The organism is Acetobacter sp. AC2005 (genome assembly GCF_037901235.1).
GTDB lineage: Bacteria > Pseudomonadota > Alphaproteobacteria > Acetobacterales > Acetobacteraceae > Acetobacter > Acetobacter oryzoeni.
Genome location: NZ_CP149625.1, coordinates 968,467 through 1,024,614 on the forward strand (window position 1 = coordinate 968,467; position 56,148 = coordinate 1,024,614).

The following is a 56,148-nucleotide window of genomic DNA, read 5'->3' on the forward strand; positions in this document are numbered from 1 at the left end:
GCCCCCCTTCACGCAGCAGTGCGACAGCAACAGGTGGCAGCCGCAATGCCTTGCGTAATTTGTTGGAAAGGCTCTCACGCGGGCGGGTGGCGGCCAGACGGCGGGCTATTTCCTGCTCTGGCATATCCGGGCGCAAATCCACCATCACAATGGCCACACCCTCTTCGGCAATAGCGGCCCGAATTGGCGCAGACAGCGCATAAATCGCGCCGCCTTCCAGCCCGTTGGCCGTTACCATCACTTCACCCTGCACGCGTTGCCCTGCAAAGCTGAGCGCTACAGGTTTAAGGGGCTCACCTGCAAAGCGCCCCCGAAACAGATCAGACCAAGCTGTTTCAAAACCACAATTTGCGGGCTGCAATGGCGCTATATTAACGCCCTGCTGCACCAGAATCGGAACCCAACCTCCTGCACTGCCCAAGCGTGGCCAGCTTGCCCCACCTAACGCCAGCAATGTGGCATCTGCCTGCATGGGTTGTGGTTCAGGCTGCCCTTCATGCTGTACAAGCAGGTGACCTTGTGCATCCCACCCTTTCCATGCGGTACGGGTGTGAAACACAACTCCAAGCTCCCGCAGCCGTGCCAGCCATGCACGCAGCAACGGAGATGCCTTCATGGCCGAAGGAAATACGCGGCCAGAAGACCCCGTAAAATGGGCTTGTCCCAGCCCTTCCATCCAGTGCTGGATGTCCTGCGTGGTCCACGCATCCAATGCTGGGCGCAACCAAGATTGCGCCACACCATAACGCCGCATCAAGGCCTCATGCGGTTCGGAATGTGTGATGTTTAACCCACCCCGCCCCGCCATAAGCAGCTTGCGGCCAACACTGGGCATACGCTCCAGCACCTGCACGCCGTAACCAGCTTGCGCCAGATATTCCGCCGCAGCCAGCCCCGCAGGGCCAGCCCCGACAATAACGATGTTAGCGGCTGAGGCGTGTGTCATGGGCAAGATATTACTGGAATCGGAAAAGCGGAATCATACCGCCCTTTCCGCCAGCACTGCGCACAGCTTTTGCCAGATCTTCAATCTGCGCCAACACGCGCGGAAGAGTTTCTGCCGTAGCGCGGCCTTTGTCATCCAGCGTTTCTGCCAAGGTGGACAGCAGAGCCGAGGCCACAACTGCACCATCTGCAATGCAGGAAGCATTGGCGGCCTGCTGCGGCGTACGCACACCAAACCCAATGGCAATCGGCAATTTGGTAACCTTGCGCAGGCGTGGAATAGCGGCTTCCAGATCATGCGTCGTGGCAGAACGTGTGCCCGTAATGCCCGTGATGCTGACGTAATAAACAAAGCCAGACGCATGAGAGAGCACATAAGACAGGCGCTCATCCGACGTGGTCGGTGCCACAAGCCGGATGATATCCAGCTTGTTGGCCTTGGCAAATGGTGCCAGCACATCGGCTTCTTCTGGCGGCAGATCCACCAAAATCAGGCCATCCACACCAGCACTGGAGGCATCGCGGCAGAAGCGTTCATAACCGTAGGATTCTACCGGGTTCAGATACCCCATAAGGATAATCGGGGTTTCGTTATCCTGCTGGCGGAAGTCCGTTACCATATCCAGCACGCCTGCCAACGTGGCCCCGGCTTTAAGGCCACGGCGGGCAGCGGCCTGAATAACCGGGCCATCGGCAGAAGGATCTGAAAAAGGCATGCCAATTTCAATCAGGTCTGCGCCAGCAGCGGGCATTTTCCGCAGCAGTTCGAGCGATGTATCCCAATCTGGATCATACGCTTCCAGATACGGGATAAGCGCGCCGCGGCCTTGGGCGGCTAATGCTTTAAAACGGGCTGCTATACGGCTCACAGCTTGACCCCCAGATGTTCGGCAACAGTGAAGATGTCTTTATCACCCCGGCCAGAAAGGTTGACCACCAGCAGGGTATCCTTGGAAAGCGTAGGCGCAATTTTGGCGGCATACGCCACGGCATGGGCGGATTCCAGCGCAGGAATAACACCTTCCATACGTGTGCAGAACTGGAAGGCATCCAGTGCCTCGTTATCCGTAATGCCTACATATTCTGCACGGCCGATATCATGCAGCCATGAATGCTCGGGCCCAACACCGGGGTAATCCAGCCCGGCACTAATGGAATGTGCTTCTTCAATCTGCCCATCTGCGTTCTGAAGCAGATAGGTGCGGTTGCCATGCAGCACACCGGGACGCCCACGCTCAATAGAAGCTGCGGTTTTGCCGCTATCCAGCCCGTGGCCAGCGGCTTCCACGCCAATCAGACGCACAGATTTATCATCCAGGAACGGATAGAAAATCCCCATAGCATTGGAACCACCGCCAATAGCCGCCACCACTACATCTGGCAGACGGCCTTCGGCAGCCTTCATCTGAGCCTTGGTTTCCGTGCCGATCACGCTCTGGAAATCACGCACCATAGCCGGATACGGATGCGGGCCTGCCACTGTGCCAATAAGCATGTAGGTATCGGCAATATTGGCCACCCAATCACGCATGGCCTCGTTCATGGCATCCTTCAGCGTGCCTGCGCCGGAGGTAACGGGCACCACCTCCGCACCCAGCAGACGCATGCGGAACACGTTGGGCTTTTGCCGTTCCACATCGGTAGCACCCATGTAGATTACGCATTTCAGGCCAAACAGAGCGCATACGGTTGCCGTGGCCACACCGTGCTGGCCGGCCCCGGTTTCTGCCACAATACGGGTGCGGCCCATACGCCGGGCCAGCAGAATCTGCCCCATGACGTTATTGAGCTTGTGTGAGCCCGTATGATTGAGTTCTTCACGCTTAAGAAAAATTTTAGCGCCACCGAGTTCTTCCGTCATGCGCTGGGCAAACCAGAGCGGGCTGGGGCGGCCGACATAATCTTTCAGATAGTAATCCAGCTCCTTCCGGAAAGCCGGATCAGCCTTGGCGGCCTTATAGGCCTCATCCAGTTCCAGAATGAGGGGCATAAGGGTTTCCGCTACAAAACGGCCCCCATGACGCCCACCAAAATGCCCCCGCTCATCCGGCTGGTGCCGGAGGGAATTGCTATGCACCGCTGACGTGCCGTGTTCCTTCGGATCTGCCATTTCTGGTCTGCCGCTCCCATACCGCGTGAAAAACCGCGCCTGCCAGATATATAAAAGCCTGACATCGCCTGTCATAACGAAGCCGCAGGCTTACCAGATACCGCAAGGCGTTGCACAGCCCTGCAACCACGTAACCTTGCCAGAAACATGTAGAAGGCCGCATAATTTGTAACAGTTGAATATTTGCAGCCCATACCGCCACCTGACATTCTGTGTTCAGAAAACAGTGGCCCTGCCTGCCTTCGGTAGCGCGCGCACACAAAATGGAGAATCGCATGTTCCTGGCCCACCGGCCTGGTATGCCCGCACGGGCTATTGAGACCGCAGCCGACGCCGCCGATGCCGTATGGCTGGACCTTTTAGACCCCACACCACAGGAACAGGCCCTAGCAACCCAGTTATGTGGCCAGCCCATTCCCACACTGGATGATCTGAACGAAATTGAAAGTTCATCCCGCATTAGCGTGCGCAATGGCGCGGCCTTTCTTTCCTCCCCTTTATTACAAAAAACTGGCCCGGAATTTCAGACAACACCGGTAGGCTTTATTCTCACGCAAAACCGGCTGTTTACTATTCGCTTTCAGGCCTACCAGTCTTTTGAAACGGTGGCTTTGCTTGTGGCGGACCATGCGCAGGTTATGCCCGCCCCCCATGCCATTCCCACGCCAGAAACAACGGCCCCTACGCCTGCATCCACAGCAGCACCCTCTGCCCCATTGCACACCCAGCATGATGCAACCCTGCATGCCGGGGAAATTCTGGTGGCGTTGATTGAAACCATTGTGGACCGGTTGGCCGATATTTTAGAAAGCGTGGGGGACCTGCTGGATACCCTCTCTCACGATATTTTCCGCACCCGCCCATCCGGGTCCGCAGTGCGTAATATTGCCTCTTGGCAGCGTGATCTGCTCCAGCGTGTTGGCAGTTCGGGCAATCTGTGTTCACGTATGCGCGATACGCTTTTGGGTATGGAGCGCATTGCCCTGTTTTTGAGCGAAAGCCGCAAAACGGCCAGCGCCATCCCTACCCCCGGATACATGCTGAGCACACGCCACATCACCACGGATTCCGTACCCCAAGAAGGGGGGAGCAATACTGCCGCCGCCTATGCACTTTCCAACCCGCTGCGGATGCGCATTACCACCGTAAGCCGAGACCTTTCCTCGTTGGATGCCTATGTTTCCCAAGCGCAGGACAAGGTGGAGTTTCTGCTGGATGCCACGCTAGGCTTTATCAACATTGAACAGAACGGGGTGATGAAGGTGCTGACAGTTGTCAGCTTTATTGGTGTTGCCCCAACTTTGATTGCCGGTATCTATGGTATGAACTTCAAGAACATGCCTGAACTGAACTGGTCTTTCGGATACTGGTATTCACTCGGGCTTATGGCCTCCACCATTGTGTTGCCGCTACTGTGGTTCTGGAAAAAAGGCTGGCTGGGAGGGATCAAGTAAGATGCATCAGTTCTGGAAAACGGCTTTTTTCTGCGCCTCTCTTATGGGGGCCGTTGCTACGGCACATGCCGCGCCTTCCACACCCGTTCAGGCTCCGCCGCCTAACGGATATCAGGCATTTTTTGATCATCTCAGTACCGAGCCTCTGCGCTATGCCGCCATTTCTTCACACAGTGGCAAACGGCTTCTTGTCGGGCTTCATCCCTCTACAGAAGGCCATGTGACAGGGGAATTGATGCTGCTGGATGGCACCATGCGCCCGCTGCTAACTGCAGATGTGGAAGGCACTGCGCCTGACCTGCAAAATGGGCAAACAGGTGCATGCCAACTCACTGCCACCCTGAAGGAAGACAGCCTGCACCTGAATGGCCCGTGCTCGCGGGATCAGATTTCCGGCGGGCTTACGCGCACCATACACCCTTCCCAACTGTGGTCGCAGGTCAACAGCTTTATCTCGCCCGATATGTCCATTTCTGCCGTGTGGCTGACGCGCGCCGGGTGGAATGCGGCCATTACACCCGCGCCAACGCCATGAAGCCCACACCACAAGGTTATTGACGACACATCGGGCCATCGTTATTATGCGGATCCATAGTGCTGGCTGACTTCACCTGCCCAGCGCATCCTCCCTTTAGTCTGGATTATTCTGCTCCGGCATCACCTTCCAGCAAGGTGTTTATTTGCCATAGCCGCGCGCTTTCGGCAGCCGATGGCATGAGAAATCCTGACATATCCCTTATGAACTTTTGCCAGTCAGGGCATTTCCTAGATGCATCTTGCGGAACTCAAGGCCAAATCCCCAGCGGATCTTCTGGCCTGCGCTGAAGACCTGAATATTGAAAACGCGTCATCCCTGCGCAAGCAGGACATGATGTTTGCCATCCTGAAGGCACTGGCCGACAACGACCAGGCGATCTACGGCGAAGGCACGCTTGAGATCATGCATGACGGGTTTGGTTACCTGCGTTCCCCCGAATCAAACTACCTTCCCGGCCCGGATGATATTTACATCTCCCCCACTCAGGTGCGCCGCTTTGGCCTGCGCACGGGTGATACGGTAGAAGGCCAGATTCGCGCCCCACGTGATGGTGAACGCTACTTCTCCATGCTCAAGATCAACACGATCAACTTTGAGCCACCGGATGCCGTACGCCACCGCATCAACTTTGATAACCTGACCCCACTTTACCCTGAACGTCGCCTTCAGATGGAAGTGGAAAGCCAGGCTTCCGCCCCAGAACCAAAGGCCGAAAAAGGCAAGAAAGGCGCGCAAAAAGACTTTACGCCGCGCGTTATCGATCTTGTTTCCCCCATTGGTATGGGCCAGCGCGCCCTTATTGTGGCGCCGCCCCGTTCGGGTAAAACGGTTATGCTGCAAAGCATTGCCTCTTCCATCAGCGCGAACCACCCGGAAGTTTTCCTAATTGTTCTGCTGATTGATGAACGCCCCGAAGAAGTAACCGACATGGCGCGCTCTGTGCGCGGTGAGGTGATTGCCTCCACCTTTGATGAACCCGCACACCGCCACGTGCAGGTTACGGAAATGGTGCTGGAAAAAGCCAAGCGGCTTGTTGAACACAAGCGCGATGTGGTGATCCTTCTGGATTCCATCACCCGTCTGGCCCGCGCCTACAACACCGTTGTGCCTTCATCCGGCAAGGTGCTGACCGGTGGTGTGGATGCCAACGCCCTGCAGCGGCCCAAGCGCTTTTTTGGTGCTGCCCGTAATATTGAAGAAGGTGGCTCCCTCACCATTATCGCCACCGCGCTGATTGATACCGGCAGCCGTATGGACGAAGTGATCTTTGAAGAATTCAAAGGCACGGGTAACTCCGAACTGGTGCTGGATCGCAAGCTGGCAGACAAGCGCACCTTCCCCGCGATCGACATCACCAAGAGCGGCACCCGTAAGGAAGAACTGCTGGTGGATCGGGCTACGCTGTCCAAAATGTGGGTTCTGCGCCGTATTCTGGCCCCTATGGGCACGATGGACGCCATGGACTTCCTGTTGGACAAGCTGAAATACAGCAAAACCAACAACGACTTCTTCGAAGCCATGAACAACTGATTGGGCAGGCGCTTTTCTCGCCTTCCCCTCTATCAGTTCTTTTCTACAGAGCGCCTGCTTCGGTTTACGAGGCAGGCGTTTCCTGTTTTTTGCGCAGCGTAAGCACCACACTGCCATCGGGCTGCGGCACATCAGACAAAATGGTATGCCCCAGCGCACGGGCAGACCGGCTGATATTCTTCAGCGGTTCCTCCCCTTTCAGGCGCACAGCCAGCAAACCACCGGGCGGCAGACCATCCAGCGCCAAGCGCGTGCGCACAAATGTCATGGGGCATTTTTCCGTTGTAATATCTAAAACGGCAATGCGTGGCTCTTCCTGCACGTTAAAATCGGGCACGTATGCAGCAGAACGGGTCATTCAAAAACTCCACAAAATGGCGAAAAATGTAAGCTCATCTGCAAAAGATAGGGGCCTGCATCGCATAAAAAAACTGCCAGCGAGTGTAAAATTGGACAAACCCTATCACTTTCGGCTACCTGAAACCTGAAACACAAATTGTAACTCAAAGCAGGATTTGTGATCTTGAAGGCACAGTCGGCAGAATCGCGGATCGAGCAGCTGTGTGTTGAACACGGCCTGAAAATGACCGGACAGCGGCGCGTTATTGCGCGTGTTCTGTCTGAAGCAGACGACCACCCAGATGTGGAAGAACTGTACCGCCGTGCCTTAACGCTGGATTCCCGCATTTCAGTGGCCACGGTCTATCGCACCGTACGCCTTCTGGAAGAAAAAGGCATTTTGGAACGCCGAGATTTTGGCGGTGGGCGCGCACGGTATGAAGCAACGGAAAATGGGCGTCACCATTATCATCTGATAGACGTGGATAATGGGAAGGTTATAGAGTTTGAAGACCCGGAACATGAAGCCTTGATGAAAAAAGTGGCGGATCGGCTGGGCTTTGAATTTGTTTCCATGCGGCTGGAGCTATTTGGCCGCAAAAAATCCGCTGCAAAGCCGGGCACCAAAACATCCTCTCGCGCCCGCCAGAAAGGAAATGCTGCATGAGTGCAACGCGCAACAACGGAGGGGGGCTTTCTGCGCTGGATCTGGAACGCAAAGGCTTTCCTGAACTGCGTGGTGGCACCCTGAGCGTACGCATTGCAGAAACAGAGGCCGAGCTGGAAGCAGCCCAGGCCCTGCGTTATCGCGTTTTTTATGAAGAAATGGGGGCACGCCCAGAGGGCGAAACCCTGCGCCTGAAACGCGATATTGATGAATTTGACAATGTAGCAGACCACCTGCTGGTTATTGACCACGCTATTGCCTCAGACGCACGGGGCGTGGTGGGCACATACCGGCTGGTGCAAAGTGACGCCGCAAAAAAAATCGGGCGTTTTTATTCTTCCAGCGAGTATGACATTACGCCGCTAAAAGAATTCCCCGGTAAATTGCTGGAAGTGGGTCGGTCCTGCGTAGATAAAAACTACCGTGGGCGCACAGCCATGCAGTTGCTATGGCGCGGCATTGCCTCCTACATTTTCCTGCATCAGATTGATCTGCTGTTTGGCTGCGCCAGCCTGCCGGGAACAGACCCGGATAAAATGGCAGATGAGCTGACTTATCTGTATCACAACCACTTGGCCCCTCCGGCCCTGCGCGTGCGTGCATTGCCAGACCGGAAAGTGGAAATGCTGCGCACAGACCCGCACAGCCTGAACCTGCGCCGGTGCTTGGCTGGCTTGCCCCCACTTATCAAAGGTTATCTGCGGCTAGGTGGCTATGTAGGTGATGGCGCCGTGGTGGACCCGCAGTTCAACACCACAGATGTGGCTATTCTGGTTAAAAGTGAACTGCTGGCAGATAAATATTACAGGCACTACGAACGCCGCCTGCGCGATGCGCTGGACTGAGAACGGGCAGCTTTTTCAACGTCCGTTTTCTTTTTCTGTCCGCCAGTAAACTAAGGTTTGCGCCGTGGTAAAACTGCCCGCGTTTTTTCAAACGGCGCATACCCGCCTACGCCGGTGCTGGCGGGAAAATTGGCGTTTTATAGGGTTTATGCTGGGGGTTGGCGCTCTTTCTGCGCTGGCTCTACCCCCATTACATTTTTTACCTATCCTGTTGCTAACCTTTGGCATACTGGGCCGGATACTCAACACCACAACAAGCTGGAAACACGCAGCGTGGGCTGGCTGCCTGTTTGGCTTTGGCTTTTACACCGCCGGGCTTTACTGGCTGGTTAATGCGGTGCTCATCCGCGCAGATGAGTTCTGGTGGTTTGTACCCTTCCCTTCTATGGGGTGTGCTCTCATTCTTGCGCCAATGGTAGGCGCGCCAGCCACGTTAAGCCTTCTTGTGCCTGCGGGACTGCGCCGTTTGGCATTTTTTGCCGGTGCGTGGACAGTGTTTGATATGGGCCGCACATTTTTATTCAGCGGCTTTACGTGGAATGCACTGGGCAGTTGCCTTGCCATACCCGGCCCTGTTGGGGACCTGCTCATCCAACCTGCTGCATGGATGGGGGAAGACGGGCTGACTTTGGCGCTTGTACTGGTAAGCCTGTTATGCGGGAGCGCCTTATTAGACAGCCTACACCTGCACACGCCATTTACACCGCAATCAGCAACACCGTGCTGCTCATCTGCAGCGCGGCGTAGAATTTACGTGGGCAGTCTCGCGGCCTGTGTGCTTTGGCTTGGTGTTGGGGCAGCACGCTTTTACAGCATTCACCCCCAAGGAGACTCCGGCCCAATAGCTGTTATGGTGCAAGGCAATGTGCCGGAAACTGAAAAAGTAGGCAGGTTACGGCCAAGAGATATCTTTTTGCGTTACCTGCGCCTGACAGCCCAAGGTGTGCAGCAGGCGCGGCAAATTCAGATTCAGCAGGCAGCTTCTGGCACACCTTACCGCCCTATTGTGTTTTTATGGCCAGAAACCTCTTTTCCCGGCTATGATCTGTTGCAGGATACGCCCAAAGCCCGCGAAGTTATTATGGACTGGGCACTGGGGGCAGATGCAGGAATTATTGGAGCACTTCGCCAGGATGATAATGGGCGTTACCGCAATTCCGTTTTAGCTTTGGCGCCCGATGGCGCCGTAAGTGCCGTGTATGACAAAGCACGCCTTGTACCTTTTGGAGAGTATCAACCCTCCTTCATTCCGTTGCAGATTGTACCACAAGGCGGATTGGCTGCTGGTCCGGGCCCACAAACATGGCATTTAGCCAACATTCCACCTGTTGGTCCGTTAATCTGTTACGAGGTAATTTTTTCAGGCGATGTCACCAACCCTCATGATCGTCCGCGCTGGTTGGCTAATGTGACGAATGATGGCTGGTTTGGTAATAGTGCAGGCCCACGCCAACATCTGGAATCCGTGCGCTTGCGGGCTGTAGAAGAAGGGTTACCCATAGTCAGAGCTGCCAATACAGGTATTTCTGCCGCGTTTGATGGTAGAGGCCATCTTCTTTCCAAATTGGGGTGGGACAAAACAGGAGTACTTGTTTCTGCTGTACCTGCTGCGCTGCCCCGCACATTTTTCGGGCATTACGGGCAAACTGTTCCTTTACTCTGCTGTGCGTTGCTGATGCTTGGAGCATCTCTCCGGCGCAATAAAATCTAACTTTTTATTCATTACTAGTTCACCATTTTTTAATTTTATGGCGCAGTTCCTTTTTAAACAGGTGTCTGCGCTGTTTTTCTTTTGGAGGAAATGACAAACATCTTTATAAAATATTAATCTTCTTGAGCATCTCATCTCATGAAAGCATGAAAAGTTTCGAGGCGTGAAACACACGGAGCACGAACCGATCGACACCACCATGATCCAGTCTCATGCTGCTGCCACTGCCATTGATGCCCATGTTGGCAAACGCATAAGACTACGCCGCACACTGCTAGGCCTCTCTCAGGAAAAACTGGGAGAAGCTTTGGGAATTACCTTCCAGCAGATTCAGAAATATGAACGTGGCGCAAACCGTGTGGGTGCATCACGGCTGTACCATATTGCCTGCGCGCTGGATGTGCCGATCAACTTCTTTTTTGATGATATGTATCCCGCTGAAGCTGTTTCCAACAAACATGCGCATTTTTCAGAAACACGTAAAAGCTTTGGCACAATATCGGACAAAAATGTTCCTGTAACTTCTACAACAGATACAAAAAATATTTTCAAAAATCAGGAAACACTGGAACTGGTGCGCGCATATTACAGTATTCCAGATGCCCAAATGCGCCAAAAAATTCTCGAACTCATGCAAACAATGAGTGGGACCAAATAAAAAAGGGCGGCCTTAAAGCCGCCCTTTGTAAGTGAGGTCGATCAGAAACTCTGATCATCTCCGCCACCCCAGTCTCCACCGGCATCTCCAGCGTCTCCGCCATCGCCGCCCCAGTCAGAACTGTTCGCGTCAAAGTTGGGGTCTGCGCTGGTGCCAGCACCGCCAAACGGATCTGCGCCCGCTGCTCCAGCTCCTGCTCCTGCATCACCATAGTAATTGTTAATGGTTTCCGTGGGGGCTGCACCACCGCCCCAGCCTGCATCACCACCTGCTGCACCGGTATCATGATGCCCGCTGAAAAGGCTGGTCAACGCATTGGCAGCCATCATGCCGCCAGCAACACCTGTAGCTGTGGAAAGCGCACTGCCCAAAAAGCCGGAACCGCCCTGAAACATGGAGGGGCGCATACCATACGGCATGGGCTGCGGCTGATACTGCGGCGGCATGGGCGCTGCTGCAGGACGACCGCCCCAGCCCGGAGGAGCCGCTGTTGGCTGCGGTTGCGGCTGTGCATTCTGCCCGCCGCCAAACAGGCCGCTAAAGAAACCACCAGATTTCTGCTGCCCGGCACCCTGCTGCTGCTGTGCCTGTTGCAAAGCCTGCTGGGCCTGCTGCAACTGGAACTGAAGCTGCTGAATACGGTTTTGCGCTTCCACCAGCGCTGCTTCCTGCACAACCGCCATCTGGGTAATGCGATAGCGCGCTTCCGGATATTTCTGGAATTCCTGCGCAATAAACTGGTCTGCCTCCGGGTCTATCGGGGGCAGGTTGGGCCGCGTAGAGGGCACACTGGCAAAACCGCCCTGTGGTGCGCCGCTTACACGCGCAAAGAATTTTTCGATCAGATCGCGTTCGTCGTTATTCATCCCATACCTTCCCTGCCCTTTGGGGGCTAACACTGGCGGCTATAGCCTTTATTTTACGCCAACACTCTGTCCAAGATGTGGCGCGGATACAAGCGCGATGCAAGAAGCCCTGCGCAGGAAGAATTGCACCATGGCCTGCCTTCTCTTCCGGTTCGGCGCATGGGGCTGTATGGTGTGCCCGCACGCAGCATGTATGAGCTGCATTATAACGTAACCTACCGGAGTAGCACCCTGATCATGGACCCGGCGTCTCCCCGCCCCACTGAGCGGCCTCTTTCCTTTCAGGATCTTATCCTGACCCTTCACCAGTTCTGGTCCAAACAGGGATGCGCCATTCTCCAGCCCTATGATCAGGAAATTGGCGCGGGCACTCTTTCCCCCCACACCACCTTGCGCGCCCTTGGCAGCAAACCGTGGAAAGCGGCTTATGTGCAGCCTTGCCGCCGCCCGTCTGATGGCCGGTATGGGGAAAACCCAAACCGCTTACAGCACTATTATCAGTATCAGGTTCTGCTCAAACCCACGCCGGAAGAAAGCCAGAAACTGCTGCTGGACAGCTACCGCGCCATCGGGATTGACCCGGAACTGCACGATATCCGCTTTGTGGAAGATGACTGGGAAAACCCCACCATCGGTGCATGGGGCCTTGGCTGGGAAGTCTGGTGTGATGGTATGGAAGTCACGCAGTTTACGTATTTCCAGCAGGTTGGCGGTATTCCCGTAACCCTGCCCTCTACCGAGCTGACATACGGTCTGGAACGTCTGGCCATGTATGTGCAGGGCGTAGAGAACGTGTACGATCTGGATTACAACGGCGCGGGCCTGACCTACGGTGATGTGTTCCTGCGGGCCGAAAAAGATTATTCCCGCCATAATTTTGAACTGGCAAATACAGACCTACTGTTCCAGCACTTTACAGATGCAGAAAAAGAAAGCGTGGCACTGGCAGAAGCCGGCGTGGCCCAGCCTGCATATGACCAGTGCCTGAAGGCCAGTCACCTGTTCAATCTGCTGGATGCGCGCGGCGTTATCAGCGTGAGCGAACGTGCCGCCTATATTGCCCGAGTGCGTAATCTGGCCAAGCTATGCTGTGAAACCTGGCTGGCTGGCGAGGACAAGTAAGATAATGCCCGAACTGCTGATAGAACTGTTCTCTGAAGAAATTCCGGCCCGCATGCAAAGTCAGGCGGGGGAAAACCTCCTGCGCCTGCTGACAGAAGCTCTGGCCCCTCTGCACCCGCAAAATGCCGTGGCGGCCACTGGCCCACGCCGTATTGCTGCCAGCCTGAACATTGATGCCACCGTGCCCGGCCGCACGGTTTCTGAACGCGGCCCGCGTGAAGGCGCGCCAGACAAGGCGCTGGATGGGTTTACCCGCAAGCACGGCGTAACGCGCGATGCGCTCACATTGCAGAACGGGTTCTGGATTCTGGAGCGTGAAGAACCAGCCGTAAGCGCACAGGCCCATATTGCGGCTGTGCTGCCTGATCTGCTGCGGCGCTTCCCTTGGCCCAAATCCATGCGTTGGGGGGCTGGCAGCAGCTTTACATGGGTGCGCCCGCTGCGCCGCATTCTGTGCATTCTGGATGGTGAAACCGTGCCTTTCTCCCTCGCTCAGGGTGAAGATAACGGGCACAATCTGGTGGCTGCCAACCTTACAGAGGGCCATCGCTTCCTCAACCCCGGTGCTGTGGCTGTTTCCAGCGCTGCGGAATGGCGGAAAACCCTGCATGACCGCCACGTGATGGTGGATGCTGCAGAACGCCGTAAAACTATTACAGAAGGCCTGAACGCTCTGGCGGCCTCCGAAGGGCTGCAGATTGTGCCAGATGCCGGGTTGGTAGACGAAGTAGCCGGGCTGGTGGAATGGCCTGTGCCGTTCCTTGGCCAGATTGATGCGCAGTTTATGGAACTGCCTGCTGAAGTGATGCAGGTTTCCATGCGTGTAAACCAGCGTTACTTTGCCCTGCGCAACAGCGATGGTACGGCTGCGCCGCGCTTTGCTTTTGTGGCCAACATTATTCCGGCAGATGATGGCACGCTTATTGTCACGGGTAATGAACGCGTGCTGCGTGCCCGCTTTGCAGACGCCCGCCACTTTTGGGATCTGGACCGCAAGCAAACGTTGGCTTCCCGCCTGAAGGCGCTGGATTCCATCACCTTCCATGCCAGCTTGGGCTCTCAGGGTGATCGTACACGCCGTATGGTGCGTCTGGCCGGTATTCTGGCCGACATGGTGGGCGCACCCAAGGCCGACTGCGAACGCGCGGCTGAACTGAGCAAAACCGACCTGACAACCGGCATGGTTGGGGAGTTCCCCGAACTTCAGGGCGTGATGGGCGGTTACTACGCCAAACATGACGGCGAAAGTGCTGCCGTGGCGCAGGCCATTAGCGAACAATACACCCCGCGCGGCCCCGGTGATTCGGTGCCAACTGCTCCGGTTTCCGTTGTGCTGGGGCTGGCTGACCGCATTGATATGCTGGTGGCCTTCTTTGCTGCGGGTGAAAAACCTTCGGGTTCGGGAGATCCGTTCGGCCTGCGCCGTGCGGCCTTGGGTGTTATCCGCCTGATCCGTGAAAACAATCTGCGGCTTGATCTGGTGCGCCTGTTTGTTTTGGCAGCCGAAGCTCTGCCTGCCGATTTGCAGGATGCACCTGATCTGGATCTGCTACCGCAGTTCATTGCCGAACGTCTGCGCGTGCAGGTACGCTCTGAAGGGGCGCGGCATGATTGTCTGGCCGCAATTTCCGTTGATAATTCCGATACGGATATCGTGCGCCTACTAGCCCGTGCCCATGCCTTGCAGGATATGCTGGAAACAGAAGACGGCAAAAACCTGCTGGCCGCCACGCGCCGCGCCGCCAACATTCTGCGGATTGAAGACAAGAAAGACGGCCCGCACGAAGATACGCCAGACCCCGCCCTGTTCACGCAGGATGAGGAGCGCGCCCTGTTTGACGCGCTGGAACGTGTGGAACCTGCCGTAGAAAAGGACTTTGCCGCCGAACACTTTACCGATGCCATGCGCGAAGCCGCCAGCCTGCGCGAGCCGCTGGATAAGTTCTTTGAAGTGGTAACGGTAAATGCTCCAGAACCAGAGCTGCGGCTAAACCGCCTGAAGCTACTTTCCCGCGTTGTACGTATGATGCGACTGATTGCAGATTTCAGCCAGATTGAGGGATAATTACCCACATTATCTTAACGTGGCTTGCTGCCCGTAAACGCAGCAAGCCACGTTAAATCTGCCCGCAAAAACCCCACACAATGCGTTGCACGCAGGCGTGTAGCTGATACCTGCAAAAAGCATAGTGTCTGCCCCAATACTCTTTTAGACAGGCATGAACCTTTCTCCGGCAAGACAAAGCTGGAATTGGCCTTTTCCGGTTTTTTGCATGGTAGAATAAAATGACGTCTTCCCGCTCTCTCACCCTTGGTGTGCTTAATGGTATGGGAAGCGGTGCGTTATGGGGCACTGTATTTATTGTTCCCCTGCTGCTGCATGATTTTACATCTCTGCAAATGACAGCCGGGCGTTACATTGTTTATGGTCTGATCTCTCTGGCCTTGTTATTGCCCCGTTGGAATATTCTTAAAAACATTCTGGGAAAAGCCGAGTGGATTGCGCTTATCCGCTTATCTATTCTGGGCAATGTTCTGTATTACATTCTGCTTTCCACTGCCATTACAACCGTAGGCGGCCCTGTAACCACGCTTATTATTGGGTTTTTACCCATTGCTGTGCTGATTATGGGCATACGGGCGGGCAGTAGCATCCGTATCAAACAGATTGCTGCCCCCATGAGCCTTAGTATTATTGGTATTCTGCTTATTGTTTCGCGCAGTTTTACGGCTCATGCAGCAGCCACTCCGGCGCACCCGGTGGCTTTTTCTACCCAAGTTATTGGATTGCTTTGTGCTATGGGGGCTTTGGCATCATGGACGTTATATGCCGTTGAAAACACGCGCTGGCTGTTAAAAACCTCTACCGTGAGTGACCATGACTGGTCTCTGCTAACAGGCGTTGTTACCGGCGCACTTGCCCTTGTGCTGGTTATTCCTGCCTTTGTTTTGCATGCTGCGCCCCATGCCTGGCTAGATTGGGCACGTTTTTGGGGCGTGTGTAGTGCTACGGCGCTTTTAGCTTCTGTAGTGGCCAACGGGTTATGGAACCGAGCCTCCCGCCTGCTGCCGCTCACGCTTTCCGGGCAAATGATTATTTTTGAAACGCTGTTTGCCCTGCTTTACAGCTTTGTATGGGCGCATCGCTGGCCCAGTATTGTAGAATTTTGCGCCATTATCTGCCTGATAACAGGTGTACTGTGGTGCACGGCAGCCCACCGCACACCACACAACACATCTGAATAAAGGCTGAAATCAGGTTCGGGGTGTGCGGCCAAAAAAGAGGCTGATTACCAGCAGCACCACAAACACAAACAGCAGAATTTTAGCTATTTCTGTAAAGTTGCCTGCCGCGCCAGAAAACCCGAATATGGATGCCAGAAGGGCAAAAATTAGAAAAATCAGAACCCAGCGTAAAATAGCCATCTACTTTCTCCCTTCCGCCACACGTCAACACGTATGACTGTTAGTCACCTGTAGTAGAAAGGCTAACGCACAAAAGCGGCAACAGTTTGCTTGCCACTTTGCGCTTACGCTGCACGCCTATAAGGCGGCTTTAGTGTTCTTCTGCACCGGGAATAATATCATAAGCCGGGCTGCCAGCAGGTGGGCCGGGTGGCGGAGCATCACCCACGGCAATACCCACCATTTTTTCGGCTGATGTACCAATTTCTCGTGCATCAATGGCTGTGCCAAGCTCACCACTACTGCCTGTGCCAACAGCATAGAGCGTTTGGCCCGGTGTAAGCAGATTAGCCACACGCGCAGCTTCACGCGGGGTAATGCAGATAACGGAGTGATCTTTCAAAATCACACCGGAAAGTTCCCCATTGGCATTGTAAAGCTGCTGCCAGATTTCGCCATGCAGCACCAAATCCGGGCCGGCAATCATTTCAGTAGAATGCACGGGCATGGCAATAAAATTGTCCTGCATGCCACGGCCACGCGGGCTGGTAATTCCAAACGCCCGAATAATAGGCAATGTGCGGCCTTTTAACCCGCGGATGGAAATAACATCCCCCGGTTTAACCAGCCCAGCCAATGCATGCGTTTGTTCTGGGGAAACAAAAACCTGCGTGCCATCTTCCAGCACCAGCCCAAACACACCCCCATGAGGGGATGGCAGAAACTGCGCGACCTTACCGCTAAAGGAAGGCAAGCCAGAAAGATCATACACACCATCTGCCTGCTTTTCTGTGTGTGTCTGCCGAGCAGAAAAGGACTCTGCCTTGGAGGCAGGCGTTTTATGTGCTGGCGCGGCTACAGCCACGGAAGACACCATTAATGCAGCAGACAAAGAAAGCAGATAGCGCATAGCCCAACCGATTATGAAACGCCGCCCCCGCCCATATGTGCACGGGGGACAGCATTGCGTGAGATTCGTGGCCCTATTCTTTGCCACGAACTGTCATTCCCGCAAGAGCGGGAAAAGCGTGTCAGTGGCGGAAATGGCGCATACCAGTAAACACCATGGCAATACCGGCAGCATCTGCTGCGGCAATCACCTCGTTATCACGGATGGAACCACCCGGCTGAATAACCGCAGTGGCCCCAGCGGCAACAATGGTTTCCAGACCATCTGCAAACGGGAAGAACGCATCAGACGCAGCAACAGAACCCTGTGTAAGCGGCGTATCCTGCCCGGCAGCCTTTGCGGCCTCACCACTTTTGGAAGCCGCAATACGCGCAGAATCCACACGGCTCATCTGGCCAGCGCCAATACCCACTGTGGCACCATCCTTGGCGTACACAATAGCGTTAGACTTAACGTGCTTGGCTACGCGGAATGCAAAGATCAGATCCTGCATTTCCTGTTCCGTAGGGGCGCGCTTTGTCACCACCTTCAGGCCTTCACGGCTGATCTGGCCATTATCACGCGTTTGCGCCAGAAAACCACCAGCTACAGAACGCACCACAATGCCTTCTGCCGCAGGGTTAGGCAGGCCACCGGTTAGCAGCAGACGCAGGTTCTTTTTGCGAGACAGAAGCGCCTTGGCATCTTCTTCTGCATCTGGAGCCACAATCACTTCCGTAAAGATGGTGGAAATCTTTTCTGCCGTAGCGGCATCCAGCGTACGGTTTAGGGCCACAATGCCCCCAAAGGCAGAAACCGGATCGCACCGCAGGGCCTGATCCCACGCTGCTGTCAGTGAAGGTGCAACAGCCACGCCACAAGGGTTGGCATGTTTTACAATCACAACGGCCGGGCTATCAAATTCGGCAACAGCCTCAAACGCAGCATCGGTATCATTGATGTTGTTGTAGGAGAGAGACTTACCCTGCACCTGCTGTGCCGTAGCCACGCCGGGTCGCACTGTGCCATCACGATAGAAAGCGGCCTTCTGGTGCGGGTTTTCACCGTAACGCAGAATTTCCGCACGCTGGCCAGCCATAATGAAGCGTTCGGGGAAAGGCTGCTGAGCCTGCTTGGCAAACCATGCAGCAATGGCGGCATCATACGCAGCTGTACGGGCATACGCAGCACCAGCATAGGCACGGCGCATTTCCAGCGTGGTGCCGCCATCGCCCAACGCATCAATCAGCCCTTCATACTGGGCCGGGTCTGTCAGCACCACCACATGGGCATGGTTTTTGGCGGCAGCGCGAATAAGTGCAGGGCCACCGATATCAATGTTTTCAATGCAGGTGTCTGCATCTGCGCCAGAAGCAACCGTTTTTTCAAATGGATACAGATTGACAGCCACCAGATCGATCGGGCCAATGCCGTGTTCTTCCATCTGGGCCACGTGCGCAGGAAGATCACGCCGGCCCAGAATGCCACCATGGATTTTGGGCACCAGTGTTTTTACCCGGCCATCCAGAATTTCGGGAAAGCCTGTGTAATCCGAAACTTCCGTAACAGGGATGCCTGCATCGCGCAGCGCCTTGGCAGACCCCCCGGTAGAAAGAATTTCTGCCCCCTGCGCTGCAAGAGCGCGGGCAAGATCAAGCAGACCCGTTTTATCGGAAACAGAAACAAGGGCACGACGGATAGGCAGCGTCGTCTGGCTCATGGCGGACCTTTCGCATGGCAAAAACGTAATGCGGGCTGATGACCCAAGATGTCACATGCAGACCATCAGCCGAGGGGTGAAAAACGACAAAACCCGCCTTAGCGGCGGGTAAATGTCCAGTACATAGGCTGGCGGCCAGCAGCAATGGCCTTGGCCTCATACCGCGTGGGGAACCAGCCTTCTGGCCGGGTTAAAACGGGTTTTGGCGCTTCAAAGTAATCCTGAGCTGCCATAACTTCCTCCACCCATGCCTGATAGGTAGGATCATCACTGGCAACGCGCCACACGGCACCGGGCTTAAGCACACGGGCAGCCAACGCCACATTTTGCGGATGCACAAAGCGCCGCTTGGCATGGCGTGCCTTGGGCCACGGATCTGGAAACATCAGGAACAACCTGTCCAGACACGCATCGGGCAGCACATTCAGCACTTGCCGGGCATCATCATCCCACAGCCGCAGCATTTCTGGCACGGGAGCCGTTGCTTCCTCCCCCACCGGCACAAGGCGGCTTAGCAGGGAGCACAAACCGTTATGGAAAACTTCGGAGGCAATATACCCCACTTCGGGGTATGCATTGGTTTGGGCAAGCACGTGCTCACCACCGCCAAAGCCAACCTCAAACCAGATCTGTTCTGGCGTATGGCCAAAAACAGAAGCCGGATCTGCCGCGCGCTCTAGCGGAAAGCGCATACGCGGCAGGGTTTCATCCAGCAGCCGTTCCTGACGGGGGCGCAACGGATGCCCACGCTGGCGGCCGTACAGCCGCTCCGGCGGGGGTTTGACATCTGTTACCACAGGCTGACCATTTTCAGCCGAACCTTTAGCCTCCGCCATGAACAAAACGCCCTAAACTTAGCGGTTCAGCGCGCTACGCAGGGCATCAACCAGATCGGTCTGTTCCCACGTAAAGGTGTCCAGCTTGGCATCTGGCTGGCGGCCAAAGTGACCATAAGCAGATGTGACAGCATAAATCGGACGGTTCAGGCGCAGGTGCTTACGGATACCACGTGGGGTAAGATCCATCACTTCACGCAGCACGTCACCCAGACGGTTTTCATCTACATCTTTACCGGTTTCATCCAGATCCACATAGACGGACAGCGGATGAGACACGCCAATGGCGTAGGAAAGCTGAATGGTGCAACGATCTGCCAGACCAGCAGCCACAACGTTTTTAGCCAGATAGCGGCAGGCATAAGCTGCGGAACGGTCCACCTTCGTGGGGTCCTTACCGGAGAATGCACCACCACCATGCGGGGCTGCACCACCATAGGTATCCACAATAATCTTACGGCCTGTCAGCCCGCAGTCACCATCCGGGCCGCCAATTACGAACACACCCGTGGGGTTGACGTAGAATTCTTTTTCCGGCGGCACCCAACCTTCTGGCAGCACATTCTTAACCACCTGGCCCAGACGGCCACGCAGTTCTTCCTGATTGATGCCTTCATCATGCTGGGTAGAAATCACCACAGAGGTTGCACCAACCGGGCGGCCATTGACGTAGCGCAGGGTCACCTGGCTTTTGGCATCCGGCTGCAGGCCTGCCACAATCGGGTCACCCGCACGGCGCAGATCACGCATTTCATGCAGAATGCGGTGCGCATAGTAGATGGGGGCTGGCATAAGGGTATCGGTTTCGTTCGAGGCATACCCGAACATGATCCCCTGATCGCCTGCGCCTTCGTCTTTTTCACCTGCGCTATCAACGCCTACTGCAATATCAGCAGACTGCGCATGCAGGTAATTGGCAGCTTCCGCACGGCGCCAGGAGAAACCTTCCTGATCGTAACCGATATCTTTGACAGCTTCGCGCGCCAGTTCAATCAGCTTGTCCGATGTAACGGAAGATGGGCCACGTACTTCACCCGCAAGAATGATGCGGTTGGTGGTTACCAGCGTTTCACAGGCAACGCGGGCTTCCGGATCTGCCGCAAGATAAGCGTCCAGAACGGTATCGCTGATCCGGTCAGCAACTTTATCGGGATGGCCTTCGGAAACAGACTCCGAAGTAAACAGAAAATCGCCGTCTTTACGCATGATGGTGCCGTTTGCCCCACGCACTGTGAAAAAGGAAACAGAAGCCCGCCCTAAAAAAGGGGGACGAGGTCGTATGAAGGGATAGAAAGCAGCGGTCAAGAGTATTGGCCAAACAGGCCAGCAAGAAACGCCGTTTTCAGCCTTGCGCCCAACGCGGGGCGGACACTACCCGCCCCTTTAAGTTGGCCTTATAGTGGGGGCAGGCCCAGCACGTCTTCCATGCTGTAAAGGCCGGGTTTGTGCCCTTTTACCCACTTGGCGGCACGCACCGCACCAGTGGCAAAAATGCGCCGATCAAAGGCGCGGTGCCCCAGAACAATCTGCTCATCGGCTGATGTGAACAATACTTCATGTTCGCCCACAATCTGCCCACCGCGCAAAGCTGCAAAGCCAATAGCCCCTTCCTTGCGGGGGCCAGTATGGCCATCACGCCCACTTTCACGCACATCTGCCAGCTTTACACCGCGCCCCTGCGCCACGGCCTCACCAATAGCCAAGGCCGTGCCGGATGGCGCATCCACTTTCTGCCGGTGGTGCATTTCCACAATTTCAGCATCGTAGGAGTCTGCTGGCAGCACACGTGCCATCATCTGCGCCAAACGCTGCACCAATGTAACGCCGGGGGAGTAATTGGCAGCATGCACCACAGCAATTTTTTCTGCTGCTTTGTTTACGGCTGACTGCTGCTCTGCTGAAAGGCCAGTTGTACCCAGCACCCATGCCGTGCCTGCTGCGGCCAATGCCTGTGCATTCGGGATAACCGTATCAGCGTGGGTGAAATCAATCACCACATCGCTGTTGGCAGCCAATTCGGCCATATCCTTAAACAGCGGCACACCTTGGGGCAGACCACTGGCGGCTTCTGGCTTACGTGTTGTGCCACCAGAAAGGGTTGCCCCTGCGGCCTGCACTTCTTCCACCAACAAACGGCCCACGCGCCCCGTTATGCCTGCAATACCGATACGCATGAGCGCTTATTCCTTCCCTTCAAAAAAGTCCCGCACGCGACGGAAGAAGCCTGTATGTTCGGGGCTCTGCTTCACATCCTCACCGGCTTCTTTTTCAAATTCTTCCAACAGTTCACGTTGGCGCTTGCTGAGGTTTTGCGGCGTTTCCACCGTAACCTGAATGTACATATCGCCGCGGGCCGTAGAGCGCAGAACCGAGAAGCCTTTACCGCGCAGGCGGAAATGTGCGCCGGTTTGCGTGCCAGCCGGAATTTTTACCTTGGTGCGGGAGCCATCAATCACAGGCACTTCAATTTCTGTGCCCAAAGCAGCCTGCGCCATGCGCAACGGCACGCGGCAATAAATGTTGGCACCATCGCGCTGGAAAATGCCATGTTCTGCAACAGAAACGTGGATATACAGATCACCCGGCGGCACACCGTTGCCTCCGGCCTCTCCTTCACCAGAAAGACGGATGCGCGTGCCGTCTTCCACACCGGCAGGAATCTGCACTTCAACCGTGCGTTCCTTTTCCACTGTGCCTTCGCCGTGGCAAACCTTGCAGGGGTTTTTCACCACCTTGCCTGCGCCATGGCAGGTTGGGCATGGGCGTTCCACAACAAAAAAGCCCTGCTGCGCCCGCACCTTGCCTGCACCGTGGCAGCTTGGGCAGACTTCAACGCCCGATGCGCCATCGTTAGAACCTGTGCCGTGGCAGGATTCGCACGCCACGCGGGTAATGACCCGCACATCTTTTTTTACGCCGGTAAAAGCTTCTTCCAGCGTGATTTCAACATGGGTTTGGATATCGTTGCCAGTGCGTGCGCGGCCACCACGGCGGCCGCCCATCATGTCACCAAACATCTGTTCGAAAATATCGCCCAGACCACCGCCACCAAAGCCACCGCCAAAGTCAAACCCGCCGGGGCCAGGGCCACCGCCTTCAAACGCGGCATGGCCGTACTGGTCATACGCAGCGCGTTTTTGTTCGTCCTTCAGGATATCGTAGGCCTGGTTGATTTCTTTGAACTTGGCTTCTGCTGCATCATCCCCCGGGTTCCGATCGGGATGATACTTCATGGCCAGCTTGCGATAGGATTTCTTGATTTCATCAGCCGTGGCTGTTCGGGAAACCTCAAGAATTGCGTAGTAATCGAGCTGAGTGGCCATGGAAGTCCTCTTGTCGGGGGCTGCCTCTAAAGCATGAGCACAGCATTTGTCCGAAACAACAAAAAGCGCCCGCCTTACAATGAAGCGCGGACGCCAGAAATAAAGTAAAGGGTGACTATGTTTGTCACATAGTCACCCTTGTGCATAGCGTCCGATCAGGACTTCTTGCTGTCGTTCACGTCTTCAAAGTCAGCGTCAACGATTTCTTTTTCGTCCGGCTTTGCAGCTTCTCCTTCCGGAGCAGCTTCACCAGCCTGACCAGCCTTGTAAGCGGCTTCACCCACCTTCATGGCTGCCTGTGTCAGGCGTTCGGTTGCGCTTTTCAGAGCTTCTGCATCTGTGCCTTCCATAGCGGCCTTAACAGCGGCAATGGCGCTTTCTGCTTCGCTCTTTTCAGCAGCCGGAACCTTGTCACCAGCTTCGGTCAGAGACTTTTCAGTCTGATGCACCAGAGCTTCGGCATTGTTGCGCAGTTCTACCTGCTCACGCTTGGCTTTGTCGGCTTCAGCGTTAGCTTCAGCGTCCTTCACCATCTTGTCGATATCGGTATCGGACAGACCACCAGAAGCCTGGATCTTGATCTGCTGTTCCTTACCGGTTGCCTTGTCCTTAGCGGACACAGACACAATGCCGTTGGCATCGATATCGAAGGTCACTTCAATCTGCGGCACGCCACGCGGAGCTGCAGGAATACCGGTCAGGTCGAAGTTACCCAGCAGCTTGTTATCGGCTGCCATTTCGCGTTCGCCCTGATAGACCTTAATGGTCACAGCGCTCTGGTTATCTTCCGCCGTGGAGAACACCTGGCTCTTCTTGGTCGGAATGGTTGTGTTGCGGTCGATCAGACGAGTGAACACACCACCCAGCGTTTCAATACCCAGAGAAAGCGGGGTTACGTCCAGCAGCAGAACGTCTTTAACATCTCCCTTCAGAACGGCACCCTGAATAGCAGCACCAATGGCCACAACTTCATCGGGGTTCACGTTACGGGCTGGGTCTTTGCCAAAGAAGCCTTTAACCGTTTCGATAACCTTGGGCATACGGGTCATACCGCCAACCAGAATGACTTCGTCAATCTGAGAAGCAGACAGGCCAGCATCCTTCAGCGCTGCCTTACAGGGTTCCAGCGTACGCTGCACCAGATCGTCCACAAGGCTTTCCAGCTTCGCGCGGGTCAGCTTCAGAACAAGGTGTTTCGGGCCAGATGCATCGGCCGTGATGAACGGCAGGTTGATTTCTGTTTCCTTGGAGGAAGACAGTTCGATCTTGGCTTTTTCTGCTGCTTCTTTCAGACGCTGCAGAGCCAGCTTGTCAGACCGCAGATCAATACCCTGTTCGCGTTTGAACTCGTCTGCCAGGTAACCGATGATGCGGTTATCAAAGTCTTCACCACCCAGGAACGTATCACCGTTGGTGGATTTCACTTCGATCACGCCATCGGAAATTTCCAGAACGGAAACGTCAAACGTACCACCACCAAGGTCATACACAGCCACGGTGCCGCCGCTTTTCTTTTCCAGCCCGTAAGCCAGAGCAGCTGCTGTGGGTTCGTTGATGATACGCAGCACTTCAAGGCCGGCAATCTTACCTGCATCCTTGGTTGCCTGACGCTGGGCATCGTTAAAGTAAGCCGGAACGGTGATAACGGCCTGAGAAACTTTTTCACCCAGATAGGATTCAGCCGTTTCCTTCATCTTGCCCAGAACGAAGGCGGAAATCTGTGAGGGGGCATATTTTTTGCCGCGCGCCTCAACCCATGCATCACCATTGTCACCTTGAACGATGGCGTAGGGCACCATTTCCTTGTCTTTCTGGACTGTCGGATCATCAAAACGACGACCGATCAGACGCTTAACAGCGTAGAAAGTGTTGGCCGGGTTGGTAACTGCCTGACGCTTTGCAGCCTGACCCACCAACATTTCACCGCTTTCGGTGAAAGCCACCATAGACGGGGTGGTGCGTGCGCCTTCGCTGTTTTCGATAACCTTAGTTTCGTTACCTTCACGCACTGCAACGCAGGAGTTGGTCGTACCAAGGTCGATACCAATAACTTTACTCATTATATATTCCCTTTCAGCGACCCCATCTGGCCCGAAGCACCAGAAAAGGCCCTTGCTTTCATTTACCCGCCCGCTCTGCCCGTAATGAGGTAAAAGCAGGCCTGAATGATAAACCTGATGTATGGTGGCGTTTTCTCTTTTTCAAGAAGGGAAAACACCTTGGCGGGCAGGATTTTTTACCTGCCGCCATGCCGTAACCTCCTGATCAGGAAGCCTTGGCAACCACCACCATGGCTGGCTTAAGCAGGCGCCCGTGCAGCGTCCATGTTGGCGTCCATGCCTGCATGACCGTACCGGGTTCGTGCTCAGCACTGGGCTGCTCCGCCATTGCCTGATGCAGGTTGGCATCAAACGGCTTGCCTGACGGGTCATCACACTTGATGCCATGGCGTTCCAGAATGGAAATGAAGGAACGTTCCGTGCTTTCAATGCCTTCACGCATTTTGGTCAGCACAGAATCTTCACCTTCCTGCGCAGGTGGCAGGCTGGCCAGCGCACGGCGCAGGTTTTCTGCGGCCTCTACAACGTCACGCGCAAATTTCTGCACGGCGTACTGGCGGGCATCATCCAGATCACGCTTGGCGCGGGCGCGCAGGTTCTGGTTTTCAGCCTCTGAGCGCAGCCACTTTTCCTTAAAGTCAGCAGCGGCCTGCTCAAGTTCCTGAATACGCGCTTCCGGGCCGCTTGGCTGACCGTTCTGCGCAGCTTCAGCAGCGGCTTCGTGTTCCGGAGCCGTCTGCTCGGCCGGGGCCGGCTGTGCTGCCGGCGTTTCGACCTGTGTGGGATCTGTATCTTGGGTCATGCCTTTTGAAGTAAGCAACGCAAACGCCGCCGACAAGACCCGCCACCCCTGCCATGTGCATGATTTTATGCCCTATCTACACAATACAGAAAAAAGCTGGCCGATTCTGGACAGGGGCACTTGGCAGGATAGGATGGCACGTCCTAGTCTATAGGGCTTGCTCGCATGGCAGCAGGGAAGGACAACGCAGACAATGACAGAGCGCACCAAGCAGACAATTGCGCTGGTGGATGATGACCGCAATATCCTGACATCGGTGCAGATGACGCTGGAGGCAGAAGGCTTCAATGTTCGCACATATACAGACGGCGAATCGGCACTGCAGGGCTTAACGGCCTACCCGGTTGATCTGGCTGTTCTGGACATCAAGATGCCCCGCATGGATGGCATGGAACTTCTGCAACGGTTGCGCACCCGCTCCAACCTGCCTGTCATTTTCCTGTCCTCCAAGAACGAGGAAGTGGATCAGCTTATGGGCCTGCGCCTTGGGGCAGATGATTACATCACCAAGCCGTTCTCCCAACGCCTTTTGCTGGAACGCATCCGCGCCCTGCTGCGCCGGAATGAAGTAAGCCGAGCAGAAGCCAATGGGGAACCTACGGGTGGTGCATTGGTGCGTGGCAACCTTTCCCTGGATGAACTACGCCACAAATGCACATGGAAAGGGGAAGATGTGCCCCTGACCGTAACGGAGTTTCTGCTGGTAAAAACACTGGCCCAGCGGCCCGGACTGGTGAAATCTCGCGATCAGCTGATTGATGCTGCGTATGGTGACACCGTGTATGTGGATGACCGCACCATCGACAGCCATATCAAGCGTGTGCGCAAAAAGTTCCGCCAGGTGGATGACGAATTCAACCAGATCGAAACCCTATACGGTATCGGTTACCGATATCGGGAAGACTGATCGCGGTTCATGACCAGCCAGCCCGCCCCTTCTTTTTTTAAGGCGCTGGCAGGCCGCATTGGTGGCCTGCATTATCTGTCTATGCCGGGCAACAAGCCCCGCAAAGGCAGTATAGAAGCCACAGCGGCTTATCAGGCCTCTCGCACACGGCTGATTTCTCCGCTGATGCGGCGGGTCTTGCTGGTTAATATCTTGCCTATCGCTCTGCTGGGCGTAACCATTCTGTTTCTGAACCAGTTTCGGAATGGCCTGCTGGCAACAGAAGTCACGGCCCTGCGTGAACAGGCCCGGATTTATGCAGGCGCGTTGGGGCAAAGTGCCGTACGCGCAACGCACCCCCACGCCACTAACCCGCTGGATCGGGGCTATGTGCTAGAAGAATCTCTAGCCCGCCCACTGCTGCTGCGGCTTACAGAACCAAGCCCCAATGCCCATGCCCGCCTGTTTGGGCCGGATGGCCGCTTGGTGGCCGACAACCTGGCAGATTGGCCCGAAACGGCAGAACCCGCTCCAGCCACACCGCGCAACGAGCAACGTGTAAAAACCATCCCTTTTCCGCCAGCCACGCAGCCCGGCATTTATGAACGGTTTCTCACATGGCTATGGGGGAGCCATAATTCGGGCATTGTTACGCTGAACACGGATGAGGAAGATATTCCTGCCCGGCCGTCTGGCACTGCTATCGGAACACAAGGCGCCCCGCCACCACCTCCGCAGGAAGCGCCGCCCTATATCCGGCGTACTGCACGGGGGCGCCTGATTATTACGGTGGCTGAACCCGTTATGCACGATGGTAGCACCATTGGCATTATTCAGCTTACCCGCGTGGCCTCACAGGTTGATCGCTCCCTGTTTGCCATTCGGTCTTCCATTCTGTCCGTTTTTCTAATGGCACTTGTGCTGACGGTACTGCTCTCGTGGTACCTCTCACTCACCATTGCCCGGCCATTATTGCGGCTGGCAGCATCAGCACAGGTTATGCGTGATGCAACAGGGCGCACTGGCACCGTACCCGCACGACTGCTGGCCAGACGTGATGAAATTGGCGATGTGGCGCGTGCCCTGCAAGCCAGTGCGCAAGCGCTCTGGAAGCGGATGGACGCCATTGAGCGCTTTGCTGCCGATGTCAGCCACGAAATTAAAAATCCGCTATCCTCGATCCGCTCAGCCATTGAAACACTGCTGCGTATTGAAGACCTGAACCAGCAGCGCCGTCTGCTGACCATTATCAATGATGATGTGCGCAGGTTGGATAGGCTGATCACCGATATTTCTGATGCCAGCCGTCTGGATGCCGAAATGTCTCGCGCAAAGGCTGAGCCTGTTGCCATTGCGCCGTTGCTTTCTGTTTTAGCAGAAATTCAGCAGGCCACGCGGCAAGATGGACAACCCATTGTGCAAACAAATGTGCAGGGTGATACCCCAGAAAGCCCACTGGAAGTTCTGGCGGTAGAAGACCGGCTTGTGCAGGTTTTACGCAACCTGATTGGCAATGCCATTTCCTTTTCTCCGCCCAATGGCCACATCACGCTTTCAGCTATGCCAACGGGTAAGATGGTAACCATTTCTGTGGCAGATGAAGGCCCGGGCATTCCACAGGCCAAGCTGGATTCGATTTTTGACCGCTTTTATTCCGAGCGCCCGAAGAATGAAAACTTCGGCCAACACTCAGGCTTGGGGCTTTCCATCAGTCGGCAGATTATAGAAGCCCTGCATGGCACAATTTCTGTTGATAATCTGCACAACCAGAATGGACAGGTTATTGGGGCCTGTTTCACCATTCAGCTGCCACGGGTGAGTGTCACCCGCTAGGCTGGCAAAACTGGGCATATCAGAAGGCGTAATCTTCTTCCTGCGCCTCAAGCATTTCTTCCTGCACAACCAGCTCAAAAATGATTTTGGGCTGGGAAGAAGGTGCGTCCTTCAACCACATCAGTGTCATGGTTGGGGAAATGGAAGGAAAAAACTGCCTGAAAACAGGGAAACAAGACGGAAAATTTTCAGCATCGGCAACGGTGCAGAGAATATGGGTGACATCATGCAAAGCATGCCCCTGTTTGGCCAGAAGCTCTACCCCCTGCTCCAATGCTGCCCGGCACTGCTCAGCCATATCCAGCCCTTTGATATGCGGAGCCGTTATGCCTGAAAGAACAAATCCACCCGTTATATGTTTAAGATGTGGTGTATGCTGTTTCACCAAAGCCCGATCTGCCTGTTGTTTTTGCGTCATCACAATGTCAGGACGTAAGGCAAGAACGAACGAACCGCAATTTTCTCTTTCGTAACAAACGCCTTGTTTTACGTCACAAAACGCAACGATGTGTTACGAAGTGATGCCTGCCTTGAGTATAATGCCTTCTCACAACCGGCCAAACTGCAGTAAAGTGGCTTGGCAAAGCGCTTAACTGGTTTACTGGCTGATTGCGGGTTCTGGCATCTTTTTGCATCATCAACCAGCACCTGCCAGCCTCAAGATGGAGAGGAAAAGCCGTTCATGGTTACGGCAGATGATACGCCTGCACCACGCCGCATTCTGCTGGTGTCCGGCCTATCTGGGGCGGGCAAATCCTCCATCCTGCGGATTCTGGAAGATCTGGAACACGAAGTTATCGACAATCCCCCACTTGGGATGTTGGATGATATTGTGGCCCGTGCAGAACGCCCAGTTGCCATTGGGGTAGATTCCCGCACCCGTGGGTTTGATGCTTCCGCCGTGCTGGAAGCCATGGCCCGCCTGCGCATGAACCCGCACCTGCGTGTTGAGCTGATTTATGCCACAGCAGATGAAAGCGTGCTGCTACGCCGCTATACGGCAACACGCCGCCGCCACCCGCTGGCCCCGCACGGCAGTATCAAAGAAGGTATTGAAGAAGAAATAGCCCTGACAGCGCCGCTACGGGCTGCGGCTGATCTAGTGATCGATACAACAGATATGCCTCCGCCGGAGCTGCGCCAGTTTGTAGAAAGCCGTTTCAGCCCTTGGACTGGTGGCGCGCAGGAAGGCCTGACCGTAGCGCTCATGTCTTTTGCCTACCCTGCAGGCTTGCCGCGTGAAGCTGATATTGTTTTTGATGCCCGCTTTTTGCGCAACCCACATTATGTGCCCGAACTGACCCCCAAAACCGGGTTGGATGCTGATGTTGCGGAATATGTAGCGGAAGACCGCGATTACCTGCCGTTCCTGAACCAGATTCATGCCATGCTGCAACTGATGCTTCCGCGCTTTGTGCGGGAAGGCAAGAAGTATGCCACCATTGCCATTGGCTGTTCCGGCGGGCGGCATCGCTCCGTAACCATTGTAGAAGCCTTAGCCAAAAGACTTTCCGCGCCTGATGGAATGGGACATTACGAGGGCGCGGGAAAATGGCCCATCATGGTTATGCACCGTGAACTGGCCCGGCAGGGCATTACCTCTTGGCGTTGGGCCAGAAAACCTGTGGAGCCTGCCTTGTCTGATTCCTCCCGCACGCTCTGATTTCAAGCAGGAGCATATACTGCTATCAGGCGTGTCCCACCTGTCCGCTCAAGCGCAATGGGTCAATATTGATAGAGGCCAAGGCACGCCGCCACTTGGCTGCATGGTCACTTCCAAACACAATATCCCGCGTGGCAGGTGCCACCAGCCAGGCATCGTGCTGCAGAATTTCCTCTTCAAGCTGTCCGGCTGTCCAACTGGCATGGCCCATAGCCAACAGAGCTTCTTGCGGGCCTTTGCCTGCAGCAATTTCCTTCAGCACATCCACGCTGCCTGTCAGGGCAACATTGGGGCTGACACTCAGGCTATTTTCCCCTTCCCATTCAGCAGAATGCAACACGAGGCCCCGCCCGGCATCTACTGGGCCACCAGCACACAAACCAATGCGCCTGACAGGAGGCATGGGCTGGATATCAAGTTGGGCTAACAATTCATCAAAGCTGGCCACAGCCAGACGTTTGTTCACCACCAGCCCCATGGTGCCGGTATCTGGCGCATGTGCGCAGATATAAATCACACTCTGAGCAAAAGGGGTTTGCACCAACATGGGAGAAGCCACCAGCAGCATACCTGCAAGAGAGTGTGTCTCTTCTGGTTTGGAAGGTGCAGAAATAGAAGAATGTACGGATATCATACTTAGAATATGAGAAGCGCCTCTTTTTTTGACAAGATTGCCCCTGCCTTTATGACTGACATATGCCCCGCCACACTCCGTGAAGGGCAAATATTTTGTAAGGCAATTATAGCATGAATACTCTTTCGCGCTTTCTGGATGCGCTAGACAGCTATCATGTTACGGATGGCAGCAAGTTTAAACTGAGCGCGCATAATCCGAATGATGACGGCAATCTGGGCCTGACAAAAGCAGATGGAAAACTTCTGCTGCGCAAAGTCAAAAGCCTTTTGCAAATATTGCAGGAACTTCTTTACGCGAACCAAACCCACTCTTTGCTCATCATTTTGCAAGGCATGGATGCTGCGGGCAAAGATGGCACCATCAAGCATGTGATGTCTGGCGTGAACCCTCAGGGGGTGTCCGTAACATCCTTCAAACAACCCGGCCCGACTGAACTGCAACACGGTTTTTTATGGCGGATCCATACGGCTGCACCACAGGCAGGGCGGATCGTTATTTTTAACCGCAGCCAGTATGAAGATGTGCTTGTAACCCGTGTGCATCCGGAATTGCTACAGAACGCCCATCTGACGGGAGAGGTGAACACTCCTGAATTCTGGAAAGGCCGCTTTAGCGATATCCGCCACCTGGAACACTATTTCAGCCGCCAAGGTACTGTGGTGCTCAAGTTTTTCCTGAATATCTCGCCCGAAGAACAGCGGAAACGCCTGTTGGCCCGGCTGGATATTCCGGAAAAGCGCTGGAAATTCTCACCTTCCGATTTGAAGGAGCGTGAATTCTGGAAGGAATATGCCACAGCTTATCAGGATGCCATTGCTGAAACAGCACGCCCTTATGCACCGTGGATTATCGTGCCTTCCAACCATAAATGGTATGCGCGCCTTGTGGTGATTGGCACCATTATTCGTGCCCTTAGAAACCTGCATCAGGTTACACCCAAGCCCGCGCCAGAGGTTGAACACTTTCTGGATGAATACCGCGCCCATCTTCTGGCTGAAAAAGGCCAGATTCCCACACCACAAAACTGAACCTGAATGATGTCTTCACGTTTTCCCGCACTTATGCTGGCAGGCCTTACGGGTTTGGCAGCCTCTTTCCTCTCCTCCCCCGCACAAGCCCGATGGGGATGGAAGCAGGAAGCCCCTGCTGCATCCTCCATGCCCGCAACCTGCAATAATCAGGATTTCCTGAACAAACAGCAGGATTATGAAAACGGCGGCGCCAAAGGGGATACACCTGTCCATATCTGCGGCACCGTGCGCGCAGTCAGCCCCAAGGCGCGCCATACCCGCAGTGGGTGGCATGGGTATTTTTACGTAACCGTTGCCCCCAACATTTCCATCCGCATTGTGACCAATCTAGATGAAATGCACACGCCATCATGGCCGTGGGTGAATAAGGGAGACCAGGTGGAAGTGGTGGGCCGTTATTACTACGATTCCTACCGCAAGCAGGGCATTGACTGGACACACCGCGGCACTGGCAAATCCTGGCCAATTCCGGGTTCTGTTACGGTTAATGGCACCAAGTACGACTGATCTTTTTTCAGTTCCACACAGCACATACAAACAGGGCCGCCAGATATTTTCTGGCGGCCCTGCTGTTATTTACGCACGTGGCAGATATTCATCAGCCCGTTGCTTCTTCCTCATGTTCACTACCGTGAGTGTCTTCCCCATTGCTGGAAGAGCTATTGCTGCTTTCAACAATATCAAACGCCAGTTCACCGTTCTTCAGGCCGATTTTCACGGCTCCACCCTTTGCCAACTTGCCAAACAGCAGTTCTTCAGCCAGCGGCTTCTTGATGGATTCCTGAATAACGCGCCCCAGAGGCCGTGCGCCATACAGCCTGTCATACCCGCGCTCTGCCAGCCATTCCTTGGCTGCGGAAGACAGTTCGATGGTTACGTTGCGGTCTGCAAGCTGTGCTTCCAACTGCAGCACAAACTTTTCAACCACCTGCCCCACAATTTCAGGCGAAAGGTGTGCAAACGGAATAATGGCATCCAGACGGTTGCGGAATTCTGGTGTGAACAGGCGTTTAATGGCCTCTTCATCCTCACCTTCTCGCACCTGACGACCAAAGCCCACAGCTTCCTTGCTCATATCCGACGCACCAGCATTGGTGGTCATGATCAGGATAACGTTGCGGAAATCGACCGTCTTGCCGTTATGGTCCGTCAGCTTCCCGTTATCCATCACCTGCAACAGCACGTTGTACAGATCTGGATGTGCTTTTTCGATTTCATCCAGAAGCAGCACAGCGTGTGGGTGCTGATCAATGGCATCTGTCAGCAAACCGCCCTGATCGAACCCGACATACCCCGGAGGCGCACCCAATAGACGAGAGATGGAATGCCGCTCCATGTATTCGGACATATCGAAGCGAACCAGCTCAATCCCCAACGCGGTTGCCAGCTGGCGGGCCACTTCTGTTTTACCAACCCCGGTGGGGCCAGAGAACAGGTAGTTGCCAATCGGCTTTTCTGCATCGCGCAGGCCAGCACGTGCCAGCTTGATGGCAGCAGACAAGGCATCAATCGCCTGATCCTGCCCGAACACCATGCCTTTCAGATCGCGTTCCAAGGAGCGCAGCACTTCCTTGTCATCCGCAGAAATGCTTTTGGGCGGAATGCGGGCAATACGCGCGATAATGTCTTCCACATCCTTCAGGTTCACCGTCTTGCGGCGGCGGCCTTCAGGCTGAAGCATGCGGGAAGCGCCTACCTCATCAATCACGTCAATTGCCTTATCGGGCAGCTTACGATCATGAATATACTTGGCAGACAGTTCCACTGCCGCACGGATAGCTTCTTCCGTGTAACGTACCTTGTGGTGTTTTTCGTAGCTGCCTTTCAGGCCGCGCAGAATCTTCACCGCATCATCAATTGTGGGTTCTGGCACATCAATCTTCTGGAAGCGCCGCACAAGTGCGCGGTCTTTTTCAAAGTGCTGCCGGAATTCCTTATACGTTGTAGAGCCAATGCAACGCAGAGTGCCTGCTGCCAAAGCGGGTTTAAGCAGGTTGGAGGCATCCATCGCGCCGCCTGATGTTGCCCCAGCACCAATAACGGTGTGGATTTCATCAATAAACAGGATGGCGTGCGGGTCCTGATCCAGCTCTGTCACCACAGCTTTCAGGCGTTCTTCAAAATCACCGCGGTAGCGTGTGCCTGCCAGCAATGCGCCCATATCCAGCGAATAGATGGTGGATTTCAGCAGCACTTCTGGCACGTTACCTTCCACAATACGGCGGGCAAGCCCTTCCGCAATGGCGGTTTTACCTACACCCGGGTCCCCCACATACAGCGGGTTGTTCTTGGTGCGGCGGCACAGAATCTGAATAGTGCGCTCAATTTCCGTATCACGCCCGATAAGCGGATCTACCTTACCGGCAATCGCCTTATCGTTCAGATTAACGCAATAGGTAGAAAGCGCATCCTGATTGCCCTTCTGGCTTTTGCTTTCAGTCCGTTCGGGTTCTTCACCCTTTTCTGCGTTCGATTCCGTACCCGCCACCGGGCGGCGAGTGGAACGATCCGGCGCTTTGGCAATACCGTGAGACAGAAAGTTAACGGCATCCAGCCGCGTCATATCCTGCAACTGCAGGAAATACACTGCATGGCTTTCCCGTTCGGCAAACAGGGCCACAAGCACGTTTGCACCTGTTACCTCATCCCGCCCGGTAGATTGCACATGAATAGCCGCCCGCTGAATAACGCGCTGGAACGCGGCGGTAGGTTTTGGTTCTGTTGGCCGATCAGATGCCAGCCCAGCCAGATCCTTATCCAGAAAACCTGTCAGATCCGTGCGCAGGCGGTCCAGATCCACCCCGCACGCCCGGAACACCGTAACGGCGTCCGCATCATCAACCAGGGCAAGAAGCAGATGCTCAAGCGTGGCGTATTCATGATGCCGTTCACCGGCCAGAATGAGCGCCCGATGTAGAGTCTGTTCGAGATTGCGTGACAACATGACGAGACGCTCCTTTCCCCAGACATTGCAGGCACGGTAGCAACGCTACCCACCATACCCGCAGCCCTTGTTATCATATTTGGCTGCTTCTTCAGGAAATGCGAGTCTTATTCCGCGTAAAAAACGCGTACCATGCCGTTTTTTAGCAATAACCTTGCAGAAGTGATCAGTCTTTTTCGATCGTGCACTGTAACGGGTGCTGGTTTTGCCGCGCCAAGTCCATAACTTGCGCCACCTTGGTTTCGGCTACTTCATAAGTGAACACACCACACACCCCAACACCGCGCCGATGCACATTGAGCATGATGTCTGTGGCCTCTTCCCGATTCTTCTGAAAAAAGCGTTCGAGCACGTACACCACAAATTCCATTGGGGTGTAATCATCATTCAGCATCAGCACTTTGTACATGGCCGGCTTGCGGGTTTTGGGTTTGGCCCGCACCACCACGCCAATATCAGCACCATCATCCGAAGAATCCGTGCCTCCGCCACGGCGCAAAGGCCCATTACCCGTATGCAAAACAGGATCGCGATGCAGAACCATTATGGGCAAACTCCGGCAGCAGGTCAGACAAAATCATAAGGCTGTATCTTCCACCATATTGGTTACGGCAACCCCATATGGAAGAGGACATACCACGCCATACCTTTATAACGTGGCTATGCCCCGTGCACTGCCATATTTGTGCCACATAGGCAGAACACACGAAAATATACACACTACCACGCCGCTAAAACTGAAACCCTGATTCGGATTTTTCCAGATTTATGCAGTCGTGGGCTTGCGATCTTAAGCGGCAGACGGAATAGTAACCCTGCAGGAAGCAGGTGGGGGTGGCAGTGGCAAACAGGACAGTAATGCGGCACGCAACAACGGCAGAAAATAATATGCTGCCCAAGCTGAAACGTAAAAAAACACCCTCTTTGCGCAAATGGGTTGGCCTGTTGGCAGGCTTGGCTATTGGCACCACAGTTACTTATGGCAAAGCGCAGGCCCAGTATGCAGGGCAGTTAAGTTCCATTGTGGTGGATGCACGCACCGGTGCTGTTCTTTCGCAAGATGATCCAGACCTCCGCCGCTACCCGGCCAGCCTGACAAAGCTGATGACCCTGTATATGACATTCAACGCCCTGCGCGCTGGTGCCATCTCGCTAGATCAAGCTGTACCTGTTTCCATCCATGCTTCTACTATGGAACCTTCCAAACTCGGATTGGTTCCCGGTTCACATCTTACTGTTGAACAGGCTATTCTGGCTCTTGTTACCAAATCCGCCAACGATGCCGCCTGTGCATTGGGTGAATTGATTGGTGGCGGAAGCGAACCCCAGTTTGCCGCAATGATGACGCAGCAGGCCCATTACCTGGGCATGAGCAACACCACCTTCCGCAATGCTTCTGGCCTGCCTGACCCGGACCAGATGACAACAGCGCGCGATCTGGCCACCCTAGGCCGCCGTCTGATTTCTGATTTCCCCGAATATTATCACTATTTTTCAACGCCGTATTTCAGCTTCCACCGCCGCATCATTCCCAACCATAACCCCATGCTCAAAGTGTATGCAGGGGCAGATGGCATGAAAACCGGTTACACGCAGGAAGCCGGGCGTAACCTTGTTACCTCCGCCATCCGTGATAACGTGCGCCTTGTGGGCGTGGTTATGGGGGCTTCCAGCAACAACCAGCGCTCTCTGGTTATGGCCAATCAGCTAGACCGTGGGTTTGATGCAGAAGGTGTAGCCCCGGTTGCACGCCCCCTTATGCTAGCCCGTGCCCAGATTGGCACACGCACAGCCCGCAACCATCATGCGCTTATCATGGCGGCATCTGCCCACCGCCGTGTGGTAGAAGTGGCCTCCGCCCCTGCGGCACGCCGTGGCCGACACGTTATGGCCATGCCAGTTTCTGGCGGTCACCACGTACGGTTGATTGGTGCCAAGGTGCGGCCAGCAACGGCTACATCTTCCAGAAGCGCAACCAAACACCATGCAACGCATAACCATACCTGAGTTTTTTCTGCCGATTCTGCAGGCTTAGGCGATCCGCAACGGTATAAGCGGGTTGCCTTTGCTGCCTGCTGGCTCCATCTTGCGGCTGACTCGTTTAACGCCTGCAAAATTTAGGGAGCACCATTATGGCCGGCAGAGGCGGAATTATTCTGCATACTGAAGAAGATTTTAAAATGTTGCGTGCTGCCGGCCGTCTGGCAGCTTCTACGCTGGATATGATTACCCCTTACGTCAAACCCGGTGTTACCACAGGGGAACTTGATCGTATTATTCATGACTACACGCTGGCGCATGATGCCGTGCCCGGCCCGCTGAATTATCGCGGTTACCCCAAATCCTGCTGCATTTCCGTTAACCATGTTGTGTGCCACGGCATTCCCGGTGATCGCGTTCTGCAGGAAGGGGATATCGTGAATATTGACGTTACCCCCAAGCTGAACGGTTGGTTTGGTGATAGTAGCCGTATGTACACGGTGGGCAAAGTATCCATCAAAGCTGCCAAGCTGATTACAGCAACCTATGAAAGCATGATGCGCGGGATTGAGGCCGTACGCCCTGGCGCCACGCTGGGTGATATTGGCTACGCTATCCAGAGCTATGCAGAAAAACACCGCTATTCCATTGTGGAAGACTTCTGCGGTCACGGCATTGGCCAAACCTTTCATACCGAACCCAACATTCTGCACTATGGTCGCCCCGGCGAAGGCATGAAGCTAAAGGCAGGCATGGTGTTTACCATTGAACCCATGCTGAACATTGGCAAAGCAGATGTAAAAATTCTGGAAGATGGGTGGACGGCAGTAACGCGTGACCGCTCCCTTTCCGCCCAGTTTGAGCACATGCTGGCCGTAACCGAAAAAGGTTATGAAATTTTCACGCTTTCTCCTGCTGGCTACACCTGCCCACCCTACCCTGTAAAAGGATAAGCCCCTATGCCTGCTCCCATACAGCGTTTCTCCCTCCCCTCCCGTTTGGTGGCGATGGCAGTGCTTTGTATGGGAGTGGGGGCTACCACCATCCAGCCGCTATGGGCAGCGGCCCCCGTGGCATCTGCGCCAGACCCGCTGGCATTCAGCACAACACAGCCTGATCACCTCCCACCTTTAGCACCCACGCGTGGGGCGCATGGCATGGCCGTTTCTGCCCAACGCCTTGCATCTGAAGCCGGAGCGCACATTCTGGCCCAAGGCGGCAACGCAGCAGATGCCGCCGTGGCCATGGGTTATGCATTGGCTGTTGTTTATCCTGCGGCGGGCAATCTGGGCGGTGGTGGCTTTATGCTGCTGCGCCCACCGGGCAAACAGCAAAGTGTTTTTCTGGATTTTCGGGAAAAAGCCCCCGCTGCGGCCACCCCCACCATGTTTTTGGATGAACACGGCAATGTGCTGCCCGATCAATCTGTAACCGGCTGGAAGGCTGTTGCCATTCCCGGCACTGTGGCGGGGCTGGAGGAAGTGCATAAACGCTGGGGCAAATTGCCGCGTCAGGCTGTGCTGGCCCCGGCCATTCGGCTAGCGCGTGAAGGCTTTGTGCTGGAAACCGGAGATGTGGCGTTACTGAACACCTCGACCGAGGCTTTTCGTAAAGACTCCTATGCACGGGCTATTTTCCTGCGCCCTGATGGCTCCCCCCTGCAGGTGGGAGATAAACTGGTGCAAAAAGACCTTGCTCGCTCGTTGGAACAGATTGCCCGCCACGGTGCAGATGCTTTTTACAAAGGCCCCATTGCCCACGCCATTGTAGATGCCTCTCGCAAAAATGGTGGCATCCTCACCCTTTCAGATTTTGCGCGTTACGCACCGCGCGAACTCCCTCCGCTAACGTGTCATTATCGCGGGCTGGAAGTGGAAACTGCACCGCCCCCAAGCGCAGGTGGCGTTGCCTTGTGTGAAATGCTGAACATTCTGGGTGGCTACAACATGCAAACCCTTGGTTTGCACACAGCCCCAGCTTTGCAGCGCGAAATAGAAGCCATGCGCCACGCTTATTCTGACAGGCGTGATCTGGGAGATCCGGCTTTTGTACCCAACCCCAGCCAGCATTTGCTAGACACAACTTACGCAGCCGAAATACGGGCGCACATTCCCACAGATCACGCTGTGCCTTCTACATCCCTGAAAGCCGGGGATGCTTCTGCCGAAAAACCTGAAACCACGCAGTTTTCTGTGATGGACAAAAATGGCTTTGCCATTTCCACCACATACACACTGAACGGATGGTTTGGGGCCAAGGTGATGGGGGGCAATACCGGCATTTTCATGAATGATGAGATGGATGATTTTTCCATCAAACCCGGCGCGCCCAATATGTTTGGTATTCCCGGCAGCACAGCCAATGCCATTGCTCCGGGTAAAACGCCTCTTTCTTCCATGACACCCACCATTCTCTCCCGCAATGGCAAGCCCATTATGGTGATAGGCAGCCCCGGTGGCTCGCGCATTCCCACCATTGTGCTGTCTGTTATTCTGGGGGTTGTGGATTACGGATTAGACATCCAGCAGGCCATTGATCTGCCGCGCCTGCATGAACAGTGGATGCCCGATGCAGTGGAAATAGAATCCGGTGCGGTTTCCTCATCTGTAGAACAGACACTGGAGCATGAGGGCTACCATTTTGCCCCCCATGCGCCGTGGGGTATACCGGAGGGCATTCTGACAGGCAGCCCACGCTTAACAGACCAGACCACAGGTGCTCCTCCTTATTTTGGAGGGTATGACAGGCGCCACCCCGGAGGCGCCGCTATAGGTGAGTAAGCCTATAGCCTGTCCAACTTGTGGGTGGTTCCTTTAGGGTCTTTCACCTGCTTGGGGCCTTGCACATACTCAGGCCCCAACGGCACCTTGCCGTAGCCCCCGGGAATATCCAGCACATAGAGCGGCCACGCCAAACCGGTTACGCGCCCGCGCAAACCTGCCAGCAGGCGCAGCCCTTCCTCTACCGGCACATGAAAATGCGCTGTGCCGGGGGCTGGGTCCAACTGGTGCAAATAATATGGGCGCATACGGGTTTCCACCATGGCGCGGAACAGATCTTCCAGCGCCTGCTCGCTATCATTCACACCACGCAGCAAAACAGACTGCCCCAGTAGCGGAATACCCCTGCGCACAATGCGCTTAAGGCATGCCCGTGCGGGTTCGGACATTTCCCGCGCGTGGTTGATGTGCACGGCCATCCACATAGCTTTATCTGTTTCCAGCGCATCCAACAGGGCATCTGTTACACGCTCAGGGTCTGCCACGGGCACGCGGCTATGCACCCGAATAGTGGTGACATGCGGCATGGCTGAAAGCGCTGCCACAATATGCCCCAACCGGCGCGGAGAGAGCATAAGCGGATCTCCCCCCGTTAGAATCACTTCACGAATCTGCTCATGCGTGCGCAGCCACTCCAGCGCCTGTTCCAGAGCGGCATCATCCAACACACCGCCATCTGGCCCCACATGCTCGCGCCTAAAACAAAATCGGCAGTAAAGCGGGCAGATCAGCAAGGGCTTCAACAGCGCCCGATCTGCATAACGGTGCACAATGCCGGGAACGGGTGAAAGTGCGTTATCTCCAATAGGGTCAGAGCGCTCCTCTGGCGCAATCTCCAGCTCCTGCGCGGAGGGCACAACCTGCACACCTATCGGATCATCTGGCGCAGTGATTACATCCAGAAAAGCTGGTGGAATGGCCGTGGCATAATGCTGGGCAACAGCATCCAACATCTCGCGCTGTTTGGGGGGCACCAAACCGGCTGCTATCAGATCATCCGGGGTGCGCAATGTTTTGCGCCGCGAAAAAGAGGGCTTGACCGGGAAAGACATGTCACGCCTCTACTCCTCTCATGTCAGACTCTGCAACTGTTCAGCCTGATCCGGGTATGAAAGACCCCGATCATATTCTTGACCGGCTTCCTTTTCTGCTGCGCCGTAATCTGGTTTTGCGCGGGACACGTGCCTTTCTGGAAGCGCGTGGTTGTGTGGAAGTGGAAACGCCTTACGCCGTGCCTACACCGGGGGAGGAGGTGCACCTCCAACCTTTTCATACAGTGCAGGAAGCACCTGATGGCGTGCAACAAAACCTGTTCCTGCACACCAGCCCGGAATTTGCCATGAAGCGTATTGTGGCGGCTACCGGATTGCCTGTTTTTCAGTTTGCGCGTGTCTGGCGAAATGGCGAGGGCAGCCACCTGCATGCTCCAGAATTTACCATGCTGGAATGGTATCAACCCAACATGACGCTGGATGGGCTGATGGATGAAACCGAAGCCCTTTTGCAAGCCGTATTGCCGCCGATTCTCCACCATTCTGGCCATAGCCTGAACATATCCGGCCCGTTTGAGCGGCTGACCATGCAAGAAGCCTTCCATCGCCATGCCGGTATCGACCTTCTGCCAACAGAAGGAAATGCGCAGGCTTTGGCAAAAGCAGCGGGCTGCACTTTGCGTGATGGTGAAACGTGGGAGGACCTGTTCTTCCGCCTGCTGATGGAGCGCATAGAACCCGCCATTGGCCGCACACGCCCAACTTTTCTAACCCACTGGCCCGCCAGCCAAGCCGCACTGGCGCGCAAAAGCCCGCAAGACCCCCGTGTGGCTCTACGGTTTGAACTTTATGCCGCAGGCATGGAGTTAGCGAACGCTTTTGAAGAACTGACAGACGCCACAGAACAACGCTCCCGTTTTGAGGCCGACCGCCACCAGCGCAAAACCCTCTACCCCGACCAGCCCGAATGGCCCGTGGATGAAAAACTGCTCAGCGCCCTGCCCCATATGCCCGCTTGTTCTGGCATTGCATTGGGGTTTGATAGGTTGGTTATGCTGGCTTGCGGCACAACACGTATACAGAACGTCTTGTGGATAAACGGTTAGTCTGCAACATTTGGCGCAACCATAATATGCTGTTCAACATTCATCCGTATGATGCCCGGTTACAAAACTGCCGGCGGGAGCCAGAGCTGCCATGATGCATAAAAGATTTATCCTGCTGCTGGGCGCTCTGGCCCTAACGGGTTGCCAAGTTCCCAGTAAAAAGGAACGGCGCCAGCTTGATTCCATGATCGGCAAACAAACAACCGATGTGGTGCGTACATTCGGCGTGCCTACGCGGCAATTTGTTTCTGGCAACCACACCTTTCTGGCCTATATCAACCAGCAAACCGATTACACCATGCCCATGAGCGGATGGGGATGGGATGGCGGCTGGGGTGGCTGGGGCGGATACGGCCCTGGCTGGGGTATGGGCGGCTGGGATGGCGGTTGGGGCGGCATGGGCGGTGGCATGGGCACAGCCTATACCTACACCTGCCAAACCACGTTTGAACTGGTAAACGGTATTGTAACAGCCTGGACAATGCGAGGAGACGGGTGCTGAGTATGCCCGGTGCAGTCTTCTACTTCATGAAGCCAGACTTTTTTCAGCGGCATGATCTTTTAGGAGACATCCATGCACCTTAAGCGTGTTCTGTACAGAACAGCCTTTAACCCACGTGCGCTTGCACCCGCTGCCATAGGCATTGCAGCCTTGGCGCTTGCCGGTTGCACACAAAGCCGCGCACGGCAGGATACGTATAAGGTTGCCAATTCAACCTGTTCGTACATGATGCCAACAGTTTCGGGCACACGTACCTACATGCCTGCCCAACAAACCCAGCAACTGGGAAGAGAGCCAAAAAGCGCTCCCGACAGTCAGATTGCTTACCCCAACCCAGAAACTCCGGCTTTTTGTGACCGCCCCTTGTCGGACACCCTCCCGAGTTCTTTGGAAATGGCAGATTATACTCATCTGCTGAATACAACAGGCCTGCTTGCCACCTTGCAGCGCAGTGGACCGTTTACAGTTTTCGGCATCCCCAATTCTGCGCTGGAAACCTATGATGCCCAGACAGGCAACAAGCTAACAAACCCGGACAATACGGCAGTTATCAAGGAAATTCTGTCCTACACCATTGTCAAAGGGCGTTGGCCGCTGGCCAAAATCAAGCAAGCTGCTCTGGCCTCACCCACTCAATCTGTCGGACTACCAACCCTGAATGGCCAGTTGCTTTCAGCGTGGGTGGATGGGCCTTCTGGCCAAGTGGTTATAGGCAACGGACAAGGCATGACATCCCACCTATGGGTTACGGGTATTCCGCAATCTAACGGTGTGCTGTACTTCACCCAGGATCTTGTTCTTCCACCTGTTGCGCAACAAAATGCAGGTGCCAGCACATCTGCTTCTGCGGTCTCTGTAGCTCCAGCCAACCCACTGCCCACAGCACAGGCACAGGCACAGGCACAGGCACAGGCACAGGCACAGGCACAGGCACAGGCACAGGCACAGGCACAGGCACAGGCACAGGCACAGGCACAGGCACAGGCACAGGCACAGGCACAGGCCAGCACGATTGCCGCACGCACGCAACCGGCTACAGCCTCCTACACCTCTCACAAGGAAAACCTGACAACGCCGCCTGTTTTACAACTGCCCTGAAAACAGTTTGAGAACACGCAAAAAGGCCCTGCCAGTGTAAATACTGGCAGGGGCTTTTTTACAGATGAAGCAGGCAGAAAGCCTGCTAACATCACCGCAAAATTAGAGGGCAGACTGCGCCTTATCCAGCACCATGCTGCACAGCTTGGTTTTGAGTTCACCTTTCAGGTTCGCCAAGGAGAACATCTGGTTATTGCCGGTCTGCAACAGGCCACGCTGGCCAGCTTCATATGCGCTGGAAGATGTCACACCCGGCTGCTGTGTCAGGCTACCCAGAACGGATTGCGCTGTAGAGGAGCTCTGCTGGAGCACATTGTTCTGCACGCAGTAACCAAGAATACCGGCCAGGTTGCCCGTGCTGGCAGAAGAAAGGCTTGGCAACATGCTGGATGCCATGCTTGCACCCTGGCTTTCCACACCGCTTTCAGCACCAGACAGAGCACTTTTGCCGATAGAGCCCAGTCCGCCGCCAAAACCCTGTGCATGCACAGCCGGAGCAGCCACAACACCAGCAGCCATAGCCAGCATCAGGAATGTTTTTTTATTCAGCATGGAAAATATCCAGTTCTCGATAATCGTGCCGCTTCCTTCATCCGCAGATCAGCATGATCTGTTTGATCAGAAAGCGCGTTCTGATACTTAGCATTGCCCGCAAACATGGCAAAAAACCGTATCAAACCCGACAAAAATCAGCCCTGCCACGCATCTGGCTGCTGCCACCACTGTTCGGAGGGCATAACAAAATCTGCTCCGCTGGCATTTAACACCGCCAGATCAGCCGGTGTTTGCGCCTGCGCCACCACGGGCAGTTCCATCATTAAAGACCACCAGTGTGTAAGAGCAGAAACAGTTTCAAGCGATGCCCCATCTTCTGCACCAAAGCAGATGTAATCTGCACCATCTTCACCAGCGCACATGGCGGCATCACGGCTTTCCCCTACAGCCACACCAAGCTGGAGATCCGGCCCAATAATACGCCGCACATCTTTTACAGAAGCCGCTGTATATGACGCAGACAGGTGCACACCATCGCACCCGGTTTCCTGCGCAAGAGTGGGAGCGTTTTCCAGCATCAGGGCGATATCACGCGCCTGAATAACCGGCTTAAGAAGCAGCACGGCCTGCCGGGCTGTAGAGGCAGGCATATCCGCCAGCCGCAGCAACAAAGCTGCAGGCTGGTGGTGGGCCAAACCTGCCTCAAGGACAGGTAAAAAAGCCTGCGCATCAGACACAGCAGGCGTGACAAGATAAAGATCAGACATAGCGCTCCTTATCTCATGCCCGCTGCGCAGATACTACGGCTGTTTTAGCCTTTGAAAATGGTGGTGATTTTGTCCAGCAGAGCCAGAGCTTCTGCCTTCGGACGCTGGAACACGTTACGGCCGATAATGGAACCGAAGCCGCCACCATCCTGAATACCCTGAATGGTCTGCAGCAGCTCATCCGTGCTGGTATGCGCACCACCGGAGAAGATCACGATACGGCGGCCAGCAAAGCAGGACTGCACCACATGCTGCACACGGGCAGCCAGAGTGGCAACGTCAATCTTGTTCCGCTCATACACGGGCTTGTTGGCATCCAACGCCACAACATCCGTTGGCGGCTTTACCTTGATGATGTGCGCGCCCGTCAGCGCAGCCATATGTGCGGCATAGGCGCACACATCCACTGCGGTTTCAGCCTTTTTGTCCAGCACGGGGCCACGTGGGTAGCTCCATACAATAACGGCCAGACCGGCAGCTTTGGCTTCTGCTGCCAGTTCACGCAGCTCTTCCATCTGCTCGAAGCAGTATTCGGAACCCGGATAGATGGTGAAACCAATACCGGAGCAGCCCAGACGCAGCGCATCAGACACGGTGCCCGTTACAGCCTGATCTTTTTCTGTTGCAAGGCTGTTGGAGCTGTTGCACTTCAGAATCAGCGGAATTTCGCCAGCATATGTTGCTGCGCCGCATTCCAGCATGCCCAGAGGGGCTGCATAGCCGCTCAGGCCAGCTTCAATAGCCAGTTCAAAGTGATAATGCGGATCATACGCTGCCGGATTAGCTGCAAAGGAACGGGCCGGGCCATGCTCAAACCCCTGATCAACCGGCAGAATCACCAGCTTACCCGTGCCACCCAGCTTACCTGCGTTAAGCAGCCGCGCCAGATTCATCTTGGTGCCGGGATTATCGCTCTCGTACTGGTCGAGAATAGCCTTAACCTTGGGGGTAAGTGTCATGGGTAACAATCCTTTTTTTGCCTTGTGTCCGGCAGTTTATTTTCCGGATCTGAGGATTGGCAATAACCGTCGGTGAAATACCCGACAAGAGAAGACGTGTGACATAATGACGGTATAAGGTGAAATGATGGCGGCCGAGCATTCAACAGCATGCCAGATTCCTGCAAATAAACCGCTTTTACCGCCTTAAACTGGGCTGTAGGAGCCTGCAACACAGCATGTTTTTGCCCCATGCGCACGGCCCCCAATGCATAAGCTGCGCTGCCACCGCAATCCAGCGCATGCCAAAATGCACAGCCTACCGAATCCTCCAGCGCCGCAATAAGGGCCAACCACCACCCTGCCCCCATAAACCCAGCCGCACCTGGGGCAGAAAGAAAACCAAAACGCGCGCTTGGGCCGTCTATCATGCCTTCCACTTCACGCGCAGCCCGACAGGCAGCCATGCCAGATTCGTATCCATCAATCGTAAACAGCCTGTCTGGCTGCAATTTTGGCAAGAAAAGTGAAGCGTTTTTGGTTAGCATGCTTGACGCCATCGCGTTTGCGGGTGATTCCTGAGCGCAGTTGACAAAAACAAGAATGCAGGATCAAGCCGTGGAGCCGTCTTTGCCCCAGACTGACGAACACGCTGGTAAACAGCACCCGGCCACGCAGCCGCTGGCTGGGCAAGACCCCATAGCCCGGCTGGATCGTGCCTTGCAACGCATTTCCTTTGCTGTTGAAAAAGGGCTGCAACAGCAAACCCGTACAGGTGCAGAAAAGCAGGAACTGGTGGCCAATGTAGATGCCCTTCTCTCCCGCGTGCGTGATGCGCTGGAACGGGCAGACAAGCCATCTCCCCTTACGTTTTACAACCCGGCAGAACACGAACAGGGAAACTGATAGAGCATGGCACTTGTTTCGGTTCGGATTAACGGTCACAGCTATACGGTAGGGTGCGATAACGGGCAGGAACGCCACGTTCAGGCCATGGCCCAGCAGGTAGAACGCCGCGTGCAACGTGTGCGGGACATGGGCTTTAGCGGAGATGCCCGGGTGCTGGTGCTGGCCGCCCTTTTAATGGCGGATGAAATACAGGATCTTTCTGGCAGCCGCGTGCCAGATGCCACCATACAGGCTGCAAAAGATGCCGAACGCCTGCGGGCAGAACAGGCTTTGACCACCAGCCGTTTGGCAGATTTGGCCGAACGTGCGGAATCTCTTGCAGCGGAGCTTGAGCGCGCCTACATAGATGGGGCGGGGCTGCCCAACGCGTGAGGCAAGTCATCCCCTGGGCCGATAAGCACTTCCTAGGGAGCTGGCTCTGTTGTGGCCCTGGTCACATTACCCGGCGCCCACCTGCACTCGCAGGTCCTGGAGGTTGAAAGACCCACGGTTCATGGTGGCTCCGCACACTTCTCCCCCTCAAGGTGATTCGCCTGCTGTTGCCGCGCGCAAAAAAGAATTGCGCCAGCACTGCATGGCCACGCTAAAGGCGCGTGATGTGGCGCTGGACAGCGGTATTCTCACCCATTTGCATACGTTGCTGTACCCGCAGTTGCCCGCCGTTGTGGCCGGCGTGTGGCCACTGCCGCATGAAGTAAACTTATGCCCACTGTGCCACATATTGGTGGATGCAGGTGCAACCATGGTGCTGCCTGAAACACCACCACGTGGGCAGCCGCTTATTTTTCGGCGCTGGACACCCGATACCCCCATGATGCAAGGCCGTTTTGGCACAGAATTTCCCGCAGGGCCTGTGCTGCAACCCGCCATCATATTGGTGCCTTTGTTGGGGTTTGATCGCACAGGCAACCGGCTAGGATATGGCGGCGGATATTATGATCGCACTCTGGCCGCCCTGCCCGATGCGCTCAGCATTGGATACGCACCCTCCTGCCAAGAATTAGACAGTCTGCCTACTGGCCCGTATGACAGGCCACTTTCCTGTATTGTGACTGAAAAGGAGATTCTCCGTTTTGACTAACTGCAAGCACAGGAAACCTTTGGCGTGAGACTCCTTTTTCTGGGTGATATTGTTGGCCGCACAGGCCGCGAAGCCGTTTTAAGCCGCCTGCCCGCTTTGCGTGAAAAACTGGCGCTGGATCTGGTTGTGGTAAATGCCGAAAACGCCAGCCACGGCTTTGGCCTTTCCCCCGCTATTGCCACCTCTCTGCTGCAAGGCGGCGTGGATGTGCTCACCCTTGGCAACCATGCGTGGGATAGGCGCGATCTGATCGGGCATATTACCTCCGAACCCCGCATTGTGCGCCCACTCAACTATCCCCCCGGCACGCCCGGCCAAGGGAGTGTGGTGGTAGAACTGGCAGATGGCCGCAAAGCCCTTGTGGTCAACGTCATGGGCCGTTTGTTTATGGACCCGTTGGATGACCCATTCCGGTGCATGAATGAGCTGTTGAACAAGCATCGCCTTGGCACCACCATACAGGCGGCCATTGTGGATGTGCATGCAGAAGCCACGAGCGAAAAGTGGGCTATGGGCCATATGCTGGATGGCCGCGTTTCTTTGGTTGTGGGCACGCATACGCATACCCCTACGGCAGACCATCGGATTCTGGCAGGCGGCACTGCGTTCCAGACAGATGCAGGCATGTGCGGAGATTACGACAGCGTTATTGGCATGACCAAGGAACCCGCAGTTACGCGCTTTGTGCGTAAAATGCCGGGCGAACGCCTGCAACCCGCTGAAGGTGAAGCCACAATATGCGGAATTATGGTGGAAACAGAAGATGCCACCGGCCTTGCCCGCCGTGTGGCTCCCCTGCGTCAAGGTGGCCTACTGGCCCAGACGCTGCCTGATTTTTAAATCAGGCTTGGCGTTTGTGGCGCTGTTTTAGGCTGCCTGATCTTTCAAGGCAGCCACAGCTTGCTGTGTAGCAATGGTAAGGGACTGAGGCAGCGCATCTAACGCAAACCATTCCAGCCCATCATGCTTATGTGGCTCGCAGATATGGGGCTGTCCGGTGTACTGCCGCACCTTGTAAACTGGGGCAACCCAATGCGCGCCTGCTGCCGGATCAATCTGATCCACCACGCAAAGCAACGCATCCAACTGCACGGCTAAGCCGGTTTCTTCCTGCACTTCGCGGATAACGGCAGCCGGTACAGTTTCAAACGGATCCACCTTCCCGCCCGGCAAGCCCCAGCACCCTGCTTCTGGCTGTTTAAGGCGGCGTATCAGCAGAATCTGGCCAGCATCATTCAGAATAGCTGCGCCACATCCTACTGCTGGCAAAGTCGGCTGCGCGCTCACCACACCAACCTTTTAATAGCGGCAACTGGCGCCAAGCCTACGGCTTTGGCTTCTTCTTTTGCCAACTGGATATCATCCCCGATCATTTCCTGATGGATACCACCCAGAATCCACAACCCGGCCACACCTACAGCAGAAGCACCGCGCATATCGGTAGCCAATGCATCGCCAATGGCCAGAATACGCTGGCGCGGCACATTCAGCATCTCAAAAACAGGTTCGTACACACGGGGGTATGGCTTGCCAATCCAGCTTACCTTACCGCCCTGCTCTGCATAAAAGGCGGCAAGTGCACCGGCGCAAATCTGCCGTTTGCCGCCTTTTACCACCACCATATCCGGGTTGGCGCATACCATTGGTAGGCCACGCTCCAGACAAGCGCGCAGTTCTGGCAGATATGGATCTAGTGAGCCTACGCCGCGTTCGGCATCTGGCCCGGTGTTCATGATAAAATCGGCATCAGCAGACTGCGCCACGCGCTGCACATCCAAGCCATCATACAGGCCCAGATCATGCGTGCCGCCAATATGCAGCACTTTCGGGCCCAGATTGGCAAACCAAGGGTCTGTTCGCGCTTTTAACAGGCGGCGAGTTTCTTCACCGCTTGTCATCACACCATCATGCAGTTCACGAGAAATGCCAAAGGCTTCAAGCTGCGCGCACACCACATCTGCCGGGCGAGGCGCATTGGAAAGCATGACAATTTTTTTGCCAGATGCTCGCAGGGCCTGCAAACAGTCCACAGCACCGGGATACGGCTGCACACCGTCATGCACCGTGCCCCATAGATCTATAATGTAGCCATCATACTGATCTGCCAGCGCGGCAAGGCCTGTAATCTGCTGCATATCTTCTACAGTTTGTTGCGCTGTCATAGATCCTTACCCCGAATATCATCCAGCGTTTCAATGCCCTGCGCACGCATGATCTGCTGCATTTCACGCTTTAGCCGTCCAACCAATGCGGGGCCTTCATAGGCAAATGCGGTGTAAACCTGCACCAAATCAGCCCCAAGTCGGATTCGGGCCAGAATGTCTTCACCACTTTCAATGCCACCACAGGCTACCAATGCCAGACGGCCAGCAGCAGCCTGCGCAACCAGACGCAGCATTTCCGTTGCACGTGGTTTGAGCGGGCGGCCAGAAAGCCCTCCGGCTTCTGTGCGATACGGGCTTTGCAGGGAATCGGGGCGGGCCAGTGTGGTGTTGGTAACAATCAGCCCCTGTGCGCCGCCGGCTACGGCTGCTTCTACAATCGGGCCGATGGCATCATCTTCCAGATCCGGTGCCAGCTTAATCAGCAACGGTGGCCGTTCTGCATGGCGGGCGGAAATGGCGTCCAGAATCCCACGCAAGCGGGCGGCATCCTGCAAACCGCGCAGGCCCGGCGTGTTGGGGGAAGAGACATTCAGCACAATGTAATTAACGTACGGCTTAACGCGGGCCACCAGTTCTGGATAATCACGCTCCGGGTCTGCGCCGGTTTTGTTAATGCCGATATTCGCACCTACCGGCACCCCGGCCCCACCACCACGGCCTGATGGCAATGGGCGAGACAGACGTGCCAGACGCACGGCAAACTTGTTGATACCCTGATTGTTAAAGCCCATGCGGTTAATAACCGCCCGATCTTCCGTAAGGCGGAAAAGCCGGGGCTTGGGGTTGCCAGCCTGCGGGCGTGGCGTAACGGTTCCGGCTTCTACAAACCCGAATCCCAATTGCGCCAAGGGGCGCAGAACGCGGGCGTTCTTATCAAACCCGGCGGCAATGCCGATGGGGTTGGAAAACCGCATGCCCAGCGCGCGCGTGGCAAGGGCGGGATCATCCTTGGGCCGCTTTATGGGCACGGATACGCCCAGTGTCAGGGCATCCAAAGCCAGTTCATGGGCCTGTTCCGGATCTAACCGGCGCAGGAACGGAAGAGAGAGTGAGGCAAGCACAGACATGCCTTGTGTACTGCCCCAAGCCCCGCCGCAAGAAAAGCAGAAAAAACAGAGCCACCACACAAGCGTGAGAAAAGTTGATGCATTTTTATCTTGATAATGAGAATTATTCTCATCTAAAGAGAGTTATCGCACACGCCACACAAAGGATGAAGGCTTCTGCCTTCAGGAATGCGCCATGACACGTTCACCTGTTTACCTGACGGATCTTGCCTGCAGCGAACGGCTGACACTTTGGACCATTCGCCGCCTTGCAGGAATACAAACAACCCCGCGCACGCCCACAACCGGGCCATCGGGCGGCCTGTTTCTGCCCTGTTTCAGGCAGGAGTTTCTGGCTGTTGCACAAACCTTTCATGATGCGCTGACAGATATGGCCGCGCTGGAAATGCCTGCGCTGGATATCCGGGTTGGCTGTGCTCTTTCTGTCACCAGCACAGAGTATCGTCTTTTATTGGCAACAGAAGCCGCGCAGAATGAGCGCAATACAGATATGGATGCCCTGCTTAAACCGCTGGTACCTTTTGCTGGCCTGCGTGCACGCCTTGCTTCTGCCATTACAACGCTGGGCGCTTGCCTTGCCGGGGCGGGATACTGGCTTTCTCATAGTTCCAGCCGTGTTGTGCCTACCAAGGTATCGGAACGCCCATCTGCTTATGGGGCTTACCCGGCCACGGCAGCACTTTCTCTTGCACGCTGGCATGATCTGGATATGCAACCCAGACAAATGGTGGTGCACTGGCAGGAACGGGCCACCTCAAAATATCAGCACTCGCAAGGGTTTCCGGTATCTTGATCAGGATAATAATTTTTTCTAAGGGAAAACGTGACACTGAATCTCAGGAAGCGTTTTTCCCTTACATGTAAGGCGAGACCTTCTGCGCCGTTTTCTTGAAAGTTCTGTGGCAAGGCAGGTCTCTTTTGTTCGCGCTTCCCCAAGCAAGAACACAGATAGAAGCCATGAAAGATCTGCCATCTTCTCAGCCCAATAAGCGCCCATTCCTCATCCGGATCGGAAAAGCCCTGCGCCCGGTTTTTAATAAGCTCATTGCGCGGGATTCTCTCATTCCCAATACGCCGGTTCTGGATCCGGACATTTTTCCGTGGACCCAGATTCTACAGCGTTACTGGCAAGATATTGCCTGCGAATTTCATACCCTACATGCTGCTGGAACAGCTATTCCGCCGCTACGGGCTCTTTCTCCTGATCACACGCGCATTGCCCCGGATACACGGTGGAAATCCTTTTTTCTGTACGGCTATGGTGTGAAAGTTCCGGAAAACTGCGCGCGCATGCCCAAAACAGCAGAACTGATTTCTCGTATTCCAGATTTGAATTCCGCCTTTTTCTCGGTGCTGGAACCTGGTGCCGTTATTCCCCCGCATTATGGCGTCACCAAAGGGTTGATAACCTGCCATTTGGGAATTTCCGTGCCCCGCAATGCCGATGACTGCTGGATTCGTGTCGCAGGCCAAAAGCTGGTGTGGCACAACGGGCAGTGCCTGCTGTTTGATGATACGTACCAGCATGATGTGCACAACAACACATCAGACACACGCATCGTGCTGTTGATGCAAATCCGACGCCCTACCAAAGGTATCGGCAAAATTGTGCAAAACCTCTTTTTAAACGGTATCCGCCATTCTGCTTTTGTTAAGGATGCCCAGCACAACATTGCCCAATGGAACCAACTTCAGGGCACAATGAAAGCCGCCTGATGTTTCAATTTGCAAACTCGGTTGGTAGGATTTTCAGCCGAGTTTGTTTTCTGTTTGTTCCCTTTTGTGCGGTCTTCTGCTAACACACCTAGGTGATGACCGCAGTTGTACGCCGCATTATCCATATTGATATGGATGCTTTTTATGCATCTGTTGAGCAACGGGACAACCCAGCGCTTAAAGGCCAACCTGTAGCGGTAGGCAGATGCCAGGAACGCGGTGTGGTTGCCGCTGCCAGTTATGAAGCCCGGAAATTTGGCGTCCGTTCAGCCATGCCTTCGGTTCAGGCACAGCGCAAATGCCCACACCTTATTTTTGTGCCACCCCGTTTTGATGTTTACCGTGCCGTTTCTGCCCAGATTCACGCTATTTTTGCACGTTATACGCCCCTTATTCAGCCTCTTTCATTAGATGAGGCCTATCTGGACGTCACGCATCCGCTCCTTCCTCGCCCTTCTGCCACAGCCATTGCGGAAGAAATACGTGCTGCCATTTTGCGAGAAACAGGGCTTACAGCTTCCGCAGGGGTCTCTTACAACAAATTTCTGGCCAAACTGGCCTCAGATTACCGCAAACCCAATGGGCAGTTTGTTATTCCACCCAACCGGGGGGAAGATTTTGTAGCCGCCCTGCCCGTAAATGCTTTTCATGGCGTAGGGCCTGCCACAGCCCGGCGGATGCACACACTGGGCATTCATACAGGAGCAGATTTACGCCGTTTTTCGCTGGATATTTTGCGCCAGCATTTTGGCAAGGCGGCAGCGTTTTATTATGGCATTGCTCGCGGCAAAGATGATCGGCCGGTAGAACCAAACAGACCGCGCAAATCACTCGGCAAGGAAGTCACGTTCGAACAGGATTTGCGTACCCCAGCCGAATTACATGCGGCATTACGTGAACTGGCTAGCAAAGTGTGGGCCGGGTGCCAGAAACGAAACCTGACAGGCCGCACGATTACCCTGAAATTACGCTATACAGATTTTGAACAATGCACACGCAGCCTCTCTCTGGCCGATCCGGTACAAGATCAAGAAATTCTGGCCGAAATGGCATGCCGGTTACTTGCGCCATTGCTGCCTGTGCACACCCCGGTAAGACTTTTGGGTATTACACTTTCCACTCTTTTAAATCCGCAAGATCAGGAAGCCACAACGCAGCTCTCTTTACTCCCTTAGATAACAAATAAATAACATTTTTATCCTCATGAACAGTACTTATATTTGAATTATTTCTATACCAAAACAAAATATCCATATTTGTCTTTTCTGATATTAATATGGATTCTGTATATTCCTTATACGATTCAACTTCATTCTTGCTCACTATTCGTATTTAATTGCGATTATTTAACGGTTCCATCTTTACAACCTGCAAAATCCAATGCACCCGATACCAATCGGTTCTGACATAATTTTGTAATCAAGGTTGACGAGATGACTGCTTCCCCCACCTCAGACGGGCATACACCTGCCAATGCAGGCGCACGCACTGAAGATGGATACCATCGTGGTTTGGGTAAGCGGCAAATCCAAATGATCTCGCTGGGCGGAGCTATCGGCACCGGGTTATTTTTGGGGGCTGGCTCTCGCCTGCAGGCTGTCGGACCTTCTCTCGCCTTAGTTTATCTGGTGTGTGGTGTTTTTGCTTTTCTGATGCTGCGCGCATTGGGGGAATTGGTAATGTACCGCCCCACCAGTGGCAGCTTTGTTTCCTACACGCGGGAATTTTTAGGCCCCAAAGCCTCTTATATTGCAGGCACCATGGCCTTTTTTAACTGGGCTGTAACAGGCATTGTGGATATTACTGCCGTGGCGCTTTACATGCGCTTTTGGCCTGTTTTTTCCAGCGTACCGCAATGGCTTTTTGCCCTGCTGGCCCTTGTGCTGATAACCGGCATGAACCTGACCGGCGTAAAATGGTTTGGTGAGCTGGAGTTCTGGCTTTCTTTGGTCAAAGTGCTGGCCTTGGGCGGATTTCTGGTTATCGCGCTGGTTATTCTGGCCTTGCGTTATCCCGTAGATGGGCACGCAACCGGGCTGCATCTGATTACCGAAAATGGCGGCATGTTTCCCCACGGCTTTTTGCCAGCACTAGGGCCTGTTAGAGCTTGATCCAGTCTGCTGCGGCAGCGATGTGGATGACGGCGAGGAACGACGTTGCTGTTTTTTCATATCTGGTTGCGACAGCGCGCCACTCCTTGAGGCGAGCCCAGAGGTTCTCAACGAGATGCCGACACCGATAGGCCCATTTGGGGCAGGCGACCGGGCCATCGCGTCGTTTCGCGGGAATGGCTGGCCGTGCTCCCATGTCCCATATCCGTTCACGAAAGGCATTCGACGCGTAACCCTTGTCCGCTACTACCCACAGGGGAGTGGCGGGAAGGCTGTCGAGCATGGCTGGTGCCAGAGGCAGTTCATGAGCCTGTCCAGGGGCCAGCGCAAAACCGAAGGCTTTTCCATGTCCATCAGCGATCACGCAGACTTTTGTGCCATAGCCGCCGCGAGAGCGGCCAAGTGCTTCACGATGGTCTCGCTCTTCGAAAGAGGCCCCTTTTTTTGGGCTCCCGCCGCTTTGTGGTGAGCCCTGATGTTCGTGCCATCCAGAAAAGTCATTCCGAATGCCACTCCCTGTTGTTCCTGAACCAGTGCGAGCAGCCGCTCCCATACGCCGAGCTTCGCCCAGCGGATGAAAAGCTGCGCAGCCCGCCACCACGGACCCAGTTCAGCGGGGATACTCCGCCATTTCGCGCCATTCTCATGACGCCAGAAAATCGCTGCTATCGTCCGCCGCAGATCATGTGGCGGCGTCTTGCCCCTCGGGCGAACCTCCTCAATCAGAGGTTCCCAGATCGCCCATGTCTCGTCCGTAAAGGTGCCTGTTCTGTCTCCTTCTTCCATCCCTACAATATGGGAAGAAATTCAAGATCTAACAGGCCCTAGTATTGGTGCAAGGCGTTGTATTTGCCTACGCCAGTATTGAGCTGATTGGCACTGCAGCGGGGGAATGTGAGGATGTTAAATCCGTTCTGCCGCAAGCCATTAACAACGTTATCTGGCGTATTGCCATTTTTTACGTAGGCACCATTACACTGCTTGTACTGCTGCTGCCGTGGAACACGTATCAGGCTGGTGTCAGCCCCTTTGTTACCTTCCTCTCCAAGTTAGGCGTGCCGGGCATAGACAGTGTGATGAATGTTGTGGTGCTCACAGCAGCTCTCTCCAGCCTGAACTCCGGCCTTTATTCTACTGGCCGCGTACTGCGTGCACTGGCGCTGGATGGGGCTGCCCCACGTTATTTGGCCCGCATGAACAAACAGGCTGTGCCTTCTGCAGCCATTCTTTCCACCGTGGCCATCTATCTGGTGGGCGTGGTACTGAATTACTTCATCCCCAGCCAGATTTTTGAAATTATGCTCAGTCTGGCTTCACTGGGTATTCTCAGCACGTGGTGTTTTATTGTGCTGTGCCAGATTCAACTGCGCAAAAAAATTCGCCGTGGAGAGATTGCCCCCACCTCTTTCCCGATGCCGGGCGCGCCATTTACCTCTTGGCTGGCTCTCGCCTTCTTTATTGGCATCGTTGGGCTGATGGCGTTTGATTACCCAACCGGAACGGCAACCATATGCGCCATTCCCCTGCTGGCTTTGGCGCTGGCATGGGGCTGGCGCCGTATGCGCTCCGCCCCGGAACATGACGCCGTGCCACAAACCGTTCCTTCTGTTGTGTTGACGGAAGATTT

54 protein-coding genes, 1 other RNA gene and 3 pseudogenes (2 of these 58 cut by a window edge) are annotated in these 56,148 nt (G+C 55.0%); 31 read left to right on the forward strand and 27 right to left on the reverse strand.

Annotated elements, in window-relative coordinates; genetic code table 11:
- The 3 genes in view from QQM41_RS04765 to trpB are tightly spaced (at most 10 nt apart) and all read right to left on the reverse strand, a layout consistent with a single transcriptional unit that may run on beyond the window.
- On the reverse strand, positions 1-946 hold the 5' portion of the coding sequence (locus QQM41_RS04765) for a TIGR03862 family flavoprotein (protein WP_339077879.1). Its footprint begins 308 nt before the window's first position; 946 of the gene's 1,254 nt are visible here — the first part of the coding sequence; the start codon lies at positions 944-946; its stop codon lies off the left edge, out of view.
- 10 nt (positions 947-956) lie between these two features.
- Complete coding sequence (trpA, locus tag QQM41_RS04770; RefSeq protein ID WP_339077880.1) at positions 957-1,814, reverse strand: tryptophan synthase subunit alpha; 858 nt, start codon at positions 1,812-1,814, stop codon at positions 957-959.
- On the reverse strand, positions 1,811-3,130 hold the full coding sequence (gene trpB / locus QQM41_RS04775; RefSeq protein ID WP_339077881.1) for a tryptophan synthase subunit beta: 1,320 nt from the start codon (positions 3,128-3,130) through the stop codon (positions 1,811-1,813). Before trpB ends, trpA begins: the two co-directional genes overlap by 4 nt.
- Positions 3,131-3,318: 188 nt before the next feature.
- Between trpB and QQM41_RS04780 the strand changes: the two genes are divergently transcribed.
- The 3 genes from QQM41_RS04780 to rho all read left to right on the forward strand — a co-directional run bounded on the left by QQM41_RS04780 (position 3,319) and on the right by rho (position 6,577).
- Complete coding sequence (locus tag QQM41_RS04780; RefSeq protein ID WP_196332611.1) at positions 3,319-4,509, forward strand: magnesium transporter CorA family protein; 1,191 nt, start codon at positions 3,319-3,321, stop codon at positions 4,507-4,509.
- Position 4,510: 1 nt separating this feature from the next.
- Positions 4,511-5,044 carry a hypothetical protein gene (locus tag QQM41_RS04785; RefSeq protein ID WP_339077882.1) on the forward strand — a complete coding sequence of 178 codons (534 nt, stop codon included), beginning with the start codon at positions 4,511-4,513 and terminating at the stop codon, positions 5,042-5,044.
- A gap of 234 nt (positions 5,045-5,278) precedes the next feature.
- Positions 5,279-6,577, forward strand: a complete 1,299-nt coding sequence (rho, locus tag QQM41_RS04790; RefSeq protein ID WP_042787093.1) for a transcription termination factor Rho — start codon at positions 5,279-5,281, stop codon at positions 6,575-6,577.
- A 64-nt stretch (positions 6,578-6,641) separates the two neighbouring features.
- On the opposite strand, the gene QQM41_RS04795 is transcribed toward rho, so the two are convergent.
- Positions 6,642-6,935: a sulfurtransferase TusA family protein gene (locus tag QQM41_RS04795; RefSeq protein ID WP_003623789.1), complete on the reverse strand. Its 294-nt coding sequence runs from the start codon at positions 6,933-6,935 to the stop codon at positions 6,642-6,644.
- Between the two features lie 159 nt (positions 6,936-7,094).
- On the opposite strand from QQM41_RS04795, the gene QQM41_RS04800 reads away from it, so the two are divergent.
- The 4 genes from QQM41_RS04800 to QQM41_RS04815 all read left to right on the forward strand — a co-directional run bounded on the left by QQM41_RS04800 (position 7,095) and on the right by QQM41_RS04815 (position 10,797).
- Positions 7,095-7,583, forward strand: a complete 489-nt coding sequence (locus tag QQM41_RS04800) for a Fur family transcriptional regulator (protein WP_006116856.1) — start codon at positions 7,095-7,097, stop codon at positions 7,581-7,583.
- Positions 7,580-8,428, forward strand: a complete 849-nt coding sequence (locus tag QQM41_RS04805; RefSeq protein ID WP_003623791.1) for a GNAT family N-acetyltransferase — start codon at positions 7,580-7,582, stop codon at positions 8,426-8,428. Before QQM41_RS04800 ends, QQM41_RS04805 begins: the two co-directional genes overlap by 4 nt.
- A gap of 64 nt (positions 8,429-8,492) precedes the next feature.
- Entirely contained in the window at positions 8,493-10,139 is a 1,647-nt protein-coding gene (gene lnt, locus QQM41_RS04810; RefSeq protein WP_339077883.1) for an apolipoprotein N-acyltransferase, read from the forward strand.
- A gap of 163 nt (positions 10,140-10,302) precedes the next feature.
- Positions 10,303-10,797: a helix-turn-helix domain-containing protein gene (locus QQM41_RS04815; protein ID WP_080986739.1), complete on the forward strand. Its 495-nt coding sequence runs from the start codon at positions 10,303-10,305 to the stop codon at positions 10,795-10,797.
- Between the two features lie 41 nt (positions 10,798-10,838).
- Here the strand turns inward: QQM41_RS04815 and QQM41_RS04820 are convergent, their stop codons facing one another.
- Positions 10,839-11,663 carry a DUF2076 domain-containing protein gene (locus tag QQM41_RS04820; RefSeq protein ID WP_339077884.1) on the reverse strand — a complete coding sequence of 275 codons (825 nt, stop codon included), beginning with the start codon at positions 11,661-11,663 and terminating at the stop codon, positions 10,839-10,841.
- Between the two features lie 75 nt (positions 11,664-11,738).
- Here QQM41_RS04820 and QQM41_RS04825 point away from each other — a divergent pair, with 75 nt between their 5' ends.
- From QQM41_RS04825 to QQM41_RS04835, 3 genes are all read left to right on the forward strand, one after another.
- Entirely contained in the window at positions 11,739-12,785 is a 1,047-nt protein-coding gene (locus QQM41_RS04825; protein ID WP_197687316.1) for a glycine--tRNA ligase subunit alpha, read from the forward strand.
- Between the two features lie 4 nt (positions 12,786-12,789).
- Complete coding sequence (gene glyS, locus QQM41_RS04830) at positions 12,790-14,850, forward strand: glycine--tRNA ligase subunit beta (protein ID WP_339077885.1); 2,061 nt, start codon at positions 12,790-12,792, stop codon at positions 14,848-14,850.
- Between the two features lie 221 nt (positions 14,851-15,071).
- Positions 15,072-16,031: a DMT family transporter gene (locus QQM41_RS04835; RefSeq protein ID WP_339077886.1), complete on the forward strand. Its 960-nt coding sequence runs from the start codon at positions 15,072-15,074 to the stop codon at positions 16,029-16,031.
- Positions 16,032-16,040: 9 nt separating this feature from the next.
- Here the strand turns inward: QQM41_RS04835 and QQM41_RS04840 are convergent, their stop codons facing one another.
- The 9 genes from QQM41_RS04840 to QQM41_RS04880 form a co-directional block, all read right to left on the reverse strand.
- Complete coding sequence (locus QQM41_RS04840) at positions 16,041-16,211, reverse strand: DUF1328 domain-containing protein (protein WP_003623804.1); 171 nt, start codon at positions 16,209-16,211, stop codon at positions 16,041-16,043.
- 130 nt (positions 16,212-16,341) lie between these two features.
- Positions 16,342-17,100 (reverse strand): OB-fold nucleic acid binding domain-containing protein, encoded by a 759-nt coding sequence (locus QQM41_RS04845; RefSeq protein WP_339077887.1) that lies wholly within the window; start codon positions 17,098-17,100, stop codon positions 16,342-16,344.
- A gap of 121 nt (positions 17,101-17,221) precedes the next feature.
- Positions 17,222-18,799 carry a bifunctional phosphoribosylaminoimidazolecarboxamide formyltransferase/IMP cyclohydrolase gene (purH, locus tag QQM41_RS04850; protein ID WP_003629724.1) on the reverse strand — a complete coding sequence of 526 codons (1,578 nt, stop codon included), beginning with the start codon at positions 18,797-18,799 and terminating at the stop codon, positions 17,222-17,224.
- Between the two features lie 98 nt (positions 18,800-18,897).
- On the reverse strand, positions 18,898-19,635 hold the full coding sequence (locus QQM41_RS04855) for a tRNA (guanine(46)-N(7))-methyltransferase TrmB (protein ID WP_339077888.1): 738 nt from the start codon (positions 19,633-19,635) through the stop codon (positions 18,898-18,900).
- Positions 19,636-19,653: 18 nt separating this feature from the next.
- The gene (metK, locus tag QQM41_RS04860) at positions 19,654-20,841 is read right to left on the reverse strand and encodes a methionine adenosyltransferase (RefSeq protein WP_128104841.1); all 1,188 of its coding nucleotides are present in this window, start codon (positions 20,839-20,841) and stop codon (positions 19,654-19,656) included.
- Between the two features lie 188 nt (positions 20,842-21,029).
- Positions 21,030-21,809, reverse strand: coding sequence for a 4-hydroxy-tetrahydrodipicolinate reductase (gene dapB, locus QQM41_RS04865; protein WP_128104840.1), 780 nt, complete (start codon positions 21,807-21,809; stop codon positions 21,030-21,032).
- Positions 21,810-21,815: 6 nt separating this feature from the next.
- On the reverse strand, positions 21,816-22,958 hold the full coding sequence (gene dnaJ, locus QQM41_RS04870; RefSeq protein ID WP_128104839.1) for a molecular chaperone DnaJ: 1,143 nt from the start codon (positions 22,956-22,958) through the stop codon (positions 21,816-21,818).
- Between the two features lie 155 nt (positions 22,959-23,113).
- Positions 23,114-25,018 carry a molecular chaperone DnaK gene (gene dnaK, locus QQM41_RS04875; RefSeq protein ID WP_339077889.1) on the reverse strand — a complete coding sequence of 635 codons (1,905 nt, stop codon included), beginning with the start codon at positions 25,016-25,018 and terminating at the stop codon, positions 23,114-23,116.
- Positions 25,019-25,223: 205 nt separating this feature from the next.
- Positions 25,224-25,820 (reverse strand): nucleotide exchange factor GrpE, encoded by a 597-nt coding sequence (locus tag QQM41_RS04880; RefSeq protein WP_050819115.1) that lies wholly within the window; start codon positions 25,818-25,820, stop codon positions 25,224-25,226.
- 193 nt (positions 25,821-26,013) lie between these two features.
- Here QQM41_RS04880 and QQM41_RS04885 point away from each other — a divergent pair, with 193 nt between their 5' ends.
- Positions 26,014-26,727 (forward strand): response regulator transcription factor, encoded by a 714-nt coding sequence (locus QQM41_RS04885; protein ID WP_003623821.1) that lies wholly within the window; start codon positions 26,014-26,016, stop codon positions 26,725-26,727.
- 9 nt (positions 26,728-26,736) lie between these two features.
- Positions 26,737-28,539, forward strand: a complete 1,803-nt coding sequence (locus QQM41_RS04890; RefSeq protein WP_339077890.1) for an ATP-binding protein — start codon at positions 26,737-26,739, stop codon at positions 28,537-28,539.
- Between the two features lie 19 nt (positions 28,540-28,558).
- On the opposite strand, the gene QQM41_RS04895 is transcribed toward QQM41_RS04890, so the two are convergent.
- Entirely contained in the window at positions 28,559-28,957 is a 399-nt protein-coding gene (locus QQM41_RS04895) for a RidA family protein (RefSeq protein ID WP_050819113.1), read from the reverse strand.
- A gap of 264 nt (positions 28,958-29,221) precedes the next feature.
- Between QQM41_RS04895 and rapZ the strand changes: the two genes are divergently transcribed.
- Positions 29,222-30,202: an RNase adapter RapZ gene (gene rapZ, locus QQM41_RS04900; protein ID WP_339077891.1), complete on the forward strand. Its 981-nt coding sequence runs from the start codon at positions 29,222-29,224 to the stop codon at positions 30,200-30,202.
- 25 nt (positions 30,203-30,227) lie between these two features.
- Here rapZ and QQM41_RS04905 read toward each other — a convergent pair whose 3' ends face one another.
- The gene (locus tag QQM41_RS04905) at positions 30,228-30,836 is read right to left on the reverse strand and encodes a YqgE/AlgH family protein (protein ID WP_339077892.1); all 609 of its coding nucleotides are present in this window, start codon (positions 30,834-30,836) and stop codon (positions 30,228-30,230) included.
- A 113-nt stretch (positions 30,837-30,949) separates the two neighbouring features.
- Here QQM41_RS04905 and QQM41_RS04910 point away from each other — a divergent pair, with 113 nt between their 5' ends.
- A complete protein-coding gene (locus tag QQM41_RS04910; RefSeq protein ID WP_050819111.1) occupies positions 30,950-31,867 on the forward strand; it encodes a polyphosphate kinase 2 family protein in 918 nt (305 codons plus the stop codon).
- A 6-nt stretch (positions 31,868-31,873) separates the two neighbouring features.
- Positions 31,874-32,377 (forward strand): DUF3465 domain-containing protein, encoded by a 504-nt coding sequence (locus tag QQM41_RS04915; protein WP_050819110.1) that lies wholly within the window; start codon positions 31,874-31,876, stop codon positions 32,375-32,377.
- A gap of 91 nt (positions 32,378-32,468) precedes the next feature.
- Here QQM41_RS04915 and clpA read toward each other — a convergent pair whose 3' ends face one another.
- Both clpA and clpS read right to left on the reverse strand, forming a co-directional pair.
- Positions 32,469-34,814 (reverse strand): ATP-dependent Clp protease ATP-binding subunit ClpA, encoded by a 2,346-nt coding sequence (clpA, locus tag QQM41_RS04920; RefSeq protein WP_050819109.1) that lies wholly within the window; start codon positions 34,812-34,814, stop codon positions 32,469-32,471.
- Between the two features lie 166 nt (positions 34,815-34,980).
- On the reverse strand, positions 34,981-35,358 hold the full coding sequence (gene clpS, locus QQM41_RS04925) for an ATP-dependent Clp protease adapter ClpS (protein ID WP_003623838.1): 378 nt from the start codon (positions 35,356-35,358) through the stop codon (positions 34,981-34,983).
- 314 nt (positions 35,359-35,672) lie between these two features.
- Here clpS and QQM41_RS04930 point away from each other — a divergent pair, with 314 nt between their 5' ends.
- From QQM41_RS04930 to ggt, 3 genes are all read left to right on the forward strand, one after another.
- Positions 35,673-36,821 carry a D-alanyl-D-alanine carboxypeptidase family protein gene (locus QQM41_RS04930; RefSeq protein ID WP_050819108.1) on the forward strand — a complete coding sequence of 383 codons (1,149 nt, stop codon included), beginning with the start codon at positions 35,673-35,675 and terminating at the stop codon, positions 36,819-36,821.
- A gap of 125 nt (positions 36,822-36,946) precedes the next feature.
- Positions 36,947-37,747, forward strand: a complete 801-nt coding sequence (gene map / locus QQM41_RS04935; RefSeq protein WP_050819107.1) for a type I methionyl aminopeptidase — start codon at positions 36,947-36,949, stop codon at positions 37,745-37,747.
- Positions 37,748-37,753: 6 nt separating this feature from the next.
- Positions 37,754-39,574, forward strand: coding sequence for a gamma-glutamyltransferase (ggt, locus tag QQM41_RS04940; protein ID WP_339077893.1), 1,821 nt, complete (start codon positions 37,754-37,756; stop codon positions 39,572-39,574).
- A gap of 2 nt (positions 39,575-39,576) precedes the next feature.
- On the opposite strand, the gene QQM41_RS04945 is transcribed toward ggt, so the two are convergent.
- Complete coding sequence (locus tag QQM41_RS04945) at positions 39,577-40,626, reverse strand: lysine-2,3-aminomutase-like protein (RefSeq protein ID WP_339077894.1); 1,050 nt, start codon at positions 40,624-40,626, stop codon at positions 39,577-39,579.
- A gap of 20 nt (positions 40,627-40,646) precedes the next feature.
- On the opposite strand from QQM41_RS04945, the gene epmA reads away from it, so the two are divergent.
- From epmA to QQM41_RS04960, 3 genes are all read left to right on the forward strand, one after another.
- The gene (gene epmA / locus QQM41_RS04950; protein ID WP_339077895.1) at positions 40,647-41,672 is read left to right on the forward strand and encodes an EF-P lysine aminoacylase EpmA; all 1,026 of its coding nucleotides are present in this window, start codon (positions 40,647-40,649) and stop codon (positions 41,670-41,672) included.
- A 91-nt stretch (positions 41,673-41,763) separates the two neighbouring features.
- Complete coding sequence (locus QQM41_RS04955; RefSeq protein ID WP_006116827.1) at positions 41,764-42,174, forward strand: hypothetical protein; 411 nt, start codon at positions 41,764-41,766, stop codon at positions 42,172-42,174.
- Positions 42,175-42,246: 72 nt separating this feature from the next.
- Positions 42,247-43,272, forward strand: a complete 1,026-nt coding sequence (locus QQM41_RS04960; RefSeq protein WP_339077896.1) for a fasciclin domain-containing protein — start codon at positions 42,247-42,249, stop codon at positions 43,270-43,272.
- Positions 43,273-43,374: 102 nt separating this feature from the next.
- Here the strand turns inward: QQM41_RS04960 and QQM41_RS04965 are convergent, their stop codons facing one another.
- From QQM41_RS04965 to QQM41_RS04980, 4 genes are all read right to left on the reverse strand, one after another.
- Positions 43,375-43,800 carry a DUF2501 domain-containing protein gene (locus QQM41_RS04965; RefSeq protein ID WP_196332629.1) on the reverse strand — a complete coding sequence of 142 codons (426 nt, stop codon included), beginning with the start codon at positions 43,798-43,800 and terminating at the stop codon, positions 43,375-43,377.
- A 161-nt stretch (positions 43,801-43,961) separates the two neighbouring features.
- The gene (locus QQM41_RS04970; protein WP_339077897.1) at positions 43,962-44,534 is read right to left on the reverse strand and encodes a thiamine phosphate synthase; all 573 of its coding nucleotides are present in this window, start codon (positions 44,532-44,534) and stop codon (positions 43,962-43,964) included.
- Positions 44,535-44,578: 44 nt separating this feature from the next.
- A complete protein-coding gene (locus QQM41_RS04975) occupies positions 44,579-45,493 on the reverse strand; it encodes a class I fructose-bisphosphate aldolase (RefSeq protein ID WP_339077898.1) in 915 nt (304 codons plus the stop codon).
- Positions 45,490-46,020, reverse strand: a complete 531-nt coding sequence (locus QQM41_RS04980) for a hypothetical protein (protein ID WP_339077899.1) — start codon at positions 46,018-46,020, stop codon at positions 45,490-45,492. Before QQM41_RS04980 ends, QQM41_RS04975 begins: the two co-directional genes overlap by 4 nt.
- Positions 46,021-46,075: 55 nt before the next feature.
- Between QQM41_RS04980 and QQM41_RS04985 the strand changes: the two genes are divergently transcribed.
- The 5 genes and pseudogenes from QQM41_RS04985 (at position 46,076) to QQM41_RS05005 (ending at position 48,302) form a co-directional block, all read left to right on the forward strand.
- Complete coding sequence (locus tag QQM41_RS04985; protein WP_050819099.1) at positions 46,076-46,378, forward strand: hypothetical protein; 303 nt, start codon at positions 46,076-46,078, stop codon at positions 46,376-46,378.
- Positions 46,379-46,384: 6 nt separating this feature from the next.
- Positions 46,385-46,711 (forward strand): annotated as a pseudogene (locus QQM41_RS04990) (cell division protein ZapA); the annotation flags it as partial.
- Between the two features lie 21 nt (positions 46,712-46,732).
- A non-coding RNA gene (gene ssrS, locus QQM41_RS04995) (6S RNA) lies at positions 46,733-46,888 on the forward strand.
- Positions 46,875-47,462 carry a 5-formyltetrahydrofolate cyclo-ligase gene (locus QQM41_RS05000; RefSeq protein WP_339077900.1) on the forward strand — a complete coding sequence of 196 codons (588 nt, stop codon included), beginning with the start codon at positions 46,875-46,877 and terminating at the stop codon, positions 47,460-47,462. The genes ssrS and QQM41_RS05000 overlap by 14 nt, the downstream gene beginning before the upstream one ends.
- A 24-nt stretch (positions 47,463-47,486) precedes the next feature.
- Positions 47,487-48,302: a TIGR00282 family metallophosphoesterase gene (locus tag QQM41_RS05005; RefSeq protein ID WP_003624765.1), complete on the forward strand. Its 816-nt coding sequence runs from the start codon at positions 47,487-47,489 to the stop codon at positions 48,300-48,302.
- 27 nt (positions 48,303-48,329) lie between these two features.
- Here the strand turns inward: QQM41_RS05005 and QQM41_RS05010 are convergent, their stop codons facing one another.
- Genes QQM41_RS05010 through QQM41_RS05020 form a run of 3 tightly spaced genes read right to left on the reverse strand, consistent with a single transcriptional unit; the run spans position 48,330 to position 50,694 of the window.
- Complete coding sequence (locus QQM41_RS05010; RefSeq protein ID WP_339077901.1) at positions 48,330-48,752, reverse strand: NUDIX domain-containing protein; 423 nt, start codon at positions 48,750-48,752, stop codon at positions 48,330-48,332.
- Positions 48,746-49,624, reverse strand: a complete 879-nt coding sequence (locus QQM41_RS05015) for a TIGR01459 family HAD-type hydrolase (RefSeq protein ID WP_339077902.1) — start codon at positions 49,622-49,624, stop codon at positions 48,746-48,748. Before QQM41_RS05015 ends, QQM41_RS05010 begins: the two co-directional genes overlap by 7 nt.
- Entirely contained in the window at positions 49,621-50,694 is a 1,074-nt protein-coding gene (locus QQM41_RS05020; RefSeq protein WP_339077903.1) for a quinone-dependent dihydroorotate dehydrogenase, read from the reverse strand. The genes QQM41_RS05015 and QQM41_RS05020 overlap by 4 nt, the downstream gene beginning before the upstream one ends.
- Positions 50,695-50,869: 175 nt before the next feature.
- Between QQM41_RS05020 and QQM41_RS05025 the strand changes: the two genes are divergently transcribed.
- From QQM41_RS05025 to QQM41_RS05040, 4 genes and pseudogenes are all read left to right on the forward strand, one after another.
- Positions 50,870-51,487, forward strand: a complete 618-nt coding sequence (locus QQM41_RS05025) for a hypothetical protein (protein WP_339077904.1) — start codon at positions 50,870-50,872, stop codon at positions 51,485-51,487.
- A gap of 164 nt (positions 51,488-51,651) precedes the next feature.
- Positions 51,652-52,410, forward strand: a complete 759-nt coding sequence (locus QQM41_RS05030; protein WP_339077905.1) for an aspartyl/asparaginyl beta-hydroxylase domain-containing protein — start codon at positions 51,652-51,654, stop codon at positions 52,408-52,410.
- A 95-nt stretch (positions 52,411-52,505) separates the two neighbouring features.
- Positions 52,506-53,585 carry a DNA polymerase IV gene (dinB, locus tag QQM41_RS05035; RefSeq protein WP_339077906.1) on the forward strand — a complete coding sequence of 360 codons (1,080 nt, stop codon included), beginning with the start codon at positions 52,506-52,508 and terminating at the stop codon, positions 53,583-53,585.
- A 258-nt stretch (positions 53,586-53,843) separates the two neighbouring features.
- Positions 53,844-54,503 (forward strand): annotated as a pseudogene (locus QQM41_RS05040) (amino acid permease); the annotation flags it as partial.
- Between the two features lie 7 nt (positions 54,504-54,510).
- Here the strand turns inward: QQM41_RS05040 and QQM41_RS05045 are convergent.
- Positions 54,511-55,307 (reverse strand): IS5 family transposase gene (locus tag QQM41_RS05045; protein ID WP_339076994.1). Its coding sequence is split into 2 segments (ribosomal slippage): positions 54,511-54,968 and positions 54,968-55,307, totalling 798 coding nucleotides; the frame shifts between segments, so codons are not numbered across the junction.
- Positions 55,308-55,342: 35 nt separating this feature from the next.
- Between QQM41_RS05045 and QQM41_RS05050 the strand changes: the two are divergent.
- Positions 55,343-56,148: pseudogene (locus QQM41_RS05050) on the forward strand (amino acid permease) (its annotated part continues 34 nt past the right edge of the window); the annotation flags it as partial.

What these genes read in the sequence shown, in the direction of transcription:
- QQM41_RS04960 (WP_339077896.1), top strand. Translation starts at nt 42,247, where the DNA reads ATGCACCTTAAGCGTGTTCTGTACAGAACAGCCTTTAACCCACGTGCG.
- QQM41_RS04910 (WP_050819111.1), top strand. Translation starts at nt 30,950, where the DNA reads ATGAATACTCTTTCGCGCTTTCTGGATGCGCTAGACAGCTATCATGTT.
- trpB (WP_339077881.1), bottom strand. Translation starts at nt 3,130, where the DNA reads ATGACAGGCGATGTCAGGCTTTTATATATCTGGCAGGCGCGGTTTTTC.
- dnaJ (WP_128104839.1), bottom strand. Translation starts at nt 22,958, where the DNA reads ATGGCCACTCAGCTCGATTACTACGCAATTCTTGAGGTTTCCCGAACA.
- QQM41_RS04975 (WP_339077898.1), bottom strand. Translation starts at nt 45,493, where the DNA reads ATGACACTTACCCCCAAGGTTAAGGCTATTCTCGACCAGTACGAGAGC.
- QQM41_RS05015 (WP_339077902.1), bottom strand. Translation starts at nt 49,624, where the DNA reads ATGACAGCGCAACAAACTGTAGAAGATATGCAGCAGATTACAGGCCTT.
- QQM41_RS04905 (WP_339077892.1), bottom strand. Translation starts at nt 30,836, where the DNA reads ATGATATCCGTACATTCTTCTATTTCTGCACCTTCCAAACCAGAAGAG.
- QQM41_RS04840 (WP_003623804.1), bottom strand. Translation starts at nt 16,211, where the DNA reads ATGGCTATTTTACGCTGGGTTCTGATTTTTCTAATTTTTGCCCTTCTG.
- QQM41_RS05030 (WP_339077905.1), top strand. Translation starts at nt 51,652, where the DNA reads ATGAAAGATCTGCCATCTTCTCAGCCCAATAAGCGCCCATTCCTCATC.
- QQM41_RS04970 (WP_339077897.1), bottom strand. Translation starts at nt 44,534, where the DNA reads ATGTCTGATCTTTATCTTGTCACGCCTGCTGTGTCTGATGCGCAGGCT.
- QQM41_RS04885 (WP_003623821.1), top strand. Translation starts at nt 26,014, where the DNA reads ATGACAGAGCGCACCAAGCAGACAATTGCGCTGGTGGATGATGACCGC.
- dnaK (WP_339077889.1), bottom strand. Translation starts at nt 25,018, where the DNA reads ATGAGTAAAGTTATTGGTATCGACCTTGGTACGACCAACTCCTGCGTT.
- QQM41_RS05020 (WP_339077903.1), bottom strand. Translation starts at nt 50,694, where the DNA reads ATGTCTGTGCTTGCCTCACTCTCTCTTCCGTTCCTGCGCCGGTTAGAT.
- QQM41_RS04780 (WP_196332611.1), top strand. Translation starts at nt 3,319, where the DNA reads ATGGAGAATCGCATGTTCCTGGCCCACCGGCCTGGTATGCCCGCACGG.
- epmA (WP_339077895.1), top strand. Translation starts at nt 40,647, where the DNA reads ATGTCAGACTCTGCAACTGTTCAGCCTGATCCGGGTATGAAAGACCCC.
- dapB (WP_128104840.1), bottom strand. Translation starts at nt 21,809, where the DNA reads ATGCGTATCGGTATTGCAGGCATAACGGGGCGCGTGGGCCGTTTGTTG.
- map (WP_050819107.1), top strand. Translation starts at nt 36,947, where the DNA reads ATGGCCGGCAGAGGCGGAATTATTCTGCATACTGAAGAAGATTTTAAA.
- QQM41_RS04890 (WP_339077890.1), top strand. Translation starts at nt 26,737, where the DNA reads ATGACCAGCCAGCCCGCCCCTTCTTTTTTTAAGGCGCTGGCAGGCCGC.
- QQM41_RS04820 (WP_339077884.1), bottom strand. Translation starts at nt 11,663, where the DNA reads ATGAATAACGACGAACGCGATCTGATCGAAAAATTCTTTGCGCGTGTA.
- QQM41_RS04915 (WP_050819110.1), top strand. Translation starts at nt 31,874, where the DNA reads ATGATGTCTTCACGTTTTCCCGCACTTATGCTGGCAGGCCTTACGGGT.
- QQM41_RS04985 (WP_050819099.1), top strand. Translation starts at nt 46,076, where the DNA reads ATGCAGGATCAAGCCGTGGAGCCGTCTTTGCCCCAGACTGACGAACAC.
- QQM41_RS04805 (WP_003623791.1), top strand. Translation starts at nt 7,580, where the DNA reads ATGAGTGCAACGCGCAACAACGGAGGGGGGCTTTCTGCGCTGGATCTG.
- QQM41_RS04835 (WP_339077886.1), top strand. Translation starts at nt 15,072, where the DNA reads ATGACGTCTTCCCGCTCTCTCACCCTTGGTGTGCTTAATGGTATGGGA.
- QQM41_RS04955 (WP_006116827.1), top strand. Translation starts at nt 41,764, where the DNA reads ATGATGCATAAAAGATTTATCCTGCTGCTGGGCGCTCTGGCCCTAACG.
- metK (WP_128104841.1), bottom strand. Translation starts at nt 20,841, where the DNA reads ATGCGTAAAGACGGCGATTTTCTGTTTACTTCGGAGTCTGTTTCCGAA.
- rapZ (WP_339077891.1), top strand. Translation starts at nt 29,222, where the DNA reads ATGGTTACGGCAGATGATACGCCTGCACCACGCCGCATTCTGCTGGTG.
- QQM41_RS04785 (WP_339077882.1), top strand. Translation starts at nt 4,511, where the DNA reads ATGCATCAGTTCTGGAAAACGGCTTTTTTCTGCGCCTCTCTTATGGGG.
- purH (WP_003629724.1), bottom strand. Translation starts at nt 18,799, where the DNA reads ATGAGCCAGACGACGCTGCCTATCCGTCGTGCCCTTGTTTCTGTTTCC.
- QQM41_RS04855 (WP_339077888.1), bottom strand. Translation starts at nt 19,635, where the DNA reads ATGGCGGAGGCTAAAGGTTCGGCTGAAAATGGTCAGCCTGTGGTAACA.
- QQM41_RS04845 (WP_339077887.1), bottom strand. Translation starts at nt 17,100, where the DNA reads ATGCGCTATCTGCTTTCTTTGTCTGCTGCATTAATGGTGTCTTCCGTG.
- QQM41_RS05025 (WP_339077904.1), top strand. Translation starts at nt 50,870, where the DNA reads ATGACACGTTCACCTGTTTACCTGACGGATCTTGCCTGCAGCGAACGG.
- dinB (WP_339077906.1), top strand. Translation starts at nt 52,506, where the DNA reads ATGACCGCAGTTGTACGCCGCATTATCCATATTGATATGGATGCTTTT.
- QQM41_RS05000 (WP_339077900.1), top strand. Translation starts at nt 46,875, where the DNA reads ATGGTGGCTCCGCACACTTCTCCCCCTCAAGGTGATTCGCCTGCTGTT.
- QQM41_RS04895 (WP_050819113.1), bottom strand. Translation starts at nt 28,957, where the DNA reads ATGACGCAAAAACAACAGGCAGATCGGGCTTTGGTGAAACAGCATACA.
- clpA (WP_050819109.1), bottom strand. Translation starts at nt 34,814, where the DNA reads ATGTTGTCACGCAATCTCGAACAGACTCTACATCGGGCGCTCATTCTG.
- glyS (WP_339077885.1), top strand. Translation starts at nt 12,790, where the DNA reads ATGCCCGAACTGCTGATAGAACTGTTCTCTGAAGAAATTCCGGCCCGC.
- QQM41_RS04795 (WP_003623789.1), bottom strand. Translation starts at nt 6,935, where the DNA reads ATGACCCGTTCTGCTGCATACGTGCCCGATTTTAACGTGCAGGAAGAG.
- clpS (WP_003623838.1), bottom strand. Translation starts at nt 35,358, where the DNA reads ATGGTTCTGCATCGCGATCCTGTTTTGCATACGGGTAATGGGCCTTTG.
- rho (WP_042787093.1), top strand. Translation starts at nt 5,279, where the DNA reads ATGCATCTTGCGGAACTCAAGGCCAAATCCCCAGCGGATCTTCTGGCC.
- ggt (WP_339077893.1), top strand. Translation starts at nt 37,754, where the DNA reads ATGCCTGCTCCCATACAGCGTTTCTCCCTCCCCTCCCGTTTGGTGGCG.
- QQM41_RS04930 (WP_050819108.1), top strand. Translation starts at nt 35,673, where the DNA reads ATGCGGCACGCAACAACGGCAGAAAATAATATGCTGCCCAAGCTGAAA.
- QQM41_RS04945 (WP_339077894.1), bottom strand. Translation starts at nt 40,626, where the DNA reads ATGTCTTTCCCGGTCAAGCCCTCTTTTTCGCGGCGCAAAACATTGCGC.
- QQM41_RS04965 (WP_196332629.1), bottom strand. Translation starts at nt 43,800, where the DNA reads ATGCTGGCTATGGCTGCTGGTGTTGTGGCTGCTCCGGCTGTGCATGCA.
- QQM41_RS04825 (WP_197687316.1), top strand. Translation starts at nt 11,739, where the DNA reads ATGTGGCGCGGATACAAGCGCGATGCAAGAAGCCCTGCGCAGGAAGAA.
- QQM41_RS04980 (WP_339077899.1), bottom strand. Translation starts at nt 46,020, where the DNA reads ATGCTAACCAAAAACGCTTCACTTTTCTTGCCAAAATTGCAGCCAGAC.
- QQM41_RS04880 (WP_050819115.1), bottom strand. Translation starts at nt 25,820, where the DNA reads ATGACCCAAGATACAGATCCCACACAGGTCGAAACGCCGGCAGCACAG.